This is a genomic window from Arthrobacter sp. AFG20, assembly GCF_002892795.1.
GTDB lineage: Bacteria > Actinomycetota > Actinomycetes > Actinomycetales > Micrococcaceae > Arthrobacter.
Genome location: NZ_PJMC01000015.1, coordinates 1 through 55521, shown reverse-complemented (window position 1 = coordinate 55521; position 55521 = coordinate 1). Strand labels below are relative to the sequence as shown.

The following is a 55521-nucleotide window of genomic DNA, read 5'->3' as shown; positions in this document are numbered from 1 at the left end:
ACAAAGAGAGCGACAAGCTTATTGTTCGTCGCCGTCGTACTGGCAAGAACAAGCGATAGGAGCCTGGACACATGCCACGCAGCCTGAAAAAAGGTCCTTTCGTTGACCAGCACCTCTTTGTGAAGGTCGCAAGGGAAAACGAAAAGGGCACCAAGAACGTCATCAAGACCTGGTCCCGCCGCTCGATGATCATCCCCGACATGCTCGGGCACACGATCGCCGTGCATGACGGACGCAAGCACATCCCGGTGTTTGTCACCGAGTCGATGGTCGGGCACAAGCTCGGCGAATTCGCTCCCACGCGGACATTCCGCGGCCATGTCAAGGACGACCGTAAGGGCAAGCGCCGCTAGGCGCCTGCACTTACGTCAAAGACGAGAGAAGGAAAGCAATGGAAGCCAAGGCAATTGCGCGCCACATCCGCGTAACGCCTATGAAGGCCCGGCGCGTCGTCAACCTTGTTCGTGGAAAGCAAGCGAACGAGGCTCTGGCAATTCTGAAGTTTGCCCCCCAGGCAGCTTCGGAGCCGGTATTCAAGGTAGTTCAGTCGGCAATCTCCAACGCCCGGGTCCTCGCGGACCGCGACGGTGTTGCGTTCGACGAAGGTGACCTCATCATCAGCGAAGCGTTTGTTGATGAAGGCCCGACCATGAAGCGGTTCCAGCCGCGTGCTCAGGGTCGTGCATTTCAGATCAAGAAGCGCACCAGCCACATCACCGTGGTAGTCGCTACCCCGGAGAAAGAGGAGGCTCGCTAAGTGGGACAGAAAGTAAACCCGCACGGGTTCCGACTCGGCATCACCACCGATCACGTATCGCACTGGTTCGCTGACAGCACCAAGTCCGGCCAGCGGTACAAGGACTTCGTTCGCGAAGACATCCGTATCCGCCAGCTCATGTCCACCGGCATGGAGCGCGCCGGCATCGCCAAGGTCGAGATCGAGCGCACCCGCGACCGTGTCCGCGTGGACATCCACACGGCACGTCCGGGCATCGTCATCGGCCGCCGCGGCGCCGAGGCAGACCGCATCCGCGGCGAGCTCGAAAAGCTCACCGGCAAGCAGGTTCAGCTGAACATCCTCGAGGTCAAGAACCCCGAGATGGAAGCCCAGCTTGTTGCCCAGGGTGTTGCAGAGCAGCTGACTTCCCGCGTGGCATTCCGCCGTGCGATGAAGAAGGCCATGCAGTCCGCACAGCGTGCCGGTGCCAAGGGTATTCGTATCGCTTGCTCGGGCCGTCTGGGTGGCGCAGAAATGTCCCGCTCGGAGTTCTACCGTGAAGGCCGTGTGCCCCTGCACACCCTCCGCGCGAACATCGACTACGGCTTCTACGAAGCCAAGACCACCTTCGGCCGCATCGGCGTGAAGGTCTGGATCTACAAGGGCGACGTCACCTCCAAGGAACTGGCTCAGCAGGCAGCTGCTGCTCCGTCCCGTGGCCGCTCCGGCGACCGTCCGGGCCGCCCGGGTGGCGCTGACCGTGGTGACCGCCGTCGTCGTAACGACCGTCCGGCAGCCGACGCAGCACCTGCTGCTGCAGCTCCGGCAGCCGAGGCAGCAGCACCGGCACAGGCAGCAGAAGGAGGACAGGCTTAAATGCTTATCCCACGTCGAGTCAAGCACCGTAAGCAGCACCACCCGGGTCGTTCCGGCGCTGCCACGGGCGGTACCAAGGTCTCCTTCGGTGAGTACGGCATCCAGGCCCTGAGCCCGGCATACGTCACGAACCGTCAGATCGAATCTGCCCGTATCGCGATGACCCGCCACATCAAGCGTGGCGGTAAGGTCTGGATCAACATTTACCCGGACCGTCCGCTGACCAAGAAGCCTGCCGAAACCCGCATGGGTTCCGGTAAGGGTTCGCCGGAATGGTGGGTCGCCAACGTCAAGCCGGGCCGGGTTCTCTTTGAACTCTCCGGTGTCAGTGATGAGGTAGCTCGCGAGGCCCTGCGCCTGGCGATCCACAAGCTCCCGTTGAAGGCACGCATTGTGCGTCGCGAAGGTGGTGAATAGAAATGGCAGTTGGGTCAAAGGATCTTGCACCCGCACAGCTGGACGGTTTCGACAACGAGCGTCTCGTTGAAGAACTCCGCAAGTCCAAGGAAGAGCTGTTCAACCTGCGTTTCCAGTCCGCCACCGGACAGCTGGAGAACCACGGTCGTCTGCGCGCGGTAAAGAAGGACATCGCACGCATCTACACCGTTCTCCGTGAGCGCGAGCTGGGCATTCGTGCCGAGGTTGCCGCACCGGTTGTGGAAGCCAAGGAAGAAAAGAAGTCCAAGAAGTCTGCAGCTAAGAAGGCTGAAAAGCCTGCCGAGGCTGAGACCGAGGAGGACGCCAAGTGAGTGAAAAGGACGAGAACGTGACGGAAACTGCTACGGCAGCTACGGCTGAGCAGCGCGGTTACCGTAAGACGCGTCGCGGCTACGTGGTCTCTGACAAGATGGACAAGACCATCGTTGTTCAGGTTGAAGACCGCGTGAAGCACGCCCTGTACGGCAAGGTCATCCGCCGCACCTCCAAGGTCAAGGCACACGACGAGCAGAACACCGCCGGCATCGGCGACCTGGTTGTCATCGCCGAGACCCGCCCGCTGTCCGCCACCAAGAACTGGCGGCTCGTGGAGATCCTCGAGAAGGCTAAGTAACACCTGCAGCACGCCCCTGGCGGCTGTAACGGAAACCCCCGTTCCCTTTGGGAGCGGGGGTTTCCTCGTTAAGCGGGGGAGCCCGACGGCGGCTGGCGGGCTCGGTAGGGGAGTGGCCCGGCCCCTGCCGGTTGTGATATGGGGATGCCCGGGAAATGTGCTAGGATATTGAGTTTGTATGGCGCCTGTTGTGCGCCGGACAGCAAACCTCGTAAACAATTGTGCCACGGCATAGTGTTCCCCTGCGCCCCCACGGGCTGGGAAGCAACTGTTTGTGGCACGGGCGTTTAGGCCTGGTCTGGCAAAATCCAGTCAGGTCAAGAGACACCCCGATCAACCGTTCCGCAAGGCTCATTCCGTAGGAAGATTTTCGGTCTGAGAACCGGCGCGACGCAAGGAGTAAATAGTGATTCAGCAGGAGTCGCGACTCAAGGTCGCCGACAACACGGGTGCTAAGGAAATCCTTACCATTCGCGTTCTCGGTGGATCTGGCCGTCGCTACGCAGGCATTGGCGACGTAATCGTCGCAACCGTCAAGGATGCAATTCCGGGCGGCAACGTAAAGAAGGGCGACGTCGTCAAGGCTGTCATCGTCCGTACCAAGAAGGAACGCCGCCGTGCGGATGGTTCCTACATCAAGTTTGACGAGAACGCAGCCGTCATCCTGAAGAACGACGGTGACCCCCGCGGTACCCGTATCTTCGGACCGGTTGGTCGTGAACTCCGTGACAAGAAGTTCATGAAGATCGTTTCTCTGGCTCCGGAGGTGCTCTAGTCCATGGCTAAGATCAAGAAGGGTGACCTGGTTCAGGTCATCACTGGCGCCAAGGCTGAGCGCGGCGGCGACCGTGGCAAGCAGGGCAAGGTCCTGCGCGTGTTCCCGGAAACTAACCGCGTGCTGGTTGAGGGTATCAACCGCGTAACCAAGCACACCAAGGTCGGACAGTCGCAGCGCGGCACCAAGACCGGCGGCATCGAGGTTGTCGAGGCTTCCATCCACGTTTCCAACGTGGCTCTGGTTGACCCGTCCACCAAGAAGCCGACCCGCGTTGGTTTCCGCCTCGACACCGTAGAGAAGGACGGCGTCAAGAAGACCGTCCGCATCCGCGTGGCCAAGAGCTCCGGGAAGGACATCTAATGACTGAGACTCTCGAGACTCCGGCAACGAAGATCGTTCCTCGTCTGAAGACCAAGTACGCCGATTCCATCAAGAGCGCGCTTCTTGAGGAATTCAAGTACGAGAACGTGAACCAGGTTCCCCGTCTGGTCAAGGTTGTAGTGAACATGGGTGTTGGAGATGCCGCCAAGGACTCCAAGCTGATCGACGGCGCTGTCCGCGACCTCACCCTGATCACCGGCCAGAAGCCGCAGGTCACCAAGGCCCGCAAGTCGATCGCCCAGTTCAAGCTGCGCGAAGGCATGCCCATTGGTGCACACGCAACCCTGCGTGGCGACCGCATGTGGGAATTCGTGGACCGTCTGGTCACGCTGGCCCTGCCCCGTATCCGCGACTTCCGCGGCCTCAGCGGCAAGCAGTTTGATGGCAACGGCAACTACACCTTCGGTCTGACCGAACAGGTTATGTTCCACGAGATCGACCAGGACTCCATCGACCGCACCCGCGGTATGGACATCACGGTCGTGACCACCGCCAAGACCGACGACGAAGGCCGCGCGCTGCTCAAGGCGCTTGGTTTCCCGTTCAAAACCGAAGCTTAATTAACTACGTAAAAGGTCCGGCCACTTTGATCCCCCAGGGACAGAATGGCGGAAACCGTTACGAGGAAGGGCAAGTGCCCAAATGACTATGACAGATCCTGTCGCAGATATGCTTACGCGCCTGCGTAACGCAAACTCGGCATACCACGATTCCGTGTCTATGCCTTACAGCAAGCTCAAGGCTCGCGTTGCTGACATCCTGAAGGCCGAAGGTTTCATCGCCGGCTGGAAGGAAGAGGACGCAGAAGTTGGCAAGAAGCTGACCCTTGATCTCAAGTTCGGTCCGAACCGCGAGCGTTCAATCGCGGGTGTCCGTCGCATCTCCAAGCCGGGTCTCCGCGTTTACGCGAAGTCCACCAACCTGCCGCACGTGCTGGGTGGCCTGGGTATCGCAATTCTGTCCACCTCTTCCGGCCTCCTGACTGATAAGCAGGCCGGCAAGAAGGGCGTGGGCGGCGAAGTCCTCGCTTACGTCTGGTAACGGGAAAGGAAGAGAATAATGTCACGTATTGGACGTCTCCCCATCACCGTTCCTGCCGGCGTTGAGGTCAAGGTTGACGGCTCTGTCGTCAGCGTCAAGGGTTCCAAGGGCGAGCTGACCCACACTGTGGCCAGCCCGATCGAGGTTGCGCTGGAAGACAGCACCCTGACCGTCACCCGCCCGAACGACGAGCGCGCCTCCCGTTCGCTCCACGGCCTGACCCGCACCCTGATCTCCAACATGATCCAGGGCGTCACCGCAGGCTACGAGAAGAAGCTTGAAATCGTCGGTACCGGTTACCGCGTTCAGGCCAAGGGATCTGACCTTGAGTTCGCTCTCGGCTACAGCCACCCGGTCAGCGTTACCGCTCCGGCCGGCATCACCTTTGCAGTAGAGGGACCGACCAAGCTCTCTGTCTCAGGCATCAATAAGCAGCAGGTCGGCGAGGTTGCTGCCAACATTCGCAAGCTGCGCAAGCCTGACCCGTACAAGGGCAAGGGCATCCGCTACGCGGGCGAAGTCATCCGCCGCAAGGTCGGAAAGGCTGGTAAGTAACCATGGCCATCGCCATTAACAAGAAGCGTACGAACAAGAGCAAGTCTGCTTCGCGCAGCCGCCGCCAGCTTCGTATCCGCAAGCGCATCTCCGGAACGGCTGTACGTCCTCGCCTGGTCGTCAACCGCTCCGCACGCCACGTATTTGTCCAGGTTGTCGACGACACCATTGGCCAGACCGTAGCAAGTGCGTCCACTCTGGAAGCTGACCTTCGTGCATTCGACGGTGACAAGACCGCCAAGGCCAAGCGCGTTGGCGAGCTCGTAGCCGAGCGTGCCAAGGCTGCCGGCGTCGAGGCTGTTGTCTTCGACCGTGGTGGTAACAAGTACCACGGCCGGATCGCCGCCGTCGCTGACGGTGCACGCGAAGGTGGGCTGTCACTGTGACCGAAGCAAACAAGGAAAAGGACACTGTGTCTGCAGAAGAAAAGGCCCCCGAAGCCGCAGCTGCTGAGACCACTGCCCCCGCTGCCGAGGACCGCCGTGGTGGCGCGCGTCGCGGCGAGCGTGGCGACCGTGGCCAGGGCCGCGGCGACCGCGGTGGCCGTGGCGGCCGCGATGGCGGACGTGAAGCCGAGAAGAACCAGTTCGTAGAGCGCGTTGTCACCATCAACCGCGTTTCCAAGGTCGTCAAGGGTGGTCGTCGCTTCAGCTTCACCGCACTCGTCGTCGTTGGTGACGGCAACGGTATGGTCGGCGTCGGCTACGGCAAGGCCAAGGAAGTTCCCGCTGCTATCGCCAAGGGCGTTGAAGAGGCCAAAAAGTCCTTCTTCCGCGTTCCCCGCGTTGGCAACACCATTCCTCACCGCGTTCAGGGTGAAGCCGCCGCTGGTGTCGTAATGCTGCGTCCGGCTTCCGCCGGTACCGGTGTTATCGCCGGTGGTCCGGTCCGTGCAGTACTGGAGTGCGTGGGCATCCACGACATCCTCTCCAAGTCGCTCGGTTCCTCCAACGCCATCAACATCGTTCACGCGACCGTTGATGCCCTGAAGCGCCTCGAAGAGCCGGCAGCTGTGGCAGCACGCCGCGGCCTGCCGCTCGACGAGATCGCTCCGCCGGCACTGGTGAAGGCTCTGATGAACCAGAAGGCAGGTGTCTAGGTTATGGCTAAGAACCTGACTCCCTCCGACGCTCAGTTGGAGATCACCCAGATCAAGGGCGTCATTGGCGCCAAGCAGAACCAGCGCGACACCCTTCGGTCGCTCGGCCTCAAGCGCATCGGACACACCGTTGTCCGCACCGCTGACGCCGTGACCGTCGGAATGCTCAACACGGTTCCGCACCTCGTGAATGTTGAGGAGGCGAAGTAATGGCAGAGAAGAACACCGCCGAGACCGCCGCTGCTGAGAAGCAGAGCGCTCTTAAGGTTCACCACCTGCGTCCCGCCCCGGGTTCCAAGACCGCCAAGACCCGTGTTGGTCGTGGTGAAGGTTCCAAGGGTAAGACCGCCGGTCGCGGTACCAAGGGTACGAAGGCCCGCTACCAGATCAAGGCTGGCTTTGCCGGCGGCCAGCTGCCGCTGCACATGCGCCTGCCGAAGCTGCGCGGCTTCAAGAACCCGTTCCGGGTTGAGTTCCAGGTTGTAAACCTGGACAAGCTCAACGAGCTGTTCCCGGAAGGTGGCGCAGTCACCGTGGAGAACCTGGTCGAGAAGGGTGCCGTTCGCAAGAACCAGCCCGTCAAGGTGCTTGGCACCGGCGACATCACCGTCAAGGTTGACGTCACCGTCCACGCATTCTCGGCCAGCGCCGCAGAAAAGATTGCAGCAGCCGGCGGCAGCACCACCGCGCTCTAAGGGATTCTGTCCCGGAGCCGGTGGGCAATAGCCCGCTGCGCAAACTCCCGGCACGGGGGCCGAGGCCCCTGTGCCGGGAGTTTTTTCATACCTATTGGGTCTTCCGGATTGTTCGCACGCCGCAAACACCGGTTAGACTCGGTTGTTGGGTTTATACATCTGCATCACGAGACTTATCAACTAATGAGGAGGACGCTTGCTAAGCGCATTCGGCCGGGCGTTTCGAACGCCTGATCTGCGACGCAAGTTGTTGTTCACGCTGGGAATCATCACAATCTTCCGCTTGGGAGCCTTTATCCCCTCGCCCGGTGTGAGCTACCAGAATGTCCAGCAATGCTTGTCGAACGGGCAGACCCAGGGCGGGATCTACCAGCTCGTCAATCTTTTCAGCGGCGGTGCATTGCTGCAGGTCTCCATTTTCGCCCTGGGCATCATGCCGTACATCACGGCGAGCATCATTGTGCAGCTGCTGCGCGTGGTCATCCCGCGGTTCCAGCAGCTTTACGAAGAGGGTGCCTCCGGGCAGTCCAAGCTGACGCAGTACACGCGGTACCTGACGATCGCCCTTGGCCTGCTGAATGCCACGACACTGGTGTCGCTGGCACGGTCAGGCCAGTTGCTGCCCGGCTGCAACTTGCCGATCATCCCGGACCAGAGCGTCATCACCACGATCCTCATCGTCATCACGCTGACGGCCGGCACCGGCCTCATCATGTGGATGGGTGAGCTCGTGACCGAGAAGGGCGTCGGCAACGGCATGTCGCTGCTGATCTTCACGGCCATCGCTGCCGGCTTCCCCACCTCGCTGGGCGCCATCTGGTCCGCGCAGGGCCCGGGCACGTTCTTCATTGTCATCGTCATCGGCCTGCTGACGGTTGCCCTGGTGGTCTTCGTGGAGCAGTCCCAGCGCCGCATCCCGGTGCAGTACGCCAAGCGGATGATCGGCCGCCGCACAGTGGGCGGCACCAGCACCTACATTCCCATCAAGGTGAACATGGCCGGCGTCATTCCCGTCATCTTCGCCTCCTCGATGCTCTACCTGCCGGCGTTGATCTCGCAGTTCAACCAGCCGAAGGCGGGGGAGTCCATCCAGCCGTGGGTTGAGTGGATCAACAACAACCTGACCCGCGGCGACCACCCCATCTACATGGTGATGTATTTCGCCATGATCGTTTTCTTTACCTACTTCTATGTGGCGATCACCTTCAACCCTGAAGAGGTCTCCGACAACATGAAGAAATACGGCGGCTTCATTCCGGGTATCCGTGCCGGCAAGCCGACCGCGGATTACCTGCAGTACGTCCTGTCGCGCATCACGCTGCCCGGCGCCATCTATCTTGGCTTCGTGGCACTGATTCCGCTGGTGGCGCTCGTGCTGATCAACGCGAACCAGAACTTCCCGTTCGGTGGCACCTCGATCCTGATCATGGTGGGCGTTGGCTTGGAAACCGTCAAGCAAATTGACGCGCAGCTACAGCAGCGTCACTACGAAGGGCTATTGCGATGACCAGAATGTTGATTATCGGACCACCGGGTTCGGGCAAGGGCACGCAGGCGGAACGCATCTCGGACCGCCTCGGCGTCGTTGCGATTTCCACCGGTGACATCTTCCGCGCCAACGTGAAGGGCGAGACTCCGCTCGGCGTTGAGGCCAAGAAGTACATGGACGCCGGGGACTTCGTTCCGGACAGCGTGACCAACAAGATGGTCCGCGACCGCCTCAGCGAAGGCGACGTCGAGAACGGCTTCCTGCTGGACGGCTACCCGCGCACCACCGCCCAGGTTGACTACCTGGACCAGATCCTGGCCGATGGCGACCAGAAGCTGGACGTCGTCCTGCAGCTCACCGCTGATGACGAGGAGCTCGTAGCCCGCCTGCTGGGCCGCGCGAAGGAAACCGGACGCAGTGACGACAACGAGGCCGTCATCCGCCACCGCCTGGACCTTTACCACGAGCAGACCGAAGCCGTCGTGGCCAAGTATGCCGAACGCGGTATCCTGACCCAGGTTGACGGCATCGGCCAGATCGACGAGGTCACCGACCGCGTCATGCAGGCCATCAAGGAAGCTCAGGCCGCCTGAAATTAGTTCCAACGCTGCGAGGCTCCTCCCGGACCATGGGGAGGGGCCTCCGGCTTTTAGCCCCGCCCTTCCGGCCGCATCCTGCGGCCGGAAGGGCGAGGCGCATTGAGAGGAAGCACCGCAGATGGCATTCGGCCAGCCACGGATTGAATACAAGACCAACGCCCAGATGCGCACCATGCACGAGGCCGGGCTCGTCCTGAGCCGCGCCCTCGACGCCGCCGTGGCCGCGGCAGCGCCCGGCGTCACCACCAAGCAGCTCGACGAGGTCTTCGCTGCCGTGCTGCTCGAGGCGGGCGCCAAGTCCAACTTCCTGGGCTACCACGGGTTCCCCGCCACTATCTGCACTTCCGTCAACGAGGAAGTGGTCCACGGCATCCCGGGCGACAAGGTTCTGCAGGACGGGGACATCATCTCCATCGACGGCGGCGCGATTGTCAACGGCTGGCACTCCGACTCGGCGCGGACTGTGATCGTGGGAACGCCCGACCCGGAGGACCAGCGCCTCTCCGACGTCACCGAGACCGCCATGTGGCACGGCATCGCCGCCCTGGCCAAGGGCAAGTTCGTGGGCGACATCGGCGCGGCGGTGGACGACTATGTTTCCTCGGTTCCGGGCAAGCCCCTGGGGATCCTCGAGGACTATGTGGGCCACGGCATCGGCTCCGAGATGCACATGGCACCCGACGTCCTGAATTACCGCACCAGCCACCGCGGTCCGAAGATCCGCCCCGGCCTCTGCCTGGCCATCGAACCGATGCTGGTCCGCGGCGGCATCGAGACGGCAGTGCTGGAGGACGACTGGACCGTGGTCACCACCGACGGAAAGCGCTCCTGCCAGTGGGAGCACTCCGTAGCCGTGCACGAGAAGGGCATCTGGGTGCTGTCCTCGCCCGACGGCGGCGCGGCCAGGCTCGTGCCCCTTGGCGTGGTGCCGGTCCCGATCCCCTAGGTTTCCCCACCTAACTCGCAGTTGGGTGGGGCAGAATGGGAGCCATGGGACCGAGTGACCGAGCCACGGCGCCTGGACAGATCACCGATGTGCCGGGCATCCGTGTGGGGCACCGGCAGAAGTCCGACGGCGGGTGGCTGAGCGGGGTGACCGTGGTGCTGCCACCCGCGGGGACCGTCGGTTCGGTGGACGTCCGCGGGGGAGGACCCGGAACCCATGAGACCGATGCCCTCGACCCCACCACCCTGGTAAGCACCGTCGACGCCGTGGTGCTCACCGGCGGCAGCGCCTACGGGCTGGTCACCGCCCACGGCGTCCAGCGCTGGTGCGAGGAACAGGGCCGTGGCTTCACAGTAGCCGGAGGGGTGGTGCCCATTGTTCCGGCAGCCGCCATCTTCGACCTCGGCCGCGGTGGCGACTTCAGCGCCCGCCCGGATGAAGCCATGGGCTACGCGGCGGCTGTGGCCGCCGGCGCGCAGGCTGAAGGGCACGACGTCGAACGCGGCAACGTGGGTGCCGGCACCGGAGCCGTCATCGGCCGCGGGAAATACAAAGGGGGAGTGGGCACAGCGTCGGCCACCCTGGCGAACGGCGTGGTGGTCGGTGCCTTGGCGGTGGTGAACGCGCTGGGCCTGCCGCCGGGGGTTTCGCCTGCTGGGACGGAACCCGGCGCAGCGCTCAACACCACGCTCGTCGTCGTCGCCACTAACGCGACGCTGGATGTGGCTGAGTGCAAGCGGACCGCCTCGGCTGCCCATGCGGGGCTGGCACGGGCGCTGAATCCGAGCCACACCCTGGCTGACGGGGACACCGTGTTCTGCCTCGCCACCGGGGGCCAGGAGCTGGACAGGAGTACGGAAGCCGCCCGGCAGGTAAGCCTCATTACGCTACAGAGCGCGGCAGCCGACGTCGTACGTTTGGCCATCCTGGACGGGATCAGCAGCGCCCCGGCTGTCACAACTCCGGCGGGTGAATTTGGTGCATACCCGGGCGATGTGCGCTAACATGGCTGGATTTAACTTTCCGGGCCTAATGCCGTAGAGTTGCATGTTGGTTGTCTGCCCTGCCACGCCCATTTGCGGCCGGAGGGCGACGATCAATCAAATCAAAAACGTCCGCAGTCATGCCCGGCGCCAGCCGGAGGTCTGTGGCAAACAACAGTTAGCGGAGGATATGGCCAAGAAGGACGGGGTCATTGAGATCGAGGGCGTAGTGACTGAGGCGCTGCCCAACGCGATGTTTCGTGTTGAGCTCACCAACAAGCACGTCGTCCTGGCACACATCTCTGGAAAGATGCGCCAGCACTACATCAGGATTCTCCCTGAGGACCGGGTAGTGGTGGAGCTGAGCCCTTACGACCTGACACGTGGTCGTATCGTCTACCGCTACAAGTAAACGTTGGGCGGCCAAGGCAATTGCCTAAGGCCGCTCCATCGGCCCAACTGCTATCACGCAAAGGAACGCCATGAAGGTCAAGCCGAGCGTCAAGCAGATCTGCGAAAAGTGCAAAGTGATCCGCCGTAACGGCCGGGTCATGGTGATCTGCGAGAACCCGCGCCACAAGCAGCGCCAGGGCTAATTCCCGTCAGGGAATCCCTGGGTTGCTAACCCACGCAAGTAAATAAAGGCAGCACAAGCTGAACTGGGACGCATGAGCCCGGACAGCTAACCCCCGGTCGGAGGCTGGGGCCGCACTGAAAGTGCGGGTGTACTGCCTACGACCTCCGGTTTATTCAAGGAGTACCGCCACTATGGCTCGTCTCGCTGGCGTAGACATTCCCCGCGAAAAGCGGCTGGAAATTGCGCTTACTTACATCTACGGCGTGGGCAAGACCCGTGCACACGAAACCCTGACTGCCACCGGCATCAGCGCTGACGTTCGGGTCAAGGACCTGACGGATGCGCAGCTGGTAGAGCTGCGTGACTACATTGAAGGCAACTACAAGGTTGAGGGTGACCTTCGCCGCGAAGTAGCAGCAGATATCCGCCGCAAGGTTGAAATCGGCAGCTACGAAGGCCTGCGTCACCGCAAGGGCCTGCCCGTACGCGGTCAGCGTACGAAGACCAACGCTCGTACCCGCAAGGGCCCGAAGCGTACCGTCGCCGGCAAGAAGAAGGCCCGCTAAACCGCATTTGCCTGACGGCAAATGTGGGATCAGCACGGCCTTCCCCCAAATAACTTTCTGTAGGAGAAGAAATGCCCCCGAAGACTCGTGGCGCGGTTCGCAAGCCGCGTAAGAAGGACAAGAAGAATATCGCGCTTGGCCAGGCGCACATCAAGAGCACGTTCAACAACACCATCGTGTCCATCACGGACCCGTCCGGTGCTGTGATTTCCTGGGCTTCCGCCGGTGAGGTTGGATTCAAGGGCTCGCGTAAGTCCACCCCGTTCGCTGCGCAGATGGCTGCCGAAGCCGCCGCCAAGCGTGCACAGGAGCACGGCCTGAAGAAGGTTGACGTGTTCGTCAAGGGACCGGGTTCCGGACGCGAAACCGCCATCCGTTCGCTGCAGGCTGCCGGCCTCGAGGTTGGCTCCATCCAGGACGTCACCCCCGCCGCGCACAACGGCTGCCGTCCGCCGAAGCGCCGCCGCGTCTAAGTATTTTCCGCAGCCGGAGCTTGCCCGGACCCGTTTCGGGTCCGGGCAAGCCCGCCGCGTTAAGTCCTCAGACCGATTTTCCACCACCTGTGTTGCGTCATATAGCGGATGCTCGCCGAAAGGAAACCTAAGTGCTCATTGCACAGCGCCCCACCCTCTCCGAAGAGGTCGTCTCCGAAAACCGCTCCCGGTTCATCATTGAACCGCTGGAGCCGGGCTTCGGTTACACCCTCGGAAACTCCCTCCGCCGTACCCTGCTCTCCTCCATCCCCGGTGCCGCTGTAACCAGCATCCGGATCGATGGCGTGCTGCACGAGTTCACGACGGTTCCGGGTGTCAAGGAAGATGTCACCGAGATCATCCTCAACATCAAGAACCTGTCCGTGTCCTCCGAGCACGACGAGCCGGTTGTTGCTTACCTGCGCAAGCAGGGCCCCGGAGTCGTCACCGCCGCGGACATCGCTCCGCCGGCCGGCGTCGAGTTCCACAACCCGGATCTGCACATTGCCACGCTGAACTCGAAGGGCAAGTTCGAACTCGAACTGACCATCGAGCGCGGCCGCGGCTACGTTTCGGCAGCTCAGAACAAGTCCGGCGACGCAGAGATCGGCCGTATTCCGGTTGACTCCATCTACTCGCCGGTGCTGAAGGTTACTTTCCGCGTGGAAGCCACCCGTGTTGAGCAGCGCACCGACTTTGACAAGCTGATTGTCGACGTCGAGACCAAGCAGGCCATCGCCCCGCGCGATGCCGTTGCTTCCGCTGGCACCACCCTGGTGGAACTGTTCGGTCTGGCCCGCGAGCTGAACACCGCAGCTGAGGGTATCGAGATTGGCCCGTCGCCGACGGATGCTGCCCTGGCAGCAGACATGGCTCTGCCGATCGAGGATCTGGACCTCACCGTCCGTTCCTACAACTGCCTCAAGCGTGAGGGCATCCACACCGTGGGTGAACTCGTTGCCCGCTCCGAGGCTGACCTGATGGACATCCGCAACTTCGGTGCGAAGTCCATCGATGAGGTCAAGGCAAAGCTGGTTGAACTGGGTCTGTCCCTGAAGGACTCCCCTCCCGGTTTCGACCTGGCAGCCCGCGCCGCAGCCATCGAAGAGGACGACGCCGCGTTCAGCGACGACGAGCTCTAACAAGCAGATCTTGGCCGAGGGGCTGGCCCGCACCGCGTAGTGCGCAGCCTCCCGGCTTCCATATGAGGAGAAACAATTATGCCTACCCCCACTAAGGGTCCGCGCCTCGGAGGCGGCCCGGCTCACGAGCGTCTCATGCTCGCGAACCTGGCAGCAGCACTGTTCGAGCACAAGCGGATCACCACCACGGTCACCAAGGCCAAGCGCCTGAAGCCGTACGCAGAGCGCCTGGTCACCTTCGCCAAGCGTGGCGACCTCGCTTCCCGCCGCCGCGTTCTCGGCCTGATCAGCAACAAGGGCGTCGTCCACGAGCTGTTCACCGACATCGCTCAGGCTGTGGAGAACCGCGACGGCGGCTACACCCGCATCACCAAGATCGGCAACCGCAAGGGCGACAACGCTCCCATGGCTGTCATCGAACTGGTCCTCGAGCCGGTTTCCGCCAAGCAGGCTGTTGTAGCCGAGGCCACCCAGGCTGCTGCCGCTGCTGCTCCGGCCGCTGAGGAAGCTCCCGAGGCAGAGGTCGTTGAGACCGAAGCTGCAACCGAAGAGGCTCCTGCCGCTGAGGAAGCTCCGGCTGAAGAAGCTGCTGCTGAAGAGGCTCCGGCCGAGGAAGCTGCCGCTGACGAGGCTGTTGCCGACGAGGCCAAGGACGCGAAGTAATTCGCTAAATCCTTCGCATAGACTTGAGTCTATGACCCACCAGGAACCCGCTGCCCCCGTTTTGGGGGGCGGCGGGTTCCTGCGTATCCGGCTCGATCTGGCGTACGACGGCGGCCCGTTCAGCGGGTGGGCAGTGCAGCCGGGACGGCGTACCGTTCAGGGTGTTCTCGAAGACGCCCTGGAGCTGCTGCTCCGCCGCCCCATACGCGTCACGGTGGCCGGCCGTACCGACGCGGGCGTGCACGCCCGGGGCCAGGTGGTCCACCTGGACCTCACGGAAGCCGAGTGGCTGGGACTGAACCGTGGTGCGGCCGTCGATCCCGCCGTCGCCCTCCTGCGGCGCCTGCGGGGCACGCTCAGCCGCGGGCTGGGGGACCAGACCGGCGCCATCATGGTGCACCACGCCGCCGTCGCCCCGGAAGGGTTCGACGCCCGGTTCTCCGCCCTGTGGCGCCGCTACAGCTACCGGATCGCGGACGGCCCGGAGAAGTGGGATCCGCTCGGCCGGTACAACACTCTCTGGCACAAGACGCCCCTGGACGTGGACCTGCTGAATGAAGGCTCGGCGCAGCTGCTGGGCCTGCACAACTTCCTGTCCTTCTGCAAGCCGCGGGAGGGTTCCACTACCGTCCGCGAGCTGCAGCGCTTCGAGTTTGCCCGCGGGCAGGACGGCGTCATCGTCGTTACCGTCCAGGCCGACGCCTTCTGCCACAACATGGTGCGCGCTTTGGTGGGCTCAGCGCTGTACGTGGGGGAGGGGCAGGAACGTCCGGAGTGGCTGCACGAGCGCCTGCTGGCCAGGAAACGGGACGCCCGGTCCGTCCTGGCCGCGCCGCACCCCCTGGTGTTCGAGGAAGTGGCCTACCCCTCCGACAGCGAACTGCTGGCCCGGGCAGAGCTCACACGGGCGGTGCGCCAGTAATACCCTGCCCCGGTTTTTGCCCCGCGGCTAGTAGGCTGAGACGCAGTCTTTAATCATGCGGTCCTTACAGGGGGTAAGGGATGAATGATCGTCGCGTCGTCGTCGTTATCGACCGGGACGAGGAAGTCCGGTCCCTTTTGCGGACCACGCTCGGGGACGCCGGTTTCGAGGTGCACTGCGCTGCCACCGGCGAAGCGGGGCTTGCGTTGGTGCGTGCCAAGCAGCCGGACACCGTCACGCTGGATCTGGTGCTTCCGGACATCGACGGCTATGAGGTGCTGGGGCGCATCCGCGAATTCAGCCACACCTACATCCTGATCATCACCGCGCGAAGCGGCCTTGGAGCGACCTTGAAGGGCTTCGATGCCGGGGCTGACGACTACATGGTCAAACCCATCCGGCCCCGGGAGCTGCGGGCCCGTGTTGACGGCATGTTGCGCCGGCCGCGGCAACTGACGGTCCCGCCGATCGTGACGCCGCGGGAAGCGCCGCTGATTTCACCGCGGCTGCGGGCCTCGGCCAAGGCGAAGACCATGCCTGCACCCGCTCCGGCCGGCGGCCTTGCAGTAGCGTCCGGCCTTCCAGCAGCGAACGGCCTTCCAGCAGCGCAGGGCCTTGGATTAGCGCAGGGCTTTCCAGCAGCCCAGGCCTTCGAGCACAACGGGCTGGAGATCAACAGCGCAACGCGGGCCGCCACACTCCGCGGCCGTGCCCTGCAGCTGACCCGTACCGAGTTCGACCTCCTGTTCATCCTGCTGCAGCGCGGCAGCGGCGTCGTCACCAAATCGGAACTCGTCGGGCTTTTGGGTCTCGCGAAGCGGGAAGCAGGAGCCATGGCCGGAGGCAAGGCCGGTGCGCGGGACCCTGGCCGGATTATCGAAACCCACGTCGGCAACCTGCGCCGCAAATTGGGGGACGACGCGAGGCAGCCCCGCTGGCTGAAGACTGTCCGCGGGTCCGGCTACACCCTGGCGTAGGGCCGTCGTCCGGACGTAGCCGCAGGTCAGGGCGCAGCTGCGCCATTGCTTTCCAGGACGCTCAGAATGCGCCCCTGCAAACGGGGGACACGCCGCCAAGGTTACAAGAAAATAACAAGGCACGGGGCGCACGGTTAAGGCATGAAATCACTAACAAGCGACGACGTCGTCGCAGTCCGTGGCGTTCTTACCGATACGCATCCGGTCGATTTCTACGTGCTTGGCGTCGCGGGGGCGATTGACCGTTTGGCCCTCCCGCTGCGCGAACGTGGGATCGCCGTGCACCTCGAGGCGCCTCATCATGGAATGGAAGTGGACAGGAAGTCCGGCACGCTGCTCTACCGGGCGGCGCAGGAGCTCCTGAGCAACATCCATAAATATGCCGACGCGTCCTCCGTGACCGTCCGGCTTTGCTGCGTCTGCCGTTCCGGGGACAACCATGCGGTCCAGCTCCGCGTTACCGACGACGGCGGCGGCTTTGACGTTGAGGCTGCCACGCACGGCAGGCACTCGGGCATGGGGCTGAGGCTCATGCGCCTTGCCGTCGGTTCTGCGGGAGGCAAGATGGCGATAGAGTCGGCTCCCGCCGCGGGAACGTCCGTCACGGTGACCCTGCCGTTGGATTAGGGCACGTCTCCATATTGACGTGCGATTCTATGCTGCTGTGGGCGATGCCCAGTCGGGCCACGGATCCAGTGGCAGTTGTGGTTCCGGGCCTTCGAAGGCCTCGTGGCTGTCGAAGCTGCCGGGGTCGATGACGTCCTCGGGAGTGACGCAGCCCTCGAAGCCGACGGTGGCGTCGGAAAAGTCCGGCGGCTCGGGCAAGCCTGGTGGTATGGGCCATTCCGGCGGCTCGGGCCGGTCGGGCGGCAGCGGCCAGTCCTGGCCAGACTGTAGAGCCAGCAGCGGTTCTGGCCACTCGGGTGGTTCCCAGTCCTGGTGTTCGGCCTGGTAGGAGCGTCCCCTGGGTGAGATCCAGCCGGGCGATTCGTTGGCGGTGGCGCCGGCCGGTCTCCACGCTGTGGAGTGTTTCAGTCGGTGGTGCTTGGGGCAGGGCTGGCCAAGATTGGTGACGCCGGTTCCGCCGCCGTCGGCCCAGGCGAGGATGTGGTCGGCGTCGTTGTCCAAGGAGTGGTTGTTGCAGTTCGGGAACGTGCATTTCGCGTCGCGGAGCCGCAGCCATTGGCGCATCGGCTTCGTCAACCGGTAGCTGGTCCGTCCGATCTCCAGCGGCGCACCGTCGCGGGGGTCTGTGAGGACCCGAAGGAATGACGTCCCGCCGTCGGCGACGAGACGGCGGGCCATGGACGGCGGGATGGGACCATAACCGTCCAGGGTGGCCGGTTCCTCCGTCAGTCCGAGCAGTGAGAACACCGGAACGGTCACCAGGACCTGCGCTGCCGGGGACGGCACATCGCCGCTTGGCGTAGAACCTGAGGCCTCGCCGTCCACCCCGCGGCCTGCCGTGAGCATCCAACCCGACGCGACATCTACGCGGAGCTGGGTTAGGGTTCGGGATTCGGTGGGGCCCTGCATTGCACGTGCCGTGGCGGTGGCGCGGTTCCAAATCCCGGCGGCCTGGTCCGCGGGCAGGTACGCCGAGAGCCAGGCCATGCCGTCGCGGTCCGGAACGTATTCCAGCCGCCGGTCCTTCGCGCTCTTGGTGTGCCGGGTTTCGATGCTGACCGGGTGGTGCCGCTCCCGCCAATAGCGGGCCTTGGCCCGGAACCTCGCCGGTGTCAGCTCTCCCGCTGGGCAACCCCGAGCCGCGTTGGGCGCGTCCGGGTCCAGGAAATGCGCCTCAAAAGCAGCGGCCGCGGCCGGATCCAGCCCGTCCGTTTCGTCGCACATCACCCGCGCGTGCTGCCAGGACATGGTTCCGGCCTGTAGGGCGGCTAGCGTCAACGGAAGGTCCCTCGTTAGTGTGGCGGATTCGACGAGCAGTCGATCCGCCGCCCCTTCGCTGACAGTCAGGGCGCCAGCAATCTCAGCTGTCGCGGACATCTGCCGGACGGTGTGGTCTTGCGCAGACGCGTCAGGCGGAGTCATGGCCTCCTCCGCCGCGGAAAAACCGGCGGCGAGATGCACCTTCACGGCCGCCAGCCGGGCCTCCATCCCAGCCACATCGGCCAGCCCGCCCAGGCACGCATCCGCCTGAGCATCCAGCGGATCTGACTCATCTTGCGGCGGTTCCGCCTCACCCGGCAGCGAATCCACGCCCGCCGGACCAGGATCAGCGGCCTTGCGGAGCTTGGCAGCCAGCGCCGCGGCAGAGGCACTAATCGCCTCCAACGCATCCGCAGCCGCACTGTCATCCATACCCAAAGCATGCCATCGGCCTATGACAAAAACGACGCTGCCCGGGGGCTATGTGGAAAACCGGATGGGGCCTGACCCCGCGTCAGGATTCGGGGGCGCCCTCGGCCGGCAGCGTGAGGGTGAAGGTGGTGCCCGCACCGGGTTTGCTCTGGCAGGAGATGTCCCCGCCGTGCCGCTCCACAATGGTTTTGGTAATGGACAGGCCCAGCCCTACCCCGGGAATAGCGGCCTGGCGCGCGGCCTGGGTGCGGAAGAATCGCGTGAAGATGCGCGATGTTTCTTCTTCGCTGATGCCCATGCCCGTGTCCTGGACCTTCAGCTGCACCCACGATTCGCTCCGCCGGGCACTGACGGTGACTTTGCCGCCGTCGGGCGAGTATTTGATGGCATTGGACACCAAATTGTCCAGCGCCTGGCCGATGCGGAGCGGGTCAGCATGCGCCCAGAGGGGCGCCGGAACGTCGGTGGTGAGGGAAACGTTGCTGGCGTCTGCCTGGGCCTGGACCGAGCCGATGCTGTTCTCGATGAGGCCTGCCAGATCGGTCCGACGGGGATGCACGGCCAGAACGGCCGACGCCGACACCAGAAGCTCGGAGACGAGGGAGAGCAGCCGTTCGGCGTTGCGCTGCACCACTTCCAGCCGGTGCACAGCGTCAGGGGACAGGGCGTCCGCTTCATCGAGCACCAGGTCCACGTTCCCGAGTACTGACATCAGGGGACTGCGGAACTCGTGGGAAACGTTGGAGATCAGTTCTTCCTTGGCGGAGAGGGCTTCCACCAGGCCCGTGACGTCACTGTAGACGACGACCGCACCACTGAACCCGCCGTCGTCGTTCTTGATAATCCGGGCAGCAGTGGCGACCGCCCTCTGCGAAGGTCCCTCGCCCAGCCACACCAGGTAATCGGCGAAGGTCTCCCCGGCAACGGCACGGCGGATCGGGCGCTTGTCCAAAGGAAGCGGGGTTACCCGGTCCTGCCCGAACATGAGCTGCTGGGCTTCCAGCGGCTGCTCCGTGCCGGCGGGAGCCGCCGCCTGACGGAAGCTTTGCTGCTGGTCGTTGACCAGAACCTTCTGGCCATCTGCATCCACGGCCACAATGCCCACGTCCGTGGTGTCCAGGATGGTCTTGAGCAGCCGTTCGCGGTTCCTGCTTTCCACGAGCAGTTCGCGGAGTTCGGCGTCCTTCTTTTCCAGCCGCTGGCGCTGCAGGCGGACGTTGGCGCTGGCAAACCTGATCGCCAGCGATACGGCCAGCATCATTAGCGGCAGCAGAATTGCAGTGGCAATGTCCGAAGGTGAAATCTTGGGAAACTTTTGCACCAGCGTGGGAATGCCGATGAGGAGTGTGCCGAAAAAGCTCAGGAATATGGTGGTGCGCGGGAAGTTGTCGGAACTGGAAAGCCAGATCACCGGGAATATCGCCAAAACTCCAAGTCCCGCAACGGCGGGAACCGCGCCGTTGCGGGCGAGCCCGATGACCACCATGTCGAGTATCGGAATAACCAAGTAGGCGTTGGGCGGTAGCCGTTCCCAGGGAACCAGAAAGCAGGCGAGAAACGTCGACACCATCATGACGATGGCGGCAATGAATACTGGGCTCTCGATCAGTGTGGGCCACACTGCGGGCGCGGCAATTGCCAGCGCGGCGAGGATGACCGTTACCGGGAGCTGGCAGAGCGCCACCTGGATGCGGGGCTGCAGGCGGCGGAAGAATCGGTCCGTGTCGCGGACCAGCACGTGCTCACCCAACGCGGCTGCGCCCGGTATTGGCCTGCTCTTCCGAATTCAAGGACCGCTCGTGGTTATACGAAGACATGATGCCCATTATGCACACCTATTCTTCGCTATTTGGAGGGGACGGCACCAGTGTCCGGTGTGCGGCTAAAAGATATCCGCAATTTTCGGACTTTCGGCCTCTCTACGTTGTAGCGTAGGTAATCTGGTAACGGTTACCGCGTTGCGCTGGGCTGTGCGGTGGTTTTTACCTGGATAGAGGTAGTGGTGGGCGAACTTGGTGTTGCCGTGGTTATCGAGGACGACGATGACGTCAGGAATCTCCTCGACGCGGTTTTGCAGCAGGCTGGTTTTGAGGTGCATTCGGCAGGGACCGGCCGTGACGGGGTTGATGTGGCCAGGCAGCGCCAGGCAAACGTCATAACCCTCGACGTCGGCCTTCCGGACATTGACGGCTTTGAAGTCCTTCGGCGCATCCGGCAGTTCAGTGACGCCTACGTTGTGATGCTTACCGGCCGGGATGAGGAGCTTGACACCATCACGGCACTCCAGGGCGGTGCCGACGACTACATCGTCAAGCCCTTCCGGCCGCGGGAGCTGCGGGCCCGGATAACGGCGATGCTGCGCAGGCCCCGGGTTTCTTCTGGTGATGATGCGCCGTCCTCCTCCGCTGTTGCGGAGTCCGGATCGCTTGGCTCCTCCAGTTCACGCCGTGGCAGCGTACTGCTTCACAACGGGCTAGCTCTCGATACCGAAACCCGGACCGTGGCCCTGCGCGGCACGCCCCTAGGGCTGACCCGGAGCGAATTCGACCTGCTGCACGAGCTGCTGAAGGGAACGGGCGCGGTGCGCTCTCGGGCCGACCTGGTGAGGGTAGTGCGGGGCGAGTACTACGGCGAGGACACTTACATCAGCGAAGCGGACGAGCGGGCCGTTGAGGTTCACATCGGCAACCTTCGCCGCAAGCTCCGGGAGGATCCGCAGGATCCCCGGTGGCTGGTCACAGTGCGCGGCGTCGGGTACCGGCTGGCGCCGAAGCGGGCTGAGTAAGGGCGCCTTCCGTAGGCTCCTGGGCTCTCAAGCTTCCGGCGGGAGGTAACCGTGCTGGAGGCCGCAGACGGTTTGTTCGCCGGTAAGCGCCACGAATGGCAGCAGCCTGCGGACACCGGGCAGGTCTCCGCCCTTTACAAGGCGTTCCAGGTTTACCGCCAGCTGGGCCAGCCGTGAGGCGCCCACCATCATGGCCGAGTTCTTCAGGCTGAGGACGGCGTCCATGGCTGCGTCAGCGTCGTCGTGTTCGACCGAGGCTTCGAGGTAGGTTCGGCGCTTGTCCCAGATCCTGATGTAGTCCCTTGCAAAGTTGTGCGCCACACCGGTGCTGCCCATGTCCTCTTCGAGGTCGTGGAGGACATCCAGGTCTAATACGGGCAAGGCGGCACTCTCCGATTCGTTGTGAGCCATACCACTGGAGCCGGACGCCGGGACGCAGACGCCGCTGGCGCTGCTGTCGGCTGCTCCGGAACCTGAAATGGACATGACTTAAGGCTACTTTCTGAGGTTGGGAAAACCCTGATTGAGCTTGGATCCTGTGGAAACCCTGCGGGTACCTTGTGGTGGGGGGTAGGCTTGGGGATTCCACAAGCCAGTGCTGTCTCAGCCCGCCGGGCGCACCGCGTCGCCCGGAGAGAGACCCAGTCCCGTTCAAAAATCTTGGAGGTTGGCCCATCTAGTTGGCGTTGCCAAGCGGGCAAGATTTGACTGATCGAGGATCGGCGATGTTGAGGCTACCACGGGAGCAGGCAGCTGTGGTGTACTTTCATCCGCTGGCGAAGGTGCCCTTTGATAGAGGCTGGCGGACGGGCCGGGAATGAAGAGTCATCACATGCCGCTCAAGGTGTTGATTACGCTGATAGCTGCAGGTCCGAGCATGGCAATGAAGAGAACGGGCAGGATACAGACCATGAGCGGGAAGAGAACTTTGACAGGTATCTTCATGGCCTTCTCTTCGGCCCTTTGCCGGCGCTTGCTGCGCATCTCGTTGGCCTGCGTCCGCAGAACGGCGGAGATGGAAATACCGTATTTATCGGCCTGCAGGATGGCGTTTACGAACCGGCGAAGATCCGGGGCTCCTGTACGGTCAACGAGGGCCATGTAGGCCTCGCGGCGTGACATGCCGATTTGCATGTCCTGAAGGGTCCGGACGAGCTCGGCTGCCAAGGGTCCTTTGCCATTGTGTCCCGTGCGTGCCATGGCGGCGTCAAAGCCCAGTCCGGCTTCCACCGCGATGGTCATCTGGTCCAGCGTATCGGGCAATTCCAGCGCGATGGCCGCCTGACGCTCCTGGCCACGGCTGTAAATGAGTAAATCGGGGACGAAGTAGGCCACGACTGTGACGGCGCCCGCGATCCACATGTTCTTAGCGCTGGGATCGCCTTGCAGCAGTAACAGCCCAAAGACTATGGCGAGTCCGGCGGCCACAAATTTGCCAGCCATTAGTCGCTTCAGCGGCCATGCCGGAGGCCGGCCTGCGAGGGCAAGCTGGCGGTCCAGGTTGGCCACCAAGCGTTTGGGCGTGAAACGTCCGGCGAATGATTCGAGCAGATTGCCCCGTGCGTTGGCTGGCTGCTTGGTTACGGTCAGACCGCGTGAGAGGTTTTCCTGGATCGATTCCTTGCCTGGAACGGTCGACGCGATAAAGGTCCACGCCATGAGGGCGAAGGCACCAATAATCGACCCGATACCCATGATCGCGATGGCTGACATCTCTGCTTCTTTCTCCGGCTGTTCTTTAGAATTTGAAGCTGACGACTTTACGCAGCCAGAGCCCGCCGATAACGAGGAGCACTAAGGACACGCCGATCATCACCAGCCCGATGGGGGACTCCACCATGGGATCCATGTAGCCAGGGCTCATCACCATCAGTGCTCCGGTGATGGCCAGCGGCAAAAATCCCAGGACCAGGGCCGATATTCGGCCTTCTGCGCTCAGTGCCTTGACTTGGCCCCGGATCTGGTTGCGTTCGCGGATGGTGTGGCCCACTTGGTCAAGGACGTCCGCCAGGTTGCCTCCGACCTCACGATGAATGGCAATCGCTTGTGCGATCCATTCGAAGTCCTCCGAGCGCATCCGGGTCGCGGCCTCGTCCAGGGCTTCACCCAAATCGCGCCCCAGCCTGGTTTGGTTGATGACGCGGGAAAATTCCTCGGATGTCGGAGCCTCTGCTTCGCCGGCGGCTGCGTCGATCGCACGCAGGAGGCTATGCCCGGCACGAAGACCACCGGCCAACAGCTGTACGGTCTCATCGAGTTGCGCTGCGAATTTTCCGCGCCGGCGGGAGGCCAGGAACCGCAACGCGAATCGGACACCAAACGGGCCGATAACCAGCGCAGCGAGAGCAGGCAGCGGACCAGCCAGGATGAGAGCGCTCCCGGCAAACACCGCCGTTCCGGCAAGGGCAAGGACCACGAACTCAGCAGCTTTGACACTTAGGCCTGCCTGCTCGAGGGCACCAGCCATGGACGCCGTGTAGTTCCGGCGTTTTAGCAGGGCCTCAACCGCGACTGTGCTGCGCTTCGCCAGACCAGCGGTAAAGGTTCTGTGACCGGTACTCGCGGTCGTCCTGCGGTTCAGGACGTTGACCGGCGGGCGGGGCGCCGCGACGAACAGGACTGCTACTGTCAGGGCCGCGTAGCACGACAACAGTCCCGCGATAAGAGCTGTGACTTCTCCATCGGCTGCGTTCATCGTGCGCTGCCCATCGTCGCGGCCTGCTGGAAGACAGCGGGGGAGAGCTCGATGCCCAATTCTTTGAACCGGTCGGTGAAGCGCGGGCGCACGCCGGTGGGGACAGGCTTACCCAGGAAGCGGCCGTTGACATCCACCCCTGCGCTGTAGTCGAAGACGAACGCATCCTGGAGCGTGACGATCTCTCCCTCCATGCCCTGCACTTCGGTGACGTGGGTGACCCGGCGTGTTCCATCCCGCAGGCGCGTGAGCTGCACGATAACATCCACAGCCGAGGCGATCTGCTCACGCACCGCGCGCAGGGGCAAGTCCATGCCGGCCATCAGGACGAGGGTCTCCAGCCGGGAAACGGCGTCCCGGGGTGCATTTGAGTGGACGGTGGACAGGGACCCGTCATGGCCGGTGTTCATGGCCTGCAACATGTCCAGCGTTTCGCCGCCGCGGACCTCACCCACGACGATCCTGTCCGGGCGCATCCGGAGCGAGTTGCGGACCAGGTCGCGGATGGTGATTTCGCCCTTGCCCTCGATGTTGCTTGGCCGGCTCTCCAGCCTTACGACGTGGTCCTGCTGTAGCTGGAGTTCAACTGCATCCTCGATGGTGACGATCCGTTCACCTGCCGGAATGAAGGAGGACAACACGTTGAGCAGCGTGGTCTTACCGGTGCCGGTGCCTCCCGAGACGATGATGTTCAGGCGGGCCTTGACACAGGCGTTGAGCAGTTCCGCCATTTCCGGGGAGAGGGTTCCGAAGCCAATGAGGTCCTGAACCTGAAAGGGGTCTGCGGCGAATTTACGGATTGTGAGGGAAGACCCGTTCACCGCCAGAGGCGGTACGACGGCGTTAACGCGGGACCCGTCGGCCAGGCGGGCATCGACCAAGGGTGAGGACTCGTCGATGCGCCGGCCTACCCGGGCGACGATACGTTCGATCACCTTGCGCAGGTGCGCCTCGGAGGCGAACCTCTCCCGGCTGCGGGTGAGCTTGCCGTTTTGCTCGACGTAGATCATGTCGGGCCCGTTGACCATGATTTCGCTGACGGTCTCATCATCCAGGAGGCGCTGCAGCGGGCCGTATCCGAGCACGTCGTCGTTGACGCCTTTAATGAGGCGTTGCCTTTCATCCCGGGTCAGTGGAACTTCCTCGGCTTCAACAACCTCAGTGAGTTCCTGCTGCACGAGCACATGAAGCTGCTCTTCGGTCAAGGACGTGTCAATCAGGCGGGTACCGAGCCGTTCGAAAAGGATCGCACCTGCCCGGTCCTTCAATTTGGCCAACGCGTCGCGAACGGGCGGCTCCACCACATTTTTTCCGGATCGAGGGATCGGGGCGAGAACCGGGGAAGAGACGGCAGCCCGCGTTCCCTGCTCCGCGAATGCTTCGGCTGGCCCGCTGTCAGGTCTGCTGGCAGGCCCGCCGGCAGATGCGTCAGGCGCTTGGGGAGCCGGTGGTGCGACGTGGCCACGGGCAGCTTCAAGTCGTCGGGCGAGGTTCATCAGGATCCAATCCGGTGTCGGGGTCCGTGCTTGCGGGGCGGAGCGGTGGGTGCGACGAAACGTGCGAGCAGTTGCTGCAGTGCCTTGGGGACAGGCCCCCGGGACGTGCCCTGGAGCAGCGGAATTCCCTGGTTGGTGGAGATCCTGACAGCCCGGGCGTGTGGGATCACCACGTCCACGCTCGTCCCCAAGGCGGTCTCTGCGTCCTGCCGCGAGACACCGGCCTTGAAGTCTGCGCCGTTCAGGACCATGTGCCGCTTCAGCGGGGTCATTCCCAACTCAGCCAGCACGTCCAGTTCTTTGCGCATCCCGCGCACCCCTGGAACGTCCATGCTGCTGACGAAGACGAAGTCAGTGGCTTTGTCCAGGGCGGCCAGGGTATGGTCGGAGAGGCCCGCACCGGTATCGACGACAACGTACCGGTATTGGCTGGCCAACTGCACGAGCAGGTGTGCGATGTCTTCACCGGTCAGGTGGTCCGCAGCGTCCGGTGACTCCGGCGCGCACAGGGCATAGAGGCCACTGGGGTGGGCGGTGAGGAAGGTTTTTAGCACCATGGTGTCCCGGCGGGCCGGTCCGTGAACAGCGTCCGTGACGGAGTGCTCCGGTGAAATCGCCAAGGCGTTGCTGACGTCGCCGAACTGCAGGTCGAGGTCAACCAGGACCGTTCCGTGTGGTGCCGACTTGGCCAGACCGACCGCAATGTTGCTCGCTATTGTCGTTTTGCCCACGCCGCCCTTTGGTGAGACGACGGTGATCACACGCCCCGCAGCCCCTTGTGTTGAGTGCCTGTCTTGAGGGTTCGCGGCGCTTCGGCGGATTGCTGTGCTTCTCACGGCCCGACGGAGCAGGTCCGTGACCATTGCAACGTCAGCTTCTGGTTCCATGACGTCCCGGATCCCGGCGCGCATGGCGGCGAGGACGACGTCCGGGCTCGGCCGTGCTGCCAGAAGTACCGTCACGTCGGGGACCTGGGTCTCAAATTCTCCTGCCAGCCTGAACGCCGCTTCCATTGGCATGCCGGGCCCGAGGATAAGGACGTCGAGGGTGGAAGGGGCCGCAAGCCGGACGAGCACGTCATTGGGGCTTGCCGGAAACCCCCCGCCTTCCCACACCTGGACCTCACCGGCGAGATCACCGGTAGCCGCGGCTCGGAGACTGCGCAGGAAATCGGGATCGTTGCTGACCACCGCGTAGCGGCTCACTTGTAGATTCCCTCCTGGGTCAGCTCGCGCGTCCCCTGTTCGATTGCGGCAGATGATTCCTTCGAGAGCCAAATGGTCCCGAATTCCTGGGCGTGCACGATTTTCTCGGCATCTGCCGCGGTGCGGGCTAGCGTGACCAGCACTTTCTCGGACGAGCTGCTCGAGGACGATTTTTTCTCCTCGTTCGCCTGCGGCCCGCCCTGCACAGCCGTAACAAGGACTTTATGCAGGGCAAGGTGCGTGACGTTTTGGGCCGGCTTCGTGATCCCGGCCCCTATCGATATGAACACCCCGACCGTATCTCCTGGTTGCAGCTGCCCGCCCACGGATCGCTGCGGCTCCAGGAGGATCGAAACCTCCTGCATCCCTTTCGGAACGGTGACTTTCCCCGAGGTCTCCGCCTTGCTCGGATCAGCGAACCGGGCCTTCAGAAGCTGTTCTCCGGGGACCAGGTCCACGGTTGTTACCAGACCACGAAGGGCGGTTTCGTCGGTGACAGCGTCGGCGGGTACCGTTTTCGCTGCCACGGTTTCCCGTTTGATGCTGTCCAGGACAACGTCAGCGGCCGTCCCCGCGGGGACGGCCTTGCCGACCAGCAGCACTTCGGATGTCTGCGTTCCGGCGAAAGCCCGCTGGTCCGCACCCTTGACGTAGGCCACGAGTAAGACGGTTCCGAGGGCCGCGAGCAGGACCGCTGCTACCGATGCTATGACTCGGCTTTTCACTGGGGTGCTCCTATTACAGGCTGAGGGTGACAAAGAAGGCGTTGAAGGAATCTCCGCCGAGTTCTTCGACGCCGTAGGTCTGCAGATCCGCCAGCGAGACCAGGGTGATGAATGTTCCTCTAATGCCGGTGCACTTGTTACAATCGGACACCGAGAGTTGCTGGTTCGGCCAGCTATGGGCCGTCACCTTGAAGGCGGCGAACCCGGCGATCGAATAATAGACGTTGTTACCCTGTCCCGATTTGCTGTCATAAACCGGCAAAAGAATGGTGCTGCCGTCAACGTTGCAGTTGGTAGGGCCGCTTTTGCCCGGTTCTCCGGTCATGATCTGGTCCACGTCCACCGAGGCACGGCAGCTCTTCTTATCGGTTTCATCAAGCCAGCCGAACGCCCCCGGCAGGGATTTTCCCCCAGTGCCCGTGCAGGTGGAGGTGCTGGTGATCCACAGTTCCGTGTCTTTCGGCGCAGTGTCGAACATGCACCGGGGCGCGGTGAACGGGAAGACTGTCGCTTTGGACGGGCTGCCCCAGGATGCCTTTGCAACGGCCTGCACCTGGGTGGAATCTATCCCCAGGATGGGGGCCAACCAATGCTTCACTGCAGTGCCCCCATCCGGGGTGGCCGTTTTTGTCCGGACCGTTACGGTGTTGTTGTCCGAAATGACGGCGGTGGCGCCGGAAACACCGTCATTTGCGTTCTTGCCGGCAAGTTCAGTCGCCGTCGCAGCGGTCTGGGAGCAGTTTCCGACTGCGCAGTCCTGGGCGATCGCGAGGGCCGCCGCGTCGGCGCCGTTCTGGAGCTGGAACCGCTCGACGTAAATCATGCCCACATCGATCACGATCGCGGCGACACCGAGCAGAAATACGATGAGCAGCGCGGTCATCACAGCCACCGCACCGTCTTCGTTGCCGCTCACCCTCCGCATCGCATGACCGCCTTTCCAGTGAGCTGGACCGCGTCGGCGAACAGGCCTGAGAGCAGGTCCACTGAGTAGGTGATAGTAACTGTCACGTCAGATGCGGCCGCGCAGGAGGTGGGAGAGACTTGCACATTTGCGGCGGTGAGCGCCGGACTGAGATGCGGAGCGGCGGCAACGGCCGCACCGGTCGCAGTGTCGACCTGTTTCTGAATGGCCATGACCCGGACCGATTCGCGGGCTGCGGCCGTCAGCTGGAGTTGCGCGTTGTAGATCCGGCCAAACTCGACCATGCCGATCAGGAGGAGCAGGAGAACCGGGGCGATGAGGGCGAACTCGACAGCTACCGCGCCGCGTTCATTCCGTGTTCGTCCCACTTGTTACTTCCTTCAAAAACTGCGGTGGTTCAAACCCATGTGCGGTGACTGCGGGATGCAGCCACCGCACATTCGGACGACTTTTCGTTTGGCTTTTGCCAGTCTGATTCAGTCCTCTTAGAGGCCCAGATCGGCGAAAAGGGTGTTGAAGAAGCCGTTGAGCGAACCGCCGAAGGCGCCTACGCCGACGACGAGGGCGACGGCGATGAGCGCGACCATCAGGCCGTATTCAACAGCGGTGGCGCCCTTCTCGTCCTGGCGGAGGCGGGACGAAACGGTGAGGCCGAGGGTGTGAAGAGTTGCTGCGATGCGAGCGAACATTTGAGACTCCTGTGACGTGTGATGGCTGGCCCAGCGCCAGCTCTGAAATAAAATTAGCAACGGAAATTGCGGCTGGGCACAGATCTTGCAGCATCCTGCGCGAAGCCTTGCCAAGCCGTGCAAATCCCAAGATTCCTGCGCTAATCCTGCGCCTTTGTTGCGGGAATAGGGGCCATATCCTGGAGCCCCGGATACATGGAAAGACCCCTCGGGCAGGGGGAAGCCCGAGGGGTCCGGTCTCAAAAGGCGGCGCCGGCACGTAGCCGGGAGCCGCCGTCGTCCATTCAATAGACGCACTTAAAAAGGCAGGCCGGCACACCCGGCCAGAGAATTACCCCGCAAACATCGAAATAATGCTCATCACCGTCGGCCCCAGAACCACGATGAACAGCGTGGGCAGAATGAAGAAGATTAGCGGGAACAGCATCTTCACGGGCATCTTCATGGCGTGCTCCTCGGCGCGCTGCTTCCGTTTGATCCGCATGTCCTCGGCCTGGGTCTTGAGTACGCCGGCGATGGCAACGCCGTACGCGTCCGCCTGGACCACGGCCCGGATGAAGCTGCGGACGTCCGGCACGTCCACGCGCTCTGCCATTGCGAGATAGGCGTCCTTCCTCGACGGGCCCACCTGGATGTCCTGGAGCGTGCGGATCAGCTCCTCAGCCATGGGGCCGTTTCCGCTGGTGCCGGCGCGTCCCATCGCCGCTTCGAACCCGAGGCCGGCCTGGACCGAAATGAGCATGTGATCCAGAGCGACCGGCAGTTCCAGCCGGATGGCCTCCCGCCGCTTCTGCGCCCGGTTGCGCACCAGAAGGTCCGGGGTGAAGTAGCAGAGGGCCGTGACACCCAGCAGAATCAGGAACCGCTGGGCCGAAGGCCCGCCTCCGAAGTACAGATATCCAAGAGCGGCGCCCGCGAACGCGAGCAGCGGCTTGACCATGATGACCCGGGCCAGCGGCCAGTCCTTGGGCCGACCGGCGCCGGCCAGCTGCTTGTCCAACCAGCCGGCATAGCCCTTCGGCATGATGCGCTGGCTGGCCAGCATCAGTTTCTCGTTGACACTGAGCGCAGGACCCTTGGCCTTGGATACCCGGCCGAGGTTTGCTTGGATGTTGCGGAGCCCCGCCCGGTCGCCGGTGAAGACAAACCACGTCATGACAGTCACGGGTGCGATCACTGCCAGAATCGCCGCATAAGCCGCAGGCTGCATAATGACCACCTTCTTTCTAGAACTTGGGTTTGACGATCCGGCTGAGCCAGAAGCCACCGGTGGTGAGCAGCACGACTGCCGCGGCGATCATGAGGTAGCCGGACAGGGTGCCGGTGAAGGTGCTGGAGTACATCTCGTTGAACAGCGTCAGCCCGATGAACATCACCACCGGCAGGGCCATGAGGACGATCGCCGACATCCGGCCCTCAGCACTTAGCGCCCGGACCTGGCCGCGCACCTGGTTGCGGTCGCGGACCGTATCGCCCAAGTGGTCCAGCACTTCCGCCAGGTCCCCGCCCACCTCCCGGTGGATCTCGATGGCCTGCGAGATGGAGAGGAAATCCTCGCTCCGGGTCCGTTTGGCCACGTCTGCCAGGGATTCGCCGAGGTCCCGGCCGATCCTGGTCTCGTTAACGATCCGCCCTAGCTCTTCCGACATTGGCGGCTGGCTTTCCTGCCCGGCCGCATCCACCGCCCGGAGCAGGCTGTGGCCGGCGCGAAGACCGCCCGAGAACATCTGGAGCGTGTCCGGCACCTGCTGATCAAACTGCGCACGACGGCGGCCGGCCAGCACGTTCAGTAGCAGGTGCAGTCCCAGCGGGGCTAGGAGGGTCAGGAAGACGGCCGCAAACAGCCCGCCAAGGAAGAAGCCGACGACGGCGGCCGTCAGGGTGATCACGCCCGCCATGATCAGGTAATCGCCCGGTTCCTTTTTGAGCCCGCACTCATCCAGCCGGTCCTGGGTAAGGAGGCCAGGCCCCCGCTTCTTGAGGCCCTTGTTCAACGCGCCCACGGCCTGATTGGTGAGCCTGGTCAGGGGCGAAGTCTGGGTTGGGACATCGGGCCGCCGGCGTGACATCGGAAGGCTTGAGCCGGACCGGAGGGCCACGCCGAAGACCAGGAAGATGGCGAGGTAGAGCAGTACCAGCGCCAGCACGAAAACCCCGGAGTCACCTGGCACTGTCACCGCCCCCTTGAAGGGGTCGGGACCGAGGGTGCAAAGCTACTGAGGGCTGCTCCGAACACGGCCGGCGAGATCTCGATGCCGAGTTCGGCGAAGCGCTCGGTAAACCGAGGCCGGACGCCCGTCGGCACCGGCTTCCCGAGGAAGCGGCCGTTGGCGTCCATGCCGGCCGAGTAGTCAAACACGAAGGCATCCTGAAGAGTGACGATGTCGCCTTCCATGCCCTGCACCTCGGTGATGTGGGTGACGCGGCGGGAGCCGTCGCGCATCCGGGTGATGTGCACCACCAGATTGATGGCGGAGGCCAGCTGTTCGCGGACGGCCCGGAGCGGAAGATCCATTCCTGCCATCAGGACCAGCGTCTCCAGGCGGGCGATTGCGTCCCGCGGTGAGTTGGCGTGCACCGTGGAGATGGAGCCATCGTGGCCGGTGTTCATGGCCTGCAGCATGTCGAGGCATTCGCCGCCACGGACCTCGCCGACCACAATCCTGTCCGGCCTCATGCGCAGCGAATTCCGGACCAGGTCCCGGATGGAAACTTCACCTTTGCCCTCGATGTTCCGCGGGCGGCTTTCGAGGCGGATGACGTGGTCCTGCTGGAGTTGAAGTTCGACGGCGTCCTCGATGGTCACGATCCTGTCCTCCGGCGGTATGAATCCGGACAGCACATTCAAAAGGGTGGTCTTGCCCGTGCCGGTGCCGCCGGAAACGATGATGTTTAGCCGAGCCTTGACGCAGGCGTTCAGGAGCTCGGCCATCTCGGGGGAGAGGCTGCCCAGGGAAACGAGGTCGTGGACCGTCAGCGCCTCCCGGCCGAATTTCCGGATGGTTAGGGCAGGACCGTTGACGGCCAGCGGGGGAATGATGGCGTTGACGCGCGATCCGTCCGCAAGCCGGGCGTCCACTAGGGGGGAGGACTCGTCGATGCGCCGGCCCACCTTGGACACGATCCGGTCGATTACCCGCCGTAATGCGTCCTCGGAGCTGAACTTTGTGTCCGTGGGGAGGATGCGGCCCTGGCGTTCCACGTAGACCTGGTCATGGCGGTTCACCATGACCTCCGTAATGGAAGGGTCATCGAGGAAGCGCTGGATGGGGCCGTGGCCCAGGACATCGTCGATGATGTCCCGGATAAGCCGCTGCCGCTCAGGCCCCGACAACGGAACCTGCTCTTCGTCCACAACGGTCTTCAGTTCATCCCGGACGAACTGGTGCAGTTCCTCGTCCTCGAGGGCGGAATCGGTGAGCCGCGAACCCAGCCGCTCAAAAAGTGCCTGGGTAGCCCGTTCCTTCAGGGCGTTCAGGGCTTCGCTGGCTACGGAAGCAACGGCTGGCATCTCCAAGGCTGCGGTGGCGTTCGCTGCCGAGCCTGCAGCCTGCTCCTCATGCTTCCTGCCGAGCGTGGTGGCAGCCGGCTTGGGCTTGAAGACGTCGGCATGCTGTGACTTTTCGGGGCCCGGCTTGGACTCGCCCCGCAGGTTCTGGAACCGGTCTGTGAGGTTCACTGGACTACCGCCCTTCGGTGCAGCTTCTTGTGAGGTCTTTCTTCCCAATTCGGTTTGAAGCGCTCCACCAGCTGGCGGAGGCCTTTGCCGGCCGAGTCCCGGCTTCCGTCCTGCAGGACGGGCACTCCCTTGTTCGTGGAGTAGGGCAGGGTTTTGGAGCGGGGGAGCGCAACGTCAACAGGTGAGCCAATGGTGGCTTCGATGTCCTGCAGCGTGAGGCCCGCCCGGCGGTCCGTCATGTTCAGCACCACGTGCCGTTTCTCCGGGACGAGTCCGAGCTCAGCGAGGATCTGGAACCCCGTCCTGAGGCCCCGAATGCTGGGAATATCCATTCCGCAAATCCAGACAGCATCCGTGGCCTGCTCCAGTGTTGCCAGGACGTGCTCACCTAGTCCCGGTGCCGTGTCCACCACGATGTAGTGGAACTCGTCGCGCAGCTGGTTCAGGAGCCGGCTGACCTGTTCGCCGGAGATCCTGTCCATTTCGATCGGGTTTCTCGGCGCACAGAGGGCGTATATCCCCGCGGGGTGGACGGTGAGGTACGCCTTCAGGACCATGGAGTCCTGGCTTGCGGCGCCCACCACGGCGTCGGTGATGGTGTGTTCCGGGTCCAACATCAGCCCGCTGGCAACATCGCCGAACTGCAGGTCCAGGTCCACGATCACCACGCTCATGGGGGCGGCCTTGCCAAGACCGACGGCGAGGTTGGTTGCCACAGTGGTCTTGCCCACCCCGCCTTTGGGGGACATGACCGCGATGACCCGACCGCCCTCGCCGTGGTCGGCGTGCTCGGAAGCCCCGGGGGCCAAACCCCGACGGCGGCCAGCCGCCGCTAGGCTCGCACGTTCCAGCAGGACGCGGATGGCATCGGGGTCGGCGGCCGGATCGAGCAGGTCACGAACCCCCGAACGCATTGCCTGGAGGACTACTTCCTTGGTTTCAGGTACCACCAGGACAACGCTGATTTCCGGGTACTGCAGATCCATGACCGACGCCAGTTTCAGGGAGCCGTCAACGGGCAGGCCCGGTCCGAGGATCAGTACTTCAGGGGGCTCGCCCACGAGCTGCCGGAGGAAGTCCTGCGGACTCTCGGGGAGGTAGTCCGCTTGGAATACCCGCAGCGAACCGTGCATACCGGACACTGCCAACTGCATGCGGCGTTCGAACTCGGCTTCCGGCGTGATAAGGATGAAGCGGCTCATCGGAACAGTCTTCCGGTGTTCACTACGCCGCCCGACGTGCCCTCCGAAGCGTTCGCCGGCTCCTTGGAGAGGTAAACGCTTCCAAACTCGGTGGCGAAGATGATCCGCTCAGCGTCGGCGGAGTTGCGCGCCAGGGTGATGAGGTAGGTGCCATTCGACGACGTGGACTTCTTGGAGTTGAGGGCACCCTTCGATGAATCGTCCCCGGCCGCGGTCTCGTGGGATGTGGCTGTGCTGCCGTTGCTGAACTGCGCTGCCGTCACCAGGACTTTGTGGAAGGTCAGCTGCGTACCGCCGGACTTTGCCGCGGAATCCTCCACGGAGAGGAAAACGCCTACGGTGTCCCCGGCCGTCAGAGTGCCGCCCACCACGCGCTCTATCGGCAGCTTGAGGGTGATCTCCTGCATTCCCGTCGGAACCTGGACGCGGGCCGGCCCGAGGAGGGAATCGGCGTCCACCATGCGGGTGGTGAGGAGCTGCTCGCCCGGCATCAGGTCTACGGCGGCGACCTTCTGGCCAACCTGGTTCAAATCTGTCACGGCTCCTGCCGCCACAGCCACTCTTGGTACTTCTTTCCGAACGACGGCGCCGGCAGCTTTATCAATTCCACTTCCGGCTGCGATGGTTTTCTCCACCACGTATACGGATTCGGTTTCCGTGTCCGCGAGGGCGCGTTTATCCGCATTTTGCACGTAGTTGACCAAAAGAACCGTTCCAATAATTGCCACCAACAGGGCGGCAATTCCTCCTATGAGGCGAGTTTTCATTTCATCCCCCTAGCTGAGTGATTAGTTGGTGAGGCGAATGTAGACGGTTCCAAGGTCGTCTCCGGCGCCTGAATTTCCTTCGAATGCATCAATGGACTCGAACTTCTGGAATTTGCCGATGATGCCCCGGCAAGGATCCACGCAGGCTGTAGCCGGAGTGGGGGAATTGTTGTACGTCCGGGGGCCGCTCGAGCCGCCGCCAAACTTCCAGCCGACCATTTGAAACGTGGCATAGCCCCTGATGTGGAACCAGCCTTTGCCCTTGTCCTTGCCGGCATTGTCAAACACGGGGAAGACGCCGAGAACTTCGTCGCCGGCTTGGATGGTGCTGATCCAGCCCTGGAGGACGGAATCGCAGTTTTGGCCCGGCTTGTTGGGGTAATCGGCGCCGGGATCGTAGGCGGCGTTGTCCTCCGTATCGGTGGCGGCTTGGCACTGGCCGGCATTCTGGTCCAGCCAGCCGAATCCGCCGGGAATGGCATGGCCGGACGTCGAGGTGCACCCTGCCATCCCTGGCTTGTACCGGATCTGCAGGAGGACGCCGGTTTCCACGGCATCGCTGAGGCCGTACTGGCATTCGGACAGGGCAAGCGGAAAGCCTGCGCCGGAGCCTGGAACCTCGACGGAAGCCGTGGCATGTGCGCCCACGCTCACCGCCGGCGCATTCAGGACGCTGGCAAAAAGCTTGGCGAGGACACTGCTGCTGCCGTTCTGGGTAGTGATCCGGACCGTCACCTGATCGGCCACAGAAATGTCTACTTCAGAAATGTTTGCGTCGCCGTCATTGGCATTGCCATTGGCCAGCTCAGCGGCCAATTCCTCTGCTTCGGCCTGGGTGCACCCCGCTTTGTGGCACGCCTGCGCAACGCCCAGGGCTCCTGCGTCCGCACCGTTCTGGAGCTGGGCCCGCTCCGAGTAGATCTGACCCACATCGACGGCGAGTGCGCCGGCCCCGATGAGCACCAGCATCATGACGGCAACCAGAACGCCTGCCGCGCCACGCTCGGCGTCAGGCCGCGGACGTCCTAACCTTCGCATCGCATGGCTCCTGTTCCGGTAACAGTGACAGTGCTGCCGAAAATGCCCGTCAGGGTGGCTGCCGGGTAGGTGATGGTGACAGTCATGTTCTCGCCAGCGGTGCAGGTTCCGGGGGAGAAGGCGTACTCAAAGTCCCCGGTAGAGAGTCCGGGCGCGCCTGCGGTTGCGGCAAGGGCTGCTGCGTCCTGGTCGTCCTCGATGGCCATCTCCCGGGCCGCTTCCCGGGCAGCCTGCGCGACCGAAATCTGCAGGTTGTAGGCGTGCGAGAACTCGACGATGCCTGCCACCAGCGCCAGAAGGATGGGTGCGACTAGGGCGAACTCGACGGCAGCTGCGCCGCGCTCTCCTGTGGTGGAGCGTTGACTTTTGCGTTTCACTTGACCCCTCCGCGAGTAGATGCCGCCGGATTTGGGGGTGTGTTGCGTCCATCCATGCAGACGCGACACACCCCCATTCGACGGTTGGACTATGGGGTAGCCACGCCGGCTCCGTTGGACCAGCCCGCGACGGTGCCGCCCAGTTCGTTGAACCAGGTGGACAGGTTGTTGCCGAAGATCGTTACACCACCGATGACGGCGAATGCAATAAACGCAATAAGCAGCGAGTATTCGGTTGCGGTGGCGCCTTTTTCTGATGCCAGCCGGTCCTTGATTCCGGAAACGAAGGCAAGAACCGAGACCGTGAGAGTAGACATTGTTTTTCCTTAAGCTCGATGGAATAAATTCATCGAATTCCAGCCTCCCCCATACCGCGAAAGGGCTGGTGCTTCGATAGCTAAAGAATCCACCGAAAAGCAGTTTGGCAACAATGCGTAGTTCTACCCGACTTTCCCCCCACGGAGATAAGTATTCCCCCCAAGCGGGTACTCACACTAGGAAAACTGCAAGCACTGGGCTACTTGGAAACTCAAGAAATCATCAAGGTTGTTGTAGGAAATTCAAGGTTTCAGCGCAAATACCGGTTTTCAGGATGCCAATAAAACAGTACCCAGGGCGGCGGCCAGCATCGAGGGGCCAAAGGCGATTTCCGAACCCAAATTGGCGCGCTTCAGCCTAATCAAAACGACGGATAAAATACCGCCCAGAACAAAGCCCAGTGCTCCGCCGTAGAGCAATTGGCCCCACCCCAAGTAGCCCAAGTAGAGGCCCACCGGGGCGGCAAGCTTGACATCTCCCATGCCGATGCCATTTGGCGAGATCAGGGCCAGAATCAGGAAAATGCCGAACAGGATGGCCGCCCCGGTGGCCGCGCGGAGCAGTTCGGCCCACTCTGCCGTGGCGGAGCTGCCCAGAAAGAGGAGCGCCAGGCCGGCCACCAGTAGCGTGAGCACGAGGGGATTCGGCAGCAGATGATGGGCGACATCTATTCGGGCCAGCTGAACGCCGAGGACGGCCAGCAACAGGTAAGCCGGCAGCGTCCACTCCATTCCCAGCCGCAGCGCAAGGGCGCCGAAGAGCACTCCAGTGAGTGCCGCCGTCGTAATTCTTGTCCGCGCGCCCGGAAGCCTGCCGAGGCGGGGGAGGGTGCGGGCAATGGCGTATTCAGCAAGCAGGCTCAGTAAAATACCTGTGAGTCCCACGGCCAGGGCAATAGGCGTGGCGATACCTGCTGAAGTCACGTGCACTCCTGGATGGAAGGGCCCGGCGCTGGCGCAGGAGTCCACGACCCCCGCCACCGGATACCCCATTTTGACCCTGGTGCCCGGTTCACGCTATTCTTGGTAGTCGTTGTGCGTGTCCTTTCTCGATGATGCGTGCCCGCTTGGGGATCCAGTTGCAGGATCGCTACCCGACGGGCATTTTTCGGGACTAGGGGATAACTGGTCCATAGAGCCCTCACCTCTGTTCCGGTCGCGCATAGATAGTAGGCGCACCCCGCGTGACGCCTAAAACAAGAACGCCAGAACAAGAACGAGGCAAACACCGTGCGTACGTACACCCCGAAGCCCGGCGATATCAACCGCCAGTGGCACGTCATTGACGCCACCGACGTTGTCCTGGGTCGTCTTGCCAGCCAGACCGCAACACTGCTGCGCGGAAAGCACAAGCCGACCTTTGCGTCCCACATGGACATGGGCGACTTCGTCATCATCATCAACGCTGAAAAGGTTGCCCTCACCGGCGCCAAGCTGGAGCAGAAGCGGGCATACCGCCACTCCGGTTACCCGGGCGGCCTGACCTCCGTCAACTACGCGGAACTGCTGGAGTCCAACCCGGTCCGCGCCGTTGAGAAGGCCATCAAGGGCATGCTCCCGAAGAACTCCCTCGCTGCCCAGCAGCTGAGCAAGCTGAAGGTCTACCGTGGCGCCGAGCACCCCCACGCAGCCCAGCAGCCCAAGACTTTCGAAATCACCCAGGTCGCCCAGTAGTCCTGGCCACCAACACTTTTATCTACAAGGAGAACCGTGGCTCAGAACGATGAACTGACCACCGAAGCCGTTGAGGCTGAGGAAAACCTGACCAGCTACACCTCGGAAAGCGGCGCTACCGAAGCTGCCCCGAAGAAGGAGCGCCCGGCACTGACCGTTGCCGGCGCAGCTGTTGGCCGCCGCAAGGAAGCCGTTGCACGCGTTCGCGTTGTGCCGGGCTCCGGCAAGTGGACCATCAACGGCCGCGAGCTGGATAACTACTTCCCGAACAAGCTGCACCAGCAGGACGTCAACGAGCCCTTCAAGATCCTGGATCTCGAAGGCGCCTACGACGTCATCGCCCGCATCCACGGCGGTGGCCCCTCCGGCCAGGCCGGTGCGCTGCGCCTCGGCATCGCCCGTTCGCTGAACGAGATCGACGTCGAGAACAACCGCGCCACCCTGAAGAAGGCCGGCTACCTCACCCGTGACGCCCGCGTCATCGAGCGTAAGAAGGCCGGTCTCAAGAAGGCACGCAAGGCTCAGCAGTACTCCAAGCGCTAAATCCGCTTGCCGGGGCGTTCCGCCTCGATCAGAAGCCCGTTCCTCCATATGGCGGAACGGGCTTCTGCCGTTAACCAGAGTTACGGGACATGCTCCCGCTGAGCAGGGAAAACGTCCCCTACCCCGCCAGATGACGCCGGTCAAGGCGGGGGCGGGCGCCTGAATCGTCTAAACTTGGACGCGATGTCTACATTATTTGGAACAGACGGTGTCCGGGGCCTGGCGAATGGCCTGCTGACAGCCGAGCTCGCATTGCAGCTGGCCCAGGCCGCCGCCGTCGTGCTTGGCCATGAACGCACCAGCGAAGGTGCACGGCCGCGCGCCGTAGTGGCGAGGGATCCCCGTGCAAGCGGCGAGTTCATCGCCGCGGCCGTTGAGGCCGGGCTTTCCAGCTCCGGCATCGACGTCTACGACGCCGGCGTCCTGCCCACTCCCGCGGCCGCCTACCTTGTGGCAGACCTGAAGGCTGACTTCGGCGTCATGATCTCCGCCTCGCACAACCCGGCTCCCGACAACGGGATCAAGTTCTTCGCCCGCGGCGGCCAGAAGCTCCCCGATGAGGTGGAGGACGCCATCGAGGCCCAGATGGGCAAGGAGCCATTCCGCCCGGTGGGCGGGGAAGTGGGCCGCATCCAGCGCTTCTCCGACGCCGAGGACCGGTACATCGTCCACCTCCTGGGAACCCTCCCGCACAACCTCCATGGCGTCAAAGTGGTCCTGGACTGCGCGCACGGTGCCGCCAGCGGCTGTTCCCCCCAGGTCTTCAAGGACGCCGGTGCTGACGTAGTTGTCATTGGCGCCGAACCGGACGGCCTGAACATCAACGAAGGGGTAGGCTCCACGCACCTCGGCCCGCTCAAGGCGGCCGTGGTGGAGCACGGTGCTGACCTCGGCATCGCCCACGACGGCGACGCCGACCGCTGCCTGGCCGTGGATCACGAGGGCAACGAGGTGGACGGTGACCAGATCATGGCCATCCTCGCCGTCGCGCTGAAGAAGGCCGGCAAGCTCAAGGACGACGTCCTCGTGGCCACTGTGATGAGTAACCTCGGCCTCAAGATCGCCCTTCGCGACGCCGGCATCGCCATCCGCGAGACGGGCGTGGGGGATCGGTACGTGTTGGAGCAAATGCGCGACGGCGGCTACAACCTGGGTGGCGAACAGTCCGGCCACGTGATTCTTGCCGACTACGCCACCACGGGCGACGGCGTGCTGACCGGCCTGCAGTTGGCGGCGCAGGTGGCACTGACCGGCCGCCCGCTCAAGGAACTCGCGACGGTCATGACCAAGCTGCCCCAGGTCCTCATCAACGTGAAGGACGTGGACCGCACCCGGGTCGGCGGAGACGCAACCCTGGCCGCAGCCGTGCAGGCTGCCGAAGCCGAGCTGGGCGACACCGGACGGGTGCTCCTGCGCCCCTCCGGCACGGAGCCCGTGGTGCGCGTCATGGTGGAGGCCGGCGACCAGCAGACCGCCCAGGTCATCGCCGAACGCCTCGCCCAGGTTGTGAAGACCCAGCTGGTCCTCGAACTCGTCGACTGAGTTTCGCACTGCCCGCAACGTGAAGAGCAGCCCGCCTCCGTGACGGAGGCGGGCTGCTCTTTCACTGGCCTTGGTGGCCCGGCCGGTGGCTTCCGGGCCGGTGCTACTTGCTGGACTGGCTGCGCAGTGCGTCCCGGATCTCGGTGAGCAACGCAATTTGCGGGTCCTCGGCGGCCTCCTCCTTGACGTCGGGCTGGATGCCAAGCCTGCGGTTGCGGCGTTCGATCATGTGGTTCATAGGCACAACAACGACGAAGTAGATCGCGGCGGCAACCAGCAGGAAGTTGACCACCGCGGTGAGCAGCACGCCGAACCGCACGTCGCCGAAAGCGAGGAAATCGTCAAAGTTGGGCTGCCCCACCAGCAGGGAGATTAGGGGCATCATGACGCTCTTGACGAGGGCATCAACGACGGCGCCAAAAGCAGCGCCAATTACGACAGCAACGGCAAGGTCTACGACGTTGCCCTTCATGATGAAATTCTTGAATCCTGTCAACATGTGACCAAAGATATAGCAACCTCTGTAAACCTGACCGCGGCAAAACGGAACGTGCGGGGAATACTTTCGGAACTCTTGCTGGAACGATTCCGTCAGCGGTAGCCGGGGGCCGCCTCCAGGCCGAAATACTGCTCAAGGGTGGCAATGCCGCGTTTCCGCATGTCCGTGGCTGCCTCAACACCGATGTACCGCAGGTGCCACGATTCGTAGAAGTACCCGGTGATGGCGTGCTGCATAAACGGGTAGCGCACCACGAAGCCGAAGCGGTGCGCGTTGGCCTTGGCCCAGACGGCGGCTGGCTGCTCGGCGAAGCAGGGCTGGAAGCTGCAGGCGCCGCCGCCGTCGCCAATGTCGAACGACCATCCTGTCTGGTGTTCGGAATAGCCCGGCCGGGCCGAGGCGGTGTCCGCCGCGGCCCGCCCCTGGGAGCCCACCCAGCCGTTGTAAGTGACGGTCTGCGTTGCGTAGGAACGGTAGCCGCTCGCCAGGGTCAGGGTCACGCCGCCCGCCGCTGCCGCCGCGAACATCCGTTCTGCGGCAGCCGCCGTCGTGCGGTTCAGCTGCGCCGCCTCGCCGGTGACGGCGAGGGCAACACGGGGCTGGACCAGATCGGCCGGTACGTAGTTGGCCGGCTTGAGCGGGCGGTGCTTGTTGACGATCACCCAGGGGCTGGCGGGCGCGGTCAGAGAGTACTGCTTGGGCAGGCGTGCAGCGGCCGACGGCGGGGCTGCCGCCGCCGTCGTGGTTGGTGCGGTTGCTGCCGGAGACGTGGCGGACGCGCTGGCCGGGGACGCAGCGGAAGCGGAGGCTGCTGGGGAGGCGGCGCCGGAAGCGGCCGGGGAGGACGCCGGGGACGCCGAGCCCGAAGCCGTCGAAATGGTTCCCGTAGCGTTCGGAGCGGGGTCAGGGGTGCACGCCGCCAGGGCAGACAGGCCGGCGCCTGCCATCAACAGCCGTGCCACCGCGCGGCGGCTGGGCCGATCCCCGGGCCGGGCCTCGGCGGAGGGCTCGGAAGAGCAGTTGTAGCACATGCGTGCTAGACCTTTCTCAGCAGCATCCGGCGGACGGAATGATCCGCTTCCTTGGTGAGCACCAGCTGCGCCCGCCCCCGGGTGGGCAGCACGTTCTCTTCCAGGTTCGGCTCGTTGATGCGCTTCCAGATGTCGCGGGCGGTCGCTTCGGCCTCGGAGTCGGACAGCGTGGCGTAGCGGTGGAAGTACGACTCCGGCTGCGCGAAGGCGGTGCTACGGAGCTTGCGGAACCGGTCCACGTACCATTCCTCGATGTACGACGTCTTGGCGTCCACATAGATGGAAAAGTCGAAGAAGTCGCTCAGTGCCAGCCCCTGGCGGCCGTCGTGCCGGGGCCGGGCGGGTGCCAGCACGTTCAGGCCCTCGACAATGAGGACGTCCGGGCGCCGGACCACCACTTCCTTGCCGGGGACGATGTCGTAGGTGACGTGCGAATACCAGGGCGCGCGCACTTCCTCGGCGCCGCCCTTGATTTCGCTCACGAAGCGCAGCAGCGCGCGGCGGTCGTAGGACTCCGGGAAGCCTTTGCGGTCGAGCAGCTGCCGGCGCTTGAGTTCGGCCAGCGGATACAGGAAACCGTCGGTGGTGATGAGCTCGACGTTCGGCGTGCCCGGCCAGCGCCGCAGCATCTCGCGGAGAACACGGGCAATGGTGGACTTGCCCACGGCCACGGAACCGGCGACGCCGATTACGAAGGGGGTGCGCTCGGTCCGCTCACCGAGGAACGTGGTGGTGGCCGCATGCAGCTGCCCGGCGGCTTCCACGTACAGATGCAACAGCCGTGACAGTGGGAGGTAGACCTCGCGCACCTCGCTGATGTCCAGAGGGTCACCGAGGCCGCGGAGGCGCAGCACGTCCTCTTCATTAAGGGGCTGCTCCATCTGGGCCGAAAGCCGGGACCAGGTCTGCCGGTCCAGCTCCACGAACGGGGAAACACCCTCTCCGTTCGCTTCATTGCGTTGCAAAGTCACCCTAGAGATTCTGCCCCGCCCGGCGCCGAGAGCGAAATGCAGCCTGCCGTAAAGTCCCTGATGAAGGGCATTCCGGGGCCATTGACACGGTGTGGGCAGGGCCAGAACGTCGTTTAGCCGGGGCGCTCCCTGAGATGTCATCCGACGTTGGTTACCCGCAAAGCCGGTTAGGCTTATACCCATGTGTGGAATCGTGGGTTATGTAGGCCGTACGTCGGGCCGGGCTGATGCCGGGCACGGTGCGTTGGATGTTGTTCTTGAGGGGCTGCGCCGCCTGGAGTACCGGGGCTATGACTCGGCCGGTGTCGCTGTCGTGGCTAACGGGGAGATTTCCTCGCGGAAGAAGTCCGGAAAGCTGAGCAACCTGCTGGCCGAGCTGGAGGAGCGGCCGCTGCCGGAGTCGCTGACGGGCATCGGGCACACGCGGTGGGCCACGCATGGTGGCCCGACGGATCAGAACGCGCACCCGCATCTGTCGGATGGCGGGAAGCTTGCGGTGATCCACAACGGCATCATTGAAAACTTTGCTGAGCTGAAGCAGGAGCTGCTGGCCAAGGGTGTCGTCTTCGCGTCCGAGACGGACACCGAGGTTGCCGCGGCGCTGCTGGGCGACATTTTCCGGAACAAGCTGGGCGGGGACGTCTCCGACGGCGGCCTGACCCGGGCGATGGAGCTGGCCTGCCAGCGGCTGGAGGGCGCGTTCACGCTCCTCGCGGTCCACGCCGACCAGCCCGACGTCGTCGTGGCCGCACGCCGGAACTCGCCGCTGGTTGTCGGACTGGGCGAGGGCGAGAACTTCCTGGGTTCGGACGTGTCCGGATTCATCGACTACACCCGCCGCGCGGTGGAGCTGGGCCAGGACCAGATCGTGACGATCACCGCTGACACCGTGGAAATCACCGACTTCTTCGGCGCTCCGGCAGAGGGCAAGGAGTACCACGTTGACTGGGACCCGGCTTCCGCGGAAAAGGGTGGCTTCTCCTCGTTCATGGAGAAGGAAATCCACGACCAGCCCGACGCCGTCGCGCAGACCCTCCTGGGGCGCTCGGACCTGAACGGCAAGCTCACGCTGGACGAGCTGCGCATCGATCCGCAGCTGCTCAAGCAGGTGGACAAAATCATCGTCCTCGCGTGCGGCACGGCCGCGTACGCGGGCCTGGTGGCCAAATACGCGATTGAGAACTGGTGCCGGATCCCCACGGAGGTGGAGCTCGCGCACGAGTTCCGCTACCGGGACCCGATCGTGGATTCGAACACCCTGGTGGTTTCGATCAGCCAGTCCGGCGAGACGATGGATACGCTGATGGCCGTGCGGTACGCCCGTGAACAGGGCGCCAAGACCATCTCCATCTGCAACACCAACGGCTCCACCATTCCGCGTGAGTCCGACGCCGTGCTGTACACGCACGCCGGCCCGGAAATCGCCGTCGCCTCCACCAAGGCCTTTCTGGCCCAGATCACCGCGGCCTACCTCCTCGGCCTGTATCTGGCGCAGCTGCGCGGGAACATCTTCTCCGGCCAGATCAAGGACGTCCTCGCGGACCTGGGCAAGATCCCGGCCAAGATCCAGAAGATCCTGGACAACGCAGGCCCCCTGCGTGAGCTTGCGCGCAGCATGAAGGACGAGAAGTCCGTCCTGTTCCTGGGCCGCCACGTGGGCTACCCGGTGGCGCTCGAGGGTGCGCTCAAGCTGAAGGAAATCGCGTACATCCACGCCGAGGGCTTCGCCGCCGGTGAGCTCAAGCACGGCCCGATCGCGCTGATCGACGAGGGCCAGCCGGTGTTCGTGGTTGTTCCGTCCCCGCGCGGCCGCGACTCACTGCACTCCAAGGTTGTCAGCAACATCCAGGAAGTCCGCGCCCGTGGGGCCCGCACCCTGGTCATCGCTGAGGAAGGCGACGAGTCGGTCAGGGACTACGCGGAGCACGTGTTCTACGTGCCCGAGACGCCCACGCTGCTGATGCCGCTGCTCACCACGGTTCCGCTGCAGATCTTTGCTGCTGAACTGGCTGGCGCCAAGGGCTACGACGTGGACCAGCCGCGCAACCTGGCCAAGAGCGTCACAGTAGAGTAAGCCCATGATTGTTGGCATCGGCGTAGACGTAGTGGACATCGAGCGCTTCGGACGGCAGCTGGAGCGCACCCCCGGACTCCGGGACCGGCTGTTCGTGCCGGCCGAACGGGAACTGAACACCCGCTCCCTGGCGGCGCGGTTTGCCGCCAAGGAGGCCGTGGCCAAGGTCCTGGGCGCGCCGGCCGGCATGAACTGGCAGGACTGCTGGATCGGGCTGGACCAGAACGGTCCCACCGTCCAGGTCAAGGGAACGGTGCTCGCGGTGGCCGAATCCAAGGGCGTCAAACGGTGGCACCTGTCCATGAGCCACGACGGCGGCATTGCCACGGCCACGGTCCTGGCCGAGGGCTGACCCCGGACCGACTGACCAAAATGATCAGCGCCTATACCGGAACCCAGATCAGGGAGACTGAAAAGCCCCTGCTGGATTCAGGTATGGGCGCTGTTCTCATGCAGCGGGCGGCCCGTGGCATGGCCAAAGCAGCCATCGCGGAGCTCCGCGGCCGCGGCCGCCGCCTGTACGGCTCCAGCGTTGTTGTCCTGGCCGGCAAGGGCAACAACGGCGGTGACGGCCTCTTCGCCGCCGCGCACCTCGCCGGACGGGGAATGCGGACGACGGCGGTCCTCGCCTCTGACACGGCCCACCCGGACGGCCTGGCCGCCTTTCGACGCGCCGGCGGCCGGGTGCTGACGCTGACCGACGCGAACGCCGGCGAGCTGGCAGCGCTGGCCGGCAGGGCCGACGTCGTTATTGACGCGCTGCTCGGAACTGGCGCCCAGGGCGGACTCCGGGGCGCGGCGGCGGAACTCGTGTCGCGGCTGGCGGAAGGGTCCCGCGGCCTCGTGGTGGCGTGCGACGTGCCGAGCGGCGTGGAAGCGGACACCGGCGAGGCGGCCGGACCCGTGCTGCCCGCGGATATCACCGTCACGTTCGGCGGGGCCAAAGCCGGTCTGCTGGCGGACCCGGGAGCGGACTTCGCCGGCCGGGTAGAGGTGATCCCGATCGGCATCGAGGACTCGCTCCCGTGGCCCGCCCTGCGCCGCCTGGAAGCCGCCGACCTGGCCGCCCTGCTCCCTCGCCCCGCGCGGCGCGCCCACAAGTATTCGCGCGGAGTCCTCGGGGTGGTGGCCGGATCCCCGGCCTACCCCGGCGCCGCCGTGCTCGCCTGCCGCGGGGCGCTTGCCGCCGGCGTCGGGATGGTCCGCTACGTCGGGCCGCCGGAGGTAGCCGACCTTATCCGCCACAGCTGCCCCGAGGTGGTCTGCAGCACAGGCACCGTGGCGGAAACCCACGTCCAGGCGTGGCTCGTCGGATCCGGCATGGACGGCAAGGACGAGGAAGAGATGCAGCGCGTCCGCGACGCCGTCGACTCCGGGCTGCCCACCGTGGCCGACGCGGGCGCCCTGCCCGTGCTGCCCGATGTGCTGGCCCCGCAGGTGGTGCTGACGCCGCACGCCGGGGAACTGGCCACCCTGCTGCAGCGCCTCGGCGCCGACCTGGACCGCGACGCCGTCGAGGCCTCCACACTCGCTGCCGTACGCCGCGCCGCCGGCCTGACCGAGGCCACCGTGCTCCTAAAGGGCGCCAGCACGCTGGTGGCGTCGCCGTACCAGGATTTCTACAGCCAGTCCGAGGGAACGCCCTGGCTGGCCACCGCCGGAAGCGGTGACGTGCTGGCCGGAATCATCGGTGCGCTGCTCGCCCAGGTGGGGTCCGACGTTGGGCGCTTCCGGGGCCTGGGCATCGATCCGGACGAACGCTGGGCGGCCATTGCCGCCATGGGGGCGAGCCTGCACGGCCTGTCCGGAGCGGCGGCTGCAGGCGGCGGCCCGCTGACGGCGGGACGGATTTGCGAAGCCTTACCCGAAATATGGGGTAAAGTCAGCATGCTTAGTAATTAACGGTGGGTCACGTAATAGTCATACCCACCAGTTACGGTAAGACCAAGTTCCGTGCAGGTCGTGCGTGAAGACCTGCCGGACGCAGTGTTGGACGAGGTATAGGAGCACGAATGGAAATCTGGCCCGGTTCGGCTTACCCGCTGGGAGCCACGTTTGACGGCACCGGAACCAACTTCGCATTGTTCAGCGAGCACGCGGAGAAGGTGGAACTCTGCCTCTTCGACGACGAGGGGACCGAAACCCGCGTCACGCTCCGCGAGGTCGACGGCTATGTGTGGCACTGCTACCTGCCGCAGATCCAGCCAGGGCAGAAGTACGGCTACCGCGTCCACGGTCCTTACGACCCCGACAACGGCCAGCGCTTCAACGCCAACAAGCTGCTCCTTGACCCGTACGCCAAGGCAGTCGCGGGCCAGATCGACTGGGATCCCGCCCTGTTCTCGTACAACATGGGCGACCCCTCATCCAAGAACGACGCCGACTCCGCGCAGCACATGATGATGGGCGTGGTCATCAACCCGTTCTTCGACTGGGACAACGACCAGAACCTGCGCATCCCGTACCACAAGTCGGTCATCTACGAGGCGCACGTCAAGGGTCTCACCGAGCTGCACCCGGAGATCCCCGAGGAGCAGCGTGGCACGTATGCCGGCGTTGCACACCCGGCCGTGATTTCCCACCTGCAGAAGCTGGGCGTCACCGCGATCGAGCTCATGCCCGTGCACCAGTTCGTCAACGACGGCACGCTGCAGGAGAAGGGCCTGAGTAACTACTGGGGCTACAACACCATCGGCTTCTTCGCGCCCCAGAACACGTACAGCTCCACCGGGGACACGGGCCAGCAGGTCCAGGACTTCAAGGCGATGGTCCGTTCGCTGCACCGGGCTGGCATCGAGGTCATCCTCGACGTCGTCTACAACCACACCGCCGAAGGCAACCATCTCGGCCCCACCCTGAGCTTCAAGGGCATCGACAACGAGGCCTACTACCGCCTGGTGGAGGACGACAAGCAGTACTACATGGACTACACGGGCACCGGTAACACGCTGAACGTCCGCCAGCCGCACTCCCTGCAGCTGCTCATGGACTCGCTGCGCTACTGGGTCACCGAAATGCACGTGGACGGGTTCCGCTTTGACCTCGCCGCCGCTTTGGCCCGCGAATTTTACGACGTCGACCGGCTCTCCACGTTCTTCGAACTCATCCAGCAGGATCCTGTGGTGTCCCAGGTCAAGCTCATCGCCGAGCCGTGGGACGTCGGCCCCGGCGGCTACCAGGTGGGCAACTTCCCGCCTCAGTGGACCGAATGGAACGGCAAGTACCGCGACACCGTGCGCGACTTCTGGCGCGGCGAACCTGCCACGCTCGGCGAGTTCGCCTCGCGCATCACCGGCTCCGCGGATCTCTACGAGCACTCCGGCCGCCGCCCGGTCGCGTCCATCAACTTCGTCACCGCGCACGACGGCTTCACGCTGCGTGACCTGGTGTCCTACAACGAGAAGCACAACGATGCCAACGGCGAGGACAACAAGGACGGCGAATCGCACAACCGCTCCTGGAACTGTGGGGCGGAGGGCCCTTCGGACGACCCCAAGGTCCTGGCGCTGAGGGCGCGGCAGCAGCGCAACTTCATCGCCACCATGCTCCTCTCGCAGGGCGTGCCCATGATCCTGCACGGCGACGAGATGGGCCGGACGCAGCAGGGCAACAACAACGGGTACTGCCAGGACTCGAAGCTCACCTGGGTCAACTGGGACAGCGTGGACCAGCCGCTCATCGAATTCACCGCGGCGGTCAACTCCCTGCGCGCCAAGCACCCCACCTTCCGGCGTAGCCGCTTCTTCGACGGCCGGCCCGTCCGGCGGGGCGAGGGCGAGCGGCTGCCGGACATTGTATGGCTGGATCCCGACGGCAACGTCATGTCCCCGGAGGACTGGGACAGCGGCTTCGGCCGCTCGGTGGGCATGTTCCTCAACGGTGATGGCATCCAGGGTCATGACGACCGCGGCCGCCGGATCACCGACGTGAACTTCCTGCTGTACTTCAACGCCCACGACGGTGACGTCGAGTTCACGCTGCCGCCGGACGAATATGCACCGGCCTGGGACGTCATCATCGATACCGCAGGTGAAGGCGCGGACTCTGAGCCGGCCAACGCGGGCAGCCTGCTGTCCGTCGCCGCCAAGTCCCTGGTGGTGCTCCGCGCCCACAGCGCCCCGGAGGAGGAGCCCGACCATTCCGTGGCCGCCTCCCTCGCGGCACTGACCCAGACCGCCACCGCTGAGAACGCCACGCTCACTGCACCTGCCATTCCCGAACCGGCCAAGACGAAGAAGCCGGCGGACCCGGTTGCGGAGTCTGCGGCTGAACCGGCCGCGGAGCCTGCTGGTGAGCCTGCCTCGGAGCCTGCGGCTGAACCGGCGGCGGAGGAACAGCCGGCGGAGAAACCGGCAGGAAAGCCTGGCGGGCGGCGGAACAACCACTTGAAGGCGGTCAAGCCCGCAGGGGAGGACGCATGAGAACGCCAGTTTCCACGTACCGGCTGCAGATCCGGCGGGGATTTACGCTGTTCGACGCCGCCGAAACCGTGCCGTACCTGCACTCGCTCGGCGTCGACTGGGTCTACCTGTCACCGGTCCTGACCGCCGAACAAGGGTCCGACCACGGGTACGACGTCACCGATCCCTCCGCCGTCGACCCCGAACGGGGCGGCCCGGAGGGCCTGGCCGCCGTTTCCAAGGCGGCCCGCGCCGCGGGCATGGGCGTGCTGATCGACATCGTGCCCAACCACGTCGGCGTCGCCACGCCGGTGCAGAACCCCTGGTGGTGGTCGCTGCTCAAGGAGGGGCGCCAGTCCCGGTACGCGGAAGCGTTCGACGTCGACTGGGACCTCGCCGGGGGGCGCATCCGGCTCCCGATCCTCGGCAGTGACGATGACCTGGACCAGCTCGAAATCAAGGACGGGGAGCTCCGGTACTACGACCACCGCTTCCCGCTGGCTGACGGCAGCTACACCGAAGGCGACTCCCCCCGCGACGTCCACGCCCGGCAGCACTACGAGCTGATGGGCTGGCGGCGCGCGGACAACGAGCTGAACTACCGCCGCTTCTTCGCGGTGAACACGCTCGCCGGCGTCCGCGTGGAGATCCCCGCGGTCTTTGACGAGGCACACCAGGAGGTGGTGCGCTGGTTCCGTGAGGGGCTCGCGGACGGCCTCCGGATCGACCACCCGGACGGCCTCGCCGACCCCGAGGGGTACCTGAGGCGGCTCCGGGAAGCCACTGGCGGAGCCTACCTGCTGGTCGAAAAGATCCTCGAGCCGGGGGAGCAGCTGCCCGCCAGCTTCGAATGCGAGGGCACCACGGGCTACGACGCCCTCGCCGACGTCGACCGGGTTCTTGTGGACCCCAGCGGCCAGCCAGCTCTGGACCGGCTGGATGCCTCGCTGCGCGGCGGTGAGCCTGCTGACTACGAGGACATGATCCGGGGGACCAAGCGCCGGATCACCGACGGCATCCTCCACTCAGAGATTCTGCGGCTGGCCCGGCTGGTTCCGGGCGACGCCGGACTGTCCGCCGACGCCGCCGCGGACGCGATCGCCGAAATCATCGCCGCCTTCCCGGTCTACCGCACGTACCTGCCGGAGGGTGCGGAAGTCCTGAAGGAGGCGTGCGAGCTTGCGGCGCGCAGGCGGCCGGAACTCGACCAGGCCATCCAGGCTTTGCAGCCGCTACTGCTGGACACCGACCTGGAGCTTGCCCGGCGCTTCCAGCAGACTTCGGGAATGGTCATGGCCAAGGGCGTGGAGGACACCGCGTTCTTCCGCTACAACCGCCTGGGCACCCTCACGGAAGTGGGCGCCGACCCCACAGAGTTCGCCGTGGAGCCGGGCGAGTTCCACGCCAGGATGGCCCGCCGGCAGGCCGAGCTGCCGCTGTCCATGACCACGCTCAGCACGCACGACACCAAACGCAGCGAGGACACCCGGGCGCGGATCTCGGTCCTCTCCGAGGTTGCCGGCGAATGGGAGAAAGCCCTGAACCGGCTGCGTGAACTGGCCCCGCTGCCGGACGGCCCGCTGTCCGCGCTGCTGTGGCAGGCCATCGCCGGCGCCTGGCCCGCCAGCCGGGAACGCCTGCAGTACTACGCGCTGAAGGCCGCGCGTGAAGCCGGGAACTCGACTAACTGGACCGATCCCGATCCGGCGTTCGAGGAGAAGCTGGCCGCCGCCGTCGACGCCGCGTTCGACAACCCTGCCGTCCGGGCCGAAGTCGAGTCGCTCGTGGAACTCCTGGAGCCGCACGGCGCCTCGAATTCCCTCGCAGCCAAGCTTGTGCAGCTCACCATGCCCGGCGTTCCGGACGTGTACCAGGGCACGGAGTTCTGGGACCGGTCGCTGACGGACCCGGACAACCGGCGCCCGTTCAGCTTCGACGACCGCCGCGCGGCGCTGGAGCAGCTTGATGCAGGCGACCTGCCCCCGTCATTCACGGATGAGCGCACCAAGCTGCTGGTGACCTCGCGTGCACTGCGGCTGCGCCGGGACCGGCCCGAGTTGTTCGCCGGCTACCGCCCGGTCCAGGCGAGCGGCCCGGCCGCCGGGCACCTGCTCGCGTTCCACCGCGGCACCCCCGTAGCGCCGGGTGCGGTGACCCTCGCGACCCGGCTACCCTACGGACTGGAACAGTCGGGCGGATGGCGGGACACCGCCGTCGAACTTGAGACCGCCATGAAGGACGAACTGACCGGCGCCGGCTTCGGACCGGGGACCGTGAAGATCACTGACATCTTGCGGACCTACCCCGTGGCGCTGCTGGTGCCGCAGACAGCAGTGACGCAGACAGGAGGAAAGTCATGACGCAGACAGGCCAGGCAACATACCCGCGCGAAGCCGCGAAGCCCGTGCAGGGCCCGGAACGCTTCGACGTCTGGGCGCCCGACGCCGGATCCGTGGTGCTGCTGGCCGGCGGGGAGCGCTACGCCATGCAGCGCCGGCCCGGCACCGGACCCGGGAACGAGGGCTGGTGGACAGCGCCGGAGGCACCGGCCACCGGCGAGGTCGACTACGGGTACCTCTTGGACGGCGACGAAACCCCGCTGCCGGATCCCAGGACGCGGCGCCAGCCAGACGGCGTCCACGCGCTGTCCCGCACCTTCGACCCCTCCGCGCACAGCTGGCAGGAGGACGGCTGGCAGGGCCGGGAACTGCAGGGGGCGGTGATCTACGAGCTCCACCTCGGTACGTTCACACCCGAAGGGACGCTGGACGCGGCCGCCGGCAAGCTGGACTACCTCGCCGGCCTGGGCGTGGACTTCATCGAGCTGCTGCCCGTGAACGCGTTCAACGGCACGCACAACTGGGGCTACGACGGCGTGCAGTGGTTCGCCGTCCACGAGGCGTACGGCGGACCGGAAGCGTACCAGCGGTTCGTCGACGCCGCCCACGCGGCAGGCCTCGGCGTGATCCAGGACGTGGTCTACAACCACCTCGGCCCCAGCGGGAACTACCTGCCGCGGTTCGGGCCCTACCTCAAGCAGGGCGAGGGCAACACCTGGGGTGACTCCGTGAACCTTGACGGGCCCGGCTCCGACCATGTCCGCCGGTTCATCCTGGACAACCTGGCCATGTGGCTGCGCGACTACCGCGTTGACGGGCTGCGGCTGGACGCTGTCCACGCCCTGAAGGACGAGCGGGCGGTCCACATCCTGGAGGACTTCGGGGCGCTGGCCAGCCAGATCTCCGCCGAGGTGGGACGGCCGCTGACGCTCATTGCCGAATCCGACCTCAACAACCCGCGGCTGCTGTATCCGCGGGATGTCAACGGGTACGGGCTGGAAGGGCAGTGGAGCGACGACTTCCACCACGCCGTCCACGTCAACATCACCGGCGAGACCACGGGCTATTACAGCGACTTCGACTCGCTTGGCGCCCTCGCCAAGGTGCTCCGGGACGGCTTCTTCCACGACGGCAGCTACTCCAGCTTCCGCGAACGGCACCACGGCAGGCCGATCGACGTTGACGCCGTCCACCCGGCCGCCCTGGTGGTCTGCTCGCAGAACCACGACCAGATCGGCAACCGTGCCACCGGGGACCGGCTCTCCCAGACCCTGCCGTACGGGAGCCTGGCGCTCGCCGCGGTACTGACCCTGACCGCGCCCTTCACACCCATGCTGTTCATGGGCGAGGAGTACGGTGCCAGCACGCCGTGGCAGTTCTTCACCTCCCACCCGGAGCCGGAACTCGGCAAGGCCACCGCGGAAGGCCGGATCAAGGAGTTCGAGCGCATGGGGTGGGATCCCGCCGTCGTGCCCGATCCCCAGGATCCGGAGACTTTCCGCCGGTCCAAGCTGGACTGGGCGGAGGCCGCCGAAGGCGACCACGCCCGGCTGCTGGAGCTGTACCGTTCGCTCACCGCGCTGCGCCGCTCCACGCCGGACCTCACCAAGCTGGGTTTCGAGGACACGCAGGTGGAGTTCGACGACGACGCCCGCTGGCTGCGGTTCCGGCGCGGCGGCGTGCAGGTGCTGCTCAACTTCTCGGAGCAGCCGGTGAGCCTGGAGGGCGCGGGGACGGCCCTGCTGCTGGCCACCGACGACGCCTTCCGGCTGGAAGGTGAGCGCGCGGAGCTCGGCCCGCTCAGCGCCGCCGTCGTCAGTGACTGACTGAAGTGCCCGGGGTTGGCGTCCACCGGCGGTGACCGGATGGTGGACGCCAGCCCCGCAGCCTTGGTGCGGCTGGCAGGATGGAACATATGACTTATGTGGCCTCGGACACCCGCTATGACACCATGCCGTACCGCCGCGTCGGACGCAGCGGCCTTAAACTGCCCGCCATCTCGCTGGGCCTTTGGCACAACTTCGGCGACGACAAGCGCTTCGACGAACAGCGCGCCATCCTGCGCCGCGCCTTCGACCTCGGCGTCAACCACTTCGACCTCGCCAACAACTACGGCCCGCCGGACGGCTCCGCGGAGACCAACTTCGGCAGGCACCTGCAGGACGACTTCAGGCCTTACCGTGACGAGCTGGTCATCTCCACCAAGGCCGGTTACTACATGTGGCCCGGCCCGTACGGCGAGTGGGGCTCCCGGAAGTACCTGATCTCCAGCCTGGACCAGTCGCTGCAGCGGATGGGCCTGGACTACGTGGACATCTTCTACAGCCACCGCCCGGACCCGGAGACGCCGCTGGAGGAGACCATGGGCGCGCTGGACTACGCCGTGCGCTCCGGCAAGGCCCTGTACGCGGGCATCTCCTCCTACACCCCGGAGCAGACGCTCGAGGCCGCCCGCATCCTGAAGGACCTCGGCACCCCGTTGCTCATCCACCAGCCCAGCTACTCCATGTTGAACCGCTGGACCGAGAACGGGACTCCCAACCTTTACGAGGCACTGGATCAGGTGGGGGCAGGTTCCATCGCGTTCTCCCCGCTGGCCCAGGGCATGCTGACCGACCGCTACCTCAACGGTGTCCCGGCCGACTCCCGCGCCGCCAAGGCCAGGTTCCTCTCCGAATCTTCGTTGACGGAGGACAAACTGGACCGGGTGCGCGGGCTGAACGCCATCGCCGCGGGCCGCGGACAATCGCTGGCGCAGATGGCCATCGCCTGGATCCTGCGCGACCAGCCCAAGGGCTCCCCGGTGAGCTCGGCGCTCGTCGGGGCGTCCAGCGTCAGGCAGCTCGAGGACACCCTGGCCGCCATCGACAACCTTGAGTTCAGCGGCGACGAGCTGACAGCGATCGATGAGTTCGCCGTCGAATCCGACATCAACCTTTGGGCGCAGCGGGTCTGAACGTGCCGCGTCAAAAACGGGCGTAATCAATCGGCCGGGGCCGGCGGGAACAAAGCCGGGCCCGGCGGCGTTTGGTTAGACTGATAAGCGCGCCGCGTGGCGCGGTGCCCGTCAGACGCCGTCGTACAACAATGTACAGACGCGCAGGGCACTTGAAGTTTGTTCTCAAAGGAGTTCCGTGTCTTCAAAACCGATTCGTGTAGCTATCGTCGGCGTGGGTAACTGTGCCGCTTCGCTGGTCCAGGGCGTCCATTACTACCGGGATGCCGACCCCCAGGCCACGATTCCGGGTCTGATGCACGTGGAGTTCGGCAAGTACCACGTCAATGATGTGCAGTTCGTGGCCGCGTTCGATGTTGACGGCAAGAAGGTCGGCGTTGACCTGGCCGATGCGATCCTGGCGAGTGAGAACAACACCATCAAGCTCGCCGAGGTCCCGCCGACCGGTGTGACGGTCCAGCGCGGGCACACCCTGGACGGTCTGGGCCGGTACTACCTGGAGACCATCGAGCAGTCCACCGAGGCGCCGGTCGACGTGGTCCAGGCCCTCAAGGACGCCCAGGTTGATGTCATGGTCTGCTACCTGCCGGTCGGCTCCCAGGAAGCTGCGGAGTTCTACGCCCAGTGCGCGATCGATGCCGGAGTGGCGTTCGTGAACGCGCTGCCGGTGTTCCTCGCGGGCACCAGGGAGTGGGCTGACAAGTTCACGGCCGCGGGTGTGCCGATCGTGGGCGATGACATC

63 protein-coding genes and 1 pseudogene (1 of these 64 only partly in view) are annotated in these 55521 nt (G+C 64.5%); 41 read left to right on the top strand and 23 right to left on the bottom strand.

Annotated features, from left to right (window positions below; all coding sequences use genetic code 11):
- The 29 genes from rplB to CXZ05_RS16735 form a co-directional block, all read left to right on the top strand.
- Positions 1 to 59 carry the 3' end of a 50S ribosomal protein L2 gene (gene rplB, locus CXZ05_RS16875; RefSeq protein ID WP_003803804.1) on the top strand. The gene continues 781 nt to the left of window position 1, outside the view, so the window shows 59 of its 840 coding nt (coding positions 782-840); its start codon lies off the left edge, out of view; its stop codon occupies positions 57 to 59.
- 12 nt (positions 60 to 71) lie between these two features.
- Entirely contained in the window at positions 72 to 353 is a 282-nt protein-coding gene (gene rpsS / locus CXZ05_RS16870) for a 30S ribosomal protein S19 (RefSeq protein WP_003803803.1), read from the top strand.
- A gap of 38 nt (positions 354 to 391) precedes the next feature.
- Complete coding sequence (gene rplV, locus CXZ05_RS16865; protein ID WP_003803798.1) at positions 392 to 757, top strand: 50S ribosomal protein L22; 366 nt, start codon at positions 392 to 394, stop codon at positions 755 to 757.
- Positions 758 to 1594, top strand: coding sequence for a 30S ribosomal protein S3 (rpsC, locus tag CXZ05_RS16860; RefSeq protein ID WP_003803796.1), 837 nt, complete (start codon positions 758 to 760; stop codon positions 1592 to 1594). It begins immediately after the preceding gene.
- A complete protein-coding gene (gene rplP / locus CXZ05_RS16855) occupies positions 1595 to 2011 on the top strand; it encodes a 50S ribosomal protein L16 (RefSeq protein ID WP_102973688.1) in 417 nt (138 codons plus the stop codon).
- 2 nt (positions 2012 to 2013) lie between these two features.
- A complete protein-coding gene (gene rpmC / locus CXZ05_RS23600; protein WP_003803792.1) occupies positions 2014 to 2343 on the top strand; it encodes a 50S ribosomal protein L29 in 330 nt (109 codons plus the stop codon).
- A complete protein-coding gene (gene rpsQ / locus CXZ05_RS16845) occupies positions 2340 to 2645 on the top strand; it encodes a 30S ribosomal protein S17 (protein WP_076801234.1) in 306 nt (101 codons plus the stop codon). The genes rpmC and rpsQ overlap by 4 nt, the downstream gene beginning before the upstream one ends.
- 406 nt (positions 2646 to 3051) lie before the next feature.
- A complete protein-coding gene (gene rplN / locus CXZ05_RS16840; RefSeq protein WP_003803789.1) occupies positions 3052 to 3420 on the top strand; it encodes a 50S ribosomal protein L14 in 369 nt (122 codons plus the stop codon).
- A 3-nt stretch (positions 3421 to 3423) separates the two neighbouring features.
- The gene (rplX, locus tag CXZ05_RS16835) at positions 3424 to 3783 is read left to right on the top strand and encodes a 50S ribosomal protein L24 (RefSeq protein ID WP_102973687.1); all 360 of its coding nucleotides are present in this window, start codon (positions 3424 to 3426) and stop codon (positions 3781 to 3783) included.
- Positions 3783 to 4364 (top strand): 50S ribosomal protein L5, encoded by a 582-nt coding sequence (gene rplE, locus CXZ05_RS16830; protein ID WP_003803769.1) that lies wholly within the window; start codon positions 3783 to 3785, stop codon positions 4362 to 4364. The genes rplX and rplE overlap by 1 nt, the downstream gene beginning before the upstream one ends.
- Before the next feature lie 82 nt (positions 4365 to 4446).
- A complete protein-coding gene (rpsH, locus tag CXZ05_RS16825) occupies positions 4447 to 4845 on the top strand; it encodes a 30S ribosomal protein S8 (protein WP_015937843.1) in 399 nt (132 codons plus the stop codon).
- Positions 4846 to 4863: 18 nt separating this feature from the next.
- A complete protein-coding gene (gene rplF, locus CXZ05_RS16820) occupies positions 4864 to 5400 on the top strand; it encodes a 50S ribosomal protein L6 (protein WP_102973686.1) in 537 nt (178 codons plus the stop codon).
- Positions 5401 to 5402: 2 nt separating this feature from the next.
- Positions 5403 to 5786 (top strand): 50S ribosomal protein L18, encoded by a 384-nt coding sequence (rplR, locus tag CXZ05_RS16815; RefSeq protein WP_003803763.1) that lies wholly within the window; start codon positions 5403 to 5405, stop codon positions 5784 to 5786.
- A complete protein-coding gene (gene rpsE / locus CXZ05_RS16810; protein ID WP_102973685.1) occupies positions 5783 to 6499 on the top strand; it encodes a 30S ribosomal protein S5 in 717 nt (238 codons plus the stop codon). The genes rplR and rpsE overlap by 4 nt, the downstream gene beginning before the upstream one ends.
- 3 nt (positions 6500 to 6502) lie before the next feature.
- Positions 6503 to 6709 carry a 50S ribosomal protein L30 gene (rpmD, locus tag CXZ05_RS16805; protein WP_102973684.1) on the top strand — a complete coding sequence of 69 codons (207 nt, stop codon included), beginning with the start codon at positions 6503 to 6505 and terminating at the stop codon, positions 6707 to 6709.
- Positions 6709 to 7194: a 50S ribosomal protein L15 gene (gene rplO / locus CXZ05_RS16800; RefSeq protein ID WP_102973683.1), complete on the top strand. Its 486-nt coding sequence runs from the start codon at positions 6709 to 6711 to the stop codon at positions 7192 to 7194. The genes rpmD and rplO overlap by 1 nt, the downstream gene beginning before the upstream one ends.
- 196 nt (positions 7195 to 7390) lie before the next feature.
- Positions 7391 to 8701 (top strand): preprotein translocase subunit SecY, encoded by a 1311-nt coding sequence (secY, locus tag CXZ05_RS16795; protein WP_102973682.1) that lies wholly within the window; start codon positions 7391 to 7393, stop codon positions 8699 to 8701.
- A 5-nt stretch (positions 8702 to 8706) separates the two neighbouring features.
- Entirely contained in the window at positions 8707 to 9276 is a 570-nt protein-coding gene (locus CXZ05_RS16790; protein ID WP_180987438.1) for an adenylate kinase, read from the top strand.
- 124 nt (positions 9277 to 9400) lie between these two features.
- Positions 9401 to 10228: a type I methionyl aminopeptidase gene (map, locus tag CXZ05_RS16785; RefSeq protein ID WP_102973680.1), complete on the top strand. Its 828-nt coding sequence runs from the start codon at positions 9401 to 9403 to the stop codon at positions 10226 to 10228.
- A 44-nt stretch (positions 10229 to 10272) separates the two neighbouring features.
- On the top strand, positions 10273 to 11232 hold the full coding sequence (locus CXZ05_RS16780) for a P1 family peptidase (RefSeq protein ID WP_102973679.1): 960 nt from the start codon (positions 10273 to 10275) through the stop codon (positions 11230 to 11232).
- A 169-nt stretch (positions 11233 to 11401) separates the two neighbouring features.
- Complete coding sequence (gene infA / locus CXZ05_RS16775) at positions 11402 to 11623, top strand: translation initiation factor IF-1 (protein ID WP_011775571.1); 222 nt, start codon at positions 11402 to 11404, stop codon at positions 11621 to 11623.
- A 70-nt stretch (positions 11624 to 11693) separates the two neighbouring features.
- A complete protein-coding gene (rpmJ, locus tag CXZ05_RS16770) occupies positions 11694 to 11807 on the top strand; it encodes a 50S ribosomal protein L36 (protein ID WP_009358722.1) in 114 nt (37 codons plus the stop codon).
- Between the two features lie 172 nt (positions 11808 to 11979).
- A complete protein-coding gene (gene rpsM / locus CXZ05_RS16765) occupies positions 11980 to 12354 on the top strand; it encodes a 30S ribosomal protein S13 (protein WP_018760436.1) in 375 nt (124 codons plus the stop codon).
- 71 nt (positions 12355 to 12425) lie between these two features.
- On the top strand, positions 12426 to 12827 hold the full coding sequence (gene rpsK / locus CXZ05_RS16760; RefSeq protein ID WP_102973678.1) for a 30S ribosomal protein S11: 402 nt from the start codon (positions 12426 to 12428) through the stop codon (positions 12825 to 12827).
- 131 nt (positions 12828 to 12958) lie between these two features.
- On the top strand, positions 12959 to 13969 hold the full coding sequence (locus tag CXZ05_RS16755; protein ID WP_003803733.1) for a DNA-directed RNA polymerase subunit alpha: 1011 nt from the start codon (positions 12959 to 12961) through the stop codon (positions 13967 to 13969).
- A 78-nt stretch (positions 13970 to 14047) separates the two neighbouring features.
- Positions 14048 to 14632, top strand: a complete 585-nt coding sequence (rplQ, locus tag CXZ05_RS16750) for a 50S ribosomal protein L17 (protein ID WP_102973677.1) — start codon at positions 14048 to 14050, stop codon at positions 14630 to 14632.
- Between the two features lie 31 nt (positions 14633 to 14663).
- Positions 14664 to 15554 (top strand): tRNA pseudouridine(38-40) synthase TruA, encoded by an 891-nt coding sequence (gene truA, locus CXZ05_RS16745; protein WP_180987433.1) that lies wholly within the window; start codon positions 14664 to 14666, stop codon positions 15552 to 15554.
- Between the two features lie 80 nt (positions 15555 to 15634).
- Positions 15635 to 16531: a response regulator transcription factor gene (locus CXZ05_RS16740; RefSeq protein WP_102973675.1), complete on the top strand. Its 897-nt coding sequence runs from the start codon at positions 15635 to 15637 to the stop codon at positions 16529 to 16531.
- Positions 16532 to 16672: 141 nt separating this feature from the next.
- Entirely contained in the window at positions 16673 to 17158 is a 486-nt protein-coding gene (locus tag CXZ05_RS16735; RefSeq protein WP_102973674.1) for a sensor histidine kinase, read from the top strand.
- Positions 17159 to 17185: 27 nt separating this feature from the next.
- On the opposite strand, the gene CXZ05_RS16730 is transcribed toward CXZ05_RS16735, so the two are convergent.
- Together CXZ05_RS16730 and CXZ05_RS16725 are read right to left on the bottom strand one after the other, a co-directional pair.
- Complete coding sequence (locus CXZ05_RS16730; RefSeq protein ID WP_102973673.1) at positions 17186 to 18850, bottom strand: HNH endonuclease signature motif containing protein; 1665 nt, start codon at positions 18848 to 18850, stop codon at positions 17186 to 17188.
- 82 nt (positions 18851 to 18932) lie between these two features.
- The gene (locus CXZ05_RS16725; protein WP_102973672.1) at positions 18933 to 20600 is read right to left on the bottom strand and encodes a cell wall metabolism sensor histidine kinase WalK; all 1668 of its coding nucleotides are present in this window, start codon (positions 20598 to 20600) and stop codon (positions 18933 to 18935) included.
- Between the two features lie 252 nt (positions 20601 to 20852).
- On the opposite strand from CXZ05_RS16725, the gene CXZ05_RS16720 reads away from it, so the two are divergent.
- On the top strand, positions 20853 to 21635 hold the full coding sequence (locus CXZ05_RS16720) for a response regulator transcription factor (protein ID WP_180987437.1): 783 nt from the start codon (positions 20853 to 20855) through the stop codon (positions 21633 to 21635).
- Positions 21636 to 21662: 27 nt separating this feature from the next.
- Here CXZ05_RS16720 and CXZ05_RS16715 read toward each other — a convergent pair whose 3' ends face one another.
- The 18 genes from CXZ05_RS16715 to CXZ05_RS16630 all read right to left on the bottom strand — a co-directional run bounded on the left by CXZ05_RS16715 (position 21663) and on the right by CXZ05_RS16630 (position 37674).
- On the bottom strand, positions 21663 to 22121 hold the full coding sequence (locus CXZ05_RS16715; protein WP_102973670.1) for an Hpt domain-containing protein: 459 nt from the start codon (positions 22119 to 22121) through the stop codon (positions 21663 to 21665).
- A 342-nt stretch (positions 22122 to 22463) separates the two neighbouring features.
- Positions 22464 to 23348 carry a type II secretion system F family protein gene (locus CXZ05_RS16710; RefSeq protein ID WP_102973669.1) on the bottom strand — a complete coding sequence of 295 codons (885 nt, stop codon included), beginning with the start codon at positions 23346 to 23348 and terminating at the stop codon, positions 22464 to 22466.
- A gap of 25 nt (positions 23349 to 23373) precedes the next feature.
- Entirely contained in the window at positions 23374 to 24330 is a 957-nt protein-coding gene (locus CXZ05_RS16705; RefSeq protein ID WP_102973668.1) for a type II secretion system F family protein, read from the bottom strand.
- A complete protein-coding gene (locus CXZ05_RS16700) occupies positions 24327 to 25826 on the bottom strand; it encodes a CpaF family protein (RefSeq protein ID WP_180987432.1) in 1500 nt (499 codons plus the stop codon). The genes CXZ05_RS16705 and CXZ05_RS16700 overlap by 4 nt, the downstream gene beginning before the upstream one ends.
- Positions 25826 to 27031 (bottom strand): AAA family ATPase, encoded by a 1206-nt coding sequence (locus CXZ05_RS16695; protein ID WP_102973667.1) that lies wholly within the window; start codon positions 27029 to 27031, stop codon positions 25826 to 25828. The genes CXZ05_RS16700 and CXZ05_RS16695 overlap by 1 nt, the downstream gene beginning before the upstream one ends.
- Positions 27028 to 27756 (bottom strand): Flp pilus assembly protein CpaB, encoded by a 729-nt coding sequence (gene cpaB / locus CXZ05_RS16690; protein WP_102973666.1) that lies wholly within the window; start codon positions 27754 to 27756, stop codon positions 27028 to 27030. The genes CXZ05_RS16695 and cpaB overlap by 4 nt, the downstream gene beginning before the upstream one ends.
- A 13-nt stretch (positions 27757 to 27769) precedes the next feature.
- Positions 27770 to 28681, bottom strand: a complete 912-nt coding sequence (locus tag CXZ05_RS16685) for a pilus assembly protein TadG-related protein (protein ID WP_102973665.1) — start codon at positions 28679 to 28681, stop codon at positions 27770 to 27772.
- Positions 28669 to 29049 (bottom strand): TadE/TadG family type IV pilus assembly protein, encoded by a 381-nt coding sequence (locus CXZ05_RS16680; protein WP_102973664.1) that lies wholly within the window; start codon positions 29047 to 29049, stop codon positions 28669 to 28671. The genes CXZ05_RS16685 and CXZ05_RS16680 overlap by 13 nt, the downstream gene beginning before the upstream one ends.
- A 117-nt stretch (positions 29050 to 29166) precedes the next feature.
- The gene (locus CXZ05_RS16675; RefSeq protein ID WP_102973663.1) at positions 29167 to 29370 is read right to left on the bottom strand and encodes a Flp family type IVb pilin; all 204 of its coding nucleotides are present in this window, start codon (positions 29368 to 29370) and stop codon (positions 29167 to 29169) included.
- Positions 29371 to 29701: 331 nt separating this feature from the next.
- Complete coding sequence (locus CXZ05_RS16670; protein ID WP_102973662.1) at positions 29702 to 30580, bottom strand: type II secretion system F family protein; 879 nt, start codon at positions 30578 to 30580, stop codon at positions 29702 to 29704.
- Between the two features lie 16 nt (positions 30581 to 30596).
- Entirely contained in the window at positions 30597 to 31547 is a 951-nt protein-coding gene (locus tag CXZ05_RS16665) for a type II secretion system F family protein (RefSeq protein WP_102973661.1), read from the bottom strand.
- Positions 31544 to 33049, bottom strand: a complete 1506-nt coding sequence (locus CXZ05_RS16660; protein ID WP_180987430.1) for a CpaF family protein — start codon at positions 33047 to 33049, stop codon at positions 31544 to 31546. The genes CXZ05_RS16665 and CXZ05_RS16660 overlap by 4 nt, the downstream gene beginning before the upstream one ends.
- A complete protein-coding gene (locus tag CXZ05_RS16655) occupies positions 33046 to 34251 on the bottom strand; it encodes an AAA family ATPase (protein WP_102973660.1) in 1206 nt (401 codons plus the stop codon). Before CXZ05_RS16655 ends, CXZ05_RS16660 begins: the two co-directional genes overlap by 4 nt.
- Positions 34248 to 35018: a Flp pilus assembly protein CpaB gene (locus tag CXZ05_RS16650; RefSeq protein ID WP_180987429.1), complete on the bottom strand. Its 771-nt coding sequence runs from the start codon at positions 35016 to 35018 to the stop codon at positions 34248 to 34250. The genes CXZ05_RS16655 and CXZ05_RS16650 overlap by 4 nt, the downstream gene beginning before the upstream one ends.
- Positions 35019 to 35039: 21 nt before the next feature.
- A complete protein-coding gene (locus CXZ05_RS16645) occupies positions 35040 to 36056 on the bottom strand; it encodes a pilus assembly protein TadG-related protein (protein ID WP_102973658.1) in 1017 nt (338 codons plus the stop codon).
- A complete protein-coding gene (locus tag CXZ05_RS16640) occupies positions 36044 to 36433 on the bottom strand; it encodes a TadE family protein (protein ID WP_102973657.1) in 390 nt (129 codons plus the stop codon). The genes CXZ05_RS16645 and CXZ05_RS16640 overlap by 13 nt, the downstream gene beginning before the upstream one ends.
- Before the next feature lie 89 nt (positions 36434 to 36522).
- Positions 36523 to 36750: a Flp family type IVb pilin gene (locus tag CXZ05_RS16635; protein ID WP_102973656.1), complete on the bottom strand. Its 228-nt coding sequence runs from the start codon at positions 36748 to 36750 to the stop codon at positions 36523 to 36525.
- Between the two features lie 270 nt (positions 36751 to 37020).
- Entirely contained in the window at positions 37021 to 37674 is a 654-nt protein-coding gene (locus CXZ05_RS16630) for an A24 family peptidase (protein ID WP_258006623.1), read from the bottom strand.
- 306 nt (positions 37675 to 37980) lie between these two features.
- On the opposite strand from CXZ05_RS16630, the gene rplM reads away from it, so the two are divergent.
- From rplM to glmM, 3 genes are all read left to right on the top strand, one after another.
- Positions 37981 to 38424 (top strand): 50S ribosomal protein L13, encoded by a 444-nt coding sequence (rplM, locus tag CXZ05_RS16625; protein WP_003805351.1) that lies wholly within the window; start codon positions 37981 to 37983, stop codon positions 38422 to 38424.
- Positions 38425 to 38460: 36 nt separating this feature from the next.
- The gene (gene rpsI, locus CXZ05_RS16620; RefSeq protein WP_102973654.1) at positions 38461 to 38967 is read left to right on the top strand and encodes a 30S ribosomal protein S9; all 507 of its coding nucleotides are present in this window, start codon (positions 38461 to 38463) and stop codon (positions 38965 to 38967) included.
- 183 nt (positions 38968 to 39150) lie between these two features.
- Positions 39151 to 40509, top strand: a complete 1359-nt coding sequence (gene glmM / locus CXZ05_RS16615; RefSeq protein WP_102973653.1) for a phosphoglucosamine mutase — start codon at positions 39151 to 39153, stop codon at positions 40507 to 40509.
- Between the two features lie 103 nt (positions 40510 to 40612).
- Here glmM and mscL read toward each other — a convergent pair whose 3' ends face one another.
- From mscL to coaA, 3 genes are all read right to left on the bottom strand, one after another.
- A complete protein-coding gene (mscL, locus tag CXZ05_RS16610; RefSeq protein WP_102973652.1) occupies positions 40613 to 41008 on the bottom strand; it encodes a large conductance mechanosensitive channel protein MscL in 396 nt (131 codons plus the stop codon).
- Between the two features lie 92 nt (positions 41009 to 41100).
- The gene (locus tag CXZ05_RS23155) at positions 41101 to 42039 is read right to left on the bottom strand and encodes a D-alanyl-D-alanine carboxypeptidase family protein (protein WP_180987428.1); all 939 of its coding nucleotides are present in this window, start codon (positions 42037 to 42039) and stop codon (positions 41101 to 41103) included.
- Between the two features lie 5 nt (positions 42040 to 42044).
- The gene (gene coaA, locus CXZ05_RS16595) at positions 42045 to 43010 is read right to left on the bottom strand and encodes a type I pantothenate kinase (protein WP_102973649.1); all 966 of its coding nucleotides are present in this window, start codon (positions 43008 to 43010) and stop codon (positions 42045 to 42047) included.
- 181 nt (positions 43011 to 43191) lie between these two features.
- On the opposite strand from coaA, the gene glmS reads away from it, so the two are divergent.
- The 8 genes and pseudogenes from glmS to CXZ05_RS16555 all read left to right on the top strand — a co-directional run.
- Positions 43192 to 45084 (top strand): glutamine--fructose-6-phosphate transaminase (isomerizing), encoded by a 1893-nt coding sequence (gene glmS / locus CXZ05_RS16590; RefSeq protein ID WP_102973648.1) that lies wholly within the window; start codon positions 43192 to 43194, stop codon positions 45082 to 45084.
- Positions 45085 to 45088: 4 nt separating this feature from the next.
- Positions 45089 to 45436 carry a holo-ACP synthase gene (locus tag CXZ05_RS16585; protein WP_043482943.1) on the top strand — a complete coding sequence of 116 codons (348 nt, stop codon included), beginning with the start codon at positions 45089 to 45091 and terminating at the stop codon, positions 45434 to 45436.
- Between the two features lie 20 nt (positions 45437 to 45456).
- Complete coding sequence (locus CXZ05_RS16580) at positions 45457 to 46986, top strand: NAD(P)H-hydrate epimerase (RefSeq protein ID WP_102973647.1); 1530 nt, start codon at positions 45457 to 45459, stop codon at positions 46984 to 46986.
- 110 nt (positions 46987 to 47096) lie between these two features.
- Positions 47097 to 49505 (top strand): glycogen debranching protein GlgX, encoded by a 2409-nt coding sequence (gene glgX, locus CXZ05_RS16575; RefSeq protein ID WP_102973646.1) that lies wholly within the window; start codon positions 47097 to 47099, stop codon positions 49503 to 49505.
- The gene (treY, locus tag CXZ05_RS16570) at positions 49502 to 51844 is read left to right on the top strand and encodes a malto-oligosyltrehalose synthase (protein WP_102973645.1); all 2343 of its coding nucleotides are present in this window, start codon (positions 49502 to 49504) and stop codon (positions 51842 to 51844) included. Before glgX ends, treY begins: the two co-directional genes overlap by 4 nt.
- Complete coding sequence (treZ, locus tag CXZ05_RS16565; protein ID WP_102973644.1) at positions 51841 to 53649, top strand: malto-oligosyltrehalose trehalohydrolase; 1809 nt, start codon at positions 51841 to 51843, stop codon at positions 53647 to 53649. The genes treY and treZ overlap by 4 nt, the downstream gene beginning before the upstream one ends.
- A gap of 89 nt (positions 53650 to 53738) precedes the next feature.
- The gene (mgrA, locus tag CXZ05_RS16560; RefSeq protein ID WP_102973643.1) at positions 53739 to 54779 is read left to right on the top strand and encodes an L-glyceraldehyde 3-phosphate reductase; all 1041 of its coding nucleotides are present in this window, start codon (positions 53739 to 53741) and stop codon (positions 54777 to 54779) included.
- Between the two features lie 178 nt (positions 54780 to 54957).
- Positions 54958 to 55521 (top strand): annotated as a pseudogene (locus CXZ05_RS16555) (inositol-3-phosphate synthase); the annotation flags it as partial.

What these genes read in the sequence shown, in the direction of transcription:
- rpsS (WP_003803803.1), top strand. Translation starts at nt 72, where the DNA reads ATGCCACGCAGCCTGAAAAAAGGTCCTTTCGTTGACCAGCACCTCTTT.
- treZ (WP_102973644.1), top strand. Translation starts at nt 51,841, where the DNA reads ATGACGCAGACAGGCCAGGCAACATACCCGCGCGAAGCCGCGAAGCCC.
- mgrA (WP_102973643.1), top strand. Translation starts at nt 53,739, where the DNA reads ATGACTTATGTGGCCTCGGACACCCGCTATGACACCATGCCGTACCGC.
- rplE (WP_003803769.1), top strand. Translation starts at nt 3,783, where the DNA reads ATGACTGAGACTCTCGAGACTCCGGCAACGAAGATCGTTCCTCGTCTG.
- CXZ05_RS16790 (WP_180987438.1), top strand. Translation starts at nt 8,707, where the DNA reads ATGTTGATTATCGGACCACCGGGTTCGGGCAAGGGCACGCAGGCGGAA.
- CXZ05_RS16730 (WP_102973673.1), bottom strand. Translation starts at nt 18,850, where the DNA reads ATGGATGACAGTGCGGCTGCGGATGCGTTGGAGGCGATTAGTGCCTCT.
- rpmC (WP_003803792.1), top strand. Translation starts at nt 2,014, where the DNA reads ATGGCAGTTGGGTCAAAGGATCTTGCACCCGCACAGCTGGACGGTTTC.
- rplV (WP_003803798.1), top strand. Translation starts at nt 392, where the DNA reads ATGGAAGCCAAGGCAATTGCGCGCCACATCCGCGTAACGCCTATGAAG.
- rplX (WP_102973687.1), top strand. Translation starts at nt 3,424, where the DNA reads ATGGCTAAGATCAAGAAGGGTGACCTGGTTCAGGTCATCACTGGCGCC.
- infA (WP_011775571.1), top strand. Translation starts at nt 11,402, where the DNA reads ATGGCCAAGAAGGACGGGGTCATTGAGATCGAGGGCGTAGTGACTGAG.
- CXZ05_RS16635 (WP_102973656.1), bottom strand. Translation starts at nt 36,750, where the DNA reads ATGTCTACTCTCACGGTCTCGGTTCTTGCCTTCGTTTCCGGAATCAAG.
- rpmD (WP_102973684.1), top strand. Translation starts at nt 6,503, where the DNA reads ATGGCTAAGAACCTGACTCCCTCCGACGCTCAGTTGGAGATCACCCAG.
- CXZ05_RS16700 (WP_180987432.1), bottom strand. Translation starts at nt 25,826, where the DNA reads ATGAACCTCGCCCGACGACTTGAAGCTGCCCGTGGCCACGTCGCACCA.
- CXZ05_RS16585 (WP_043482943.1), top strand. Translation starts at nt 45,089, where the DNA reads ATGATTGTTGGCATCGGCGTAGACGTAGTGGACATCGAGCGCTTCGGA.
- rplQ (WP_102973677.1), top strand. Translation starts at nt 14,048, where the DNA reads ATGCCTACCCCCACTAAGGGTCCGCGCCTCGGAGGCGGCCCGGCTCAC.
- CXZ05_RS16740 (WP_102973675.1), top strand. Translation starts at nt 15,635, where the DNA reads ATGAATGATCGTCGCGTCGTCGTCGTTATCGACCGGGACGAGGAAGTC.
- CXZ05_RS16735 (WP_102973674.1), top strand. Translation starts at nt 16,673, where the DNA reads ATGAAATCACTAACAAGCGACGACGTCGTCGCAGTCCGTGGCGTTCTT.
- glgX (WP_102973646.1), top strand. Translation starts at nt 47,097, where the DNA reads ATGGAAATCTGGCCCGGTTCGGCTTACCCGCTGGGAGCCACGTTTGAC.
- mscL (WP_102973652.1), bottom strand. Translation starts at nt 41,008, where the DNA reads ATGTTGACAGGATTCAAGAATTTCATCATGAAGGGCAACGTCGTAGAC.
- CXZ05_RS16650 (WP_180987429.1), bottom strand. Translation starts at nt 35,018, where the DNA reads ATGAAAACTCGCCTCATAGGAGGAATTGCCGCCCTGTTGGTGGCAATT.
- CXZ05_RS16685 (WP_102973665.1), bottom strand. Translation starts at nt 28,681, where the DNA reads ATGCGGAGGGTGAGCGGCAACGAAGACGGTGCGGTGGCTGTGATGACC.
- CXZ05_RS16675 (WP_102973663.1), bottom strand. Translation starts at nt 29,370, where the DNA reads ATGTTCGCTCGCATCGCAGCAACTCTTCACACCCTCGGCCTCACCGTT.
- CXZ05_RS16710 (WP_102973669.1), bottom strand. Translation starts at nt 23,348, where the DNA reads ATGTCAGCCATCGCGATCATGGGTATCGGGTCGATTATTGGTGCCTTC.
- CXZ05_RS16670 (WP_102973662.1), bottom strand. Translation starts at nt 30,580, where the DNA reads ATGCAGCCTGCGGCTTATGCGGCGATTCTGGCAGTGATCGCACCCGTG.
- CXZ05_RS16645 (WP_102973658.1), bottom strand. Translation starts at nt 36,056, where the DNA reads ATGCGAAGGTTAGGACGTCCGCGGCCTGACGCCGAGCGTGGCGCGGCA.
- rplO (WP_102973683.1), top strand. Translation starts at nt 6,709, where the DNA reads ATGGCAGAGAAGAACACCGCCGAGACCGCCGCTGCTGAGAAGCAGAGC.
- rpsH (WP_015937843.1), top strand. Translation starts at nt 4,447, where the DNA reads ATGACTATGACAGATCCTGTCGCAGATATGCTTACGCGCCTGCGTAAC.
- CXZ05_RS16780 (WP_102973679.1), top strand. Translation starts at nt 10,273, where the DNA reads ATGGGACCGAGTGACCGAGCCACGGCGCCTGGACAGATCACCGATGTG.
- treY (WP_102973645.1), top strand. Translation starts at nt 49,502, where the DNA reads ATGAGAACGCCAGTTTCCACGTACCGGCTGCAGATCCGGCGGGGATTT.
- truA (WP_180987433.1), top strand. Translation starts at nt 14,664, where the DNA reads ATGACCCACCAGGAACCCGCTGCCCCCGTTTTGGGGGGCGGCGGGTTC.
- rplP (WP_102973688.1), top strand. Translation starts at nt 1,595, where the DNA reads ATGCTTATCCCACGTCGAGTCAAGCACCGTAAGCAGCACCACCCGGGT.
- rplF (WP_102973686.1), top strand. Translation starts at nt 4,864, where the DNA reads ATGTCACGTATTGGACGTCTCCCCATCACCGTTCCTGCCGGCGTTGAG.
- CXZ05_RS23155 (WP_180987428.1), bottom strand. Translation starts at nt 42,039, where the DNA reads ATGTGCTACAACTGCTCTTCCGAGCCCTCCGCCGAGGCCCGGCCCGGG.
- rpsK (WP_102973678.1), top strand. Translation starts at nt 12,426, where the DNA reads ATGCCCCCGAAGACTCGTGGCGCGGTTCGCAAGCCGCGTAAGAAGGAC.
- map (WP_102973680.1), top strand. Translation starts at nt 9,401, where the DNA reads ATGGCATTCGGCCAGCCACGGATTGAATACAAGACCAACGCCCAGATG.
- rpsM (WP_018760436.1), top strand. Translation starts at nt 11,980, where the DNA reads ATGGCTCGTCTCGCTGGCGTAGACATTCCCCGCGAAAAGCGGCTGGAA.
- rpmJ (WP_009358722.1), top strand. Translation starts at nt 11,694, where the DNA reads ATGAAGGTCAAGCCGAGCGTCAAGCAGATCTGCGAAAAGTGCAAAGTG.
- rplR (WP_003803763.1), top strand. Translation starts at nt 5,403, where the DNA reads ATGGCCATCGCCATTAACAAGAAGCGTACGAACAAGAGCAAGTCTGCT.
- CXZ05_RS16655 (WP_102973660.1), bottom strand. Translation starts at nt 34,251, where the DNA reads ATGAGCCGCTTCATCCTTATCACGCCGGAAGCCGAGTTCGAACGCCGC.
- glmM (WP_102973653.1), top strand. Translation starts at nt 39,151, where the DNA reads ATGTCTACATTATTTGGAACAGACGGTGTCCGGGGCCTGGCGAATGGC.
- CXZ05_RS16715 (WP_102973670.1), bottom strand. Translation starts at nt 22,121, where the DNA reads ATGTCCATTTCAGGTTCCGGAGCAGCCGACAGCAGCGCCAGCGGCGTC.
- CXZ05_RS16580 (WP_102973647.1), top strand. Translation starts at nt 45,457, where the DNA reads ATGATCAGCGCCTATACCGGAACCCAGATCAGGGAGACTGAAAAGCCC.
- glmS (WP_102973648.1), top strand. Translation starts at nt 43,192, where the DNA reads ATGTGTGGAATCGTGGGTTATGTAGGCCGTACGTCGGGCCGGGCTGAT.
- CXZ05_RS16705 (WP_102973668.1), bottom strand. Translation starts at nt 24,330, where the DNA reads ATGAACGCAGCCGATGGAGAAGTCACAGCTCTTATCGCGGGACTGTTG.